At 72.0% G+C, this 57,052-nt stretch carries 50 protein-coding genes (1 of these 50 cut by a window edge); 18 read left to right on the forward strand and 32 right to left on the reverse strand.

The features are described 5' to 3' along the window. The first annotated feature begins 275 nt into the window (after positions 1 to 275). The gene (locus tag IE274_RS17005) at positions 276 to 2,738 is read left to right on the forward strand and encodes a protein kinase domain-containing protein (protein ID WP_190116631.1); all 2,463 of its coding nucleotides are present in this window, start codon (positions 276 to 278) and stop codon (positions 2,736 to 2,738) included. A gap of 97 nt (positions 2,739 to 2,835) precedes the next feature. Next, a complete protein-coding gene (locus IE274_RS17010; protein WP_190116632.1) occupies positions 2,836 to 5,280 on the forward strand; it encodes a serine/threonine-protein kinase in 2,445 nt (814 codons plus the stop codon). Positions 5,281 to 5,302: 22 nt separating this feature from the next. On the opposite strand, the gene IE274_RS17015 is transcribed toward IE274_RS17010, so the two are convergent. Then, a complete protein-coding gene (locus tag IE274_RS17015) occupies positions 5,303 to 6,781 on the reverse strand; it encodes an alkaline phosphatase PhoX (protein WP_190116633.1) in 1,479 nt (492 codons plus the stop codon). Between the two features lie 435 nt (positions 6,782 to 7,216). Between IE274_RS17015 and IE274_RS17020 the strand changes: the two genes are divergently transcribed. Genes IE274_RS17020 through IE274_RS17030 form a run of 3 tightly spaced genes read left to right on the forward strand, consistent with a single transcriptional unit; the run spans position 7,217 to position 9,094 of the window. After that, positions 7,217 to 7,411, forward strand: a complete 195-nt coding sequence (locus IE274_RS17020; protein ID WP_051811011.1) for a hypothetical protein — start codon at positions 7,217 to 7,219, stop codon at positions 7,409 to 7,411. Positions 7,412 to 7,462: 51 nt separating this feature from the next. Then, a complete protein-coding gene (locus IE274_RS17025; protein ID WP_229909604.1) occupies positions 7,463 to 8,620 on the forward strand; it encodes a chymotrypsin family serine protease in 1,158 nt (385 codons plus the stop codon). Positions 8,621 to 8,647: 27 nt separating this feature from the next. Further along, positions 8,648 to 9,094: a hypothetical protein gene (locus IE274_RS17030; RefSeq protein WP_190116634.1), complete on the forward strand. Its 447-nt coding sequence runs from the start codon at positions 8,648 to 8,650 to the stop codon at positions 9,092 to 9,094. Between the two features lie 165 nt (positions 9,095 to 9,259). On the opposite strand, the gene IE274_RS17035 is transcribed toward IE274_RS17030, so the two are convergent. Then, complete coding sequence (locus IE274_RS17035; protein WP_190116635.1) at positions 9,260 to 10,768, reverse strand: hypothetical protein; 1,509 nt, start codon at positions 10,766 to 10,768, stop codon at positions 9,260 to 9,262. Between the two features lie 422 nt (positions 10,769 to 11,190). Between IE274_RS17035 and IE274_RS17040 the strand changes: the two genes are divergently transcribed. Then, complete coding sequence (locus IE274_RS17040; RefSeq protein ID WP_190116636.1) at positions 11,191 to 13,032, forward strand: DUF8508 domain-containing protein; 1,842 nt, start codon at positions 11,191 to 11,193, stop codon at positions 13,030 to 13,032. 102 nt (positions 13,033 to 13,134) lie between these two features. Here IE274_RS17040 and IE274_RS17045 read toward each other — a convergent pair whose 3' ends face one another. From IE274_RS17045 to IE274_RS17055, 3 genes are all read right to left on the reverse strand, one after another. Next, entirely contained in the window at positions 13,135 to 13,971 is an 837-nt protein-coding gene (locus tag IE274_RS17045; RefSeq protein WP_229909605.1) for an SRPBCC family protein, read from the reverse strand. A gap of 154 nt (positions 13,972 to 14,125) precedes the next feature. Then, positions 14,126 to 14,830: an antibiotic biosynthesis monooxygenase gene (locus IE274_RS17050; protein ID WP_190117034.1), complete on the reverse strand. Its 705-nt coding sequence runs from the start codon at positions 14,828 to 14,830 to the stop codon at positions 14,126 to 14,128. 129 nt (positions 14,831 to 14,959) lie between these two features. Then, a complete protein-coding gene (locus IE274_RS17055) occupies positions 14,960 to 15,763 on the reverse strand; it encodes an SGNH/GDSL hydrolase family protein (RefSeq protein WP_190116637.1) in 804 nt (267 codons plus the stop codon). 233 nt (positions 15,764 to 15,996) lie between these two features. Between IE274_RS17055 and dapA the strand changes: the two genes are divergently transcribed. Beyond that, positions 15,997 to 16,971: a 4-hydroxy-tetrahydrodipicolinate synthase gene (gene dapA, locus IE274_RS17060; RefSeq protein ID WP_190116638.1), complete on the forward strand. Its 975-nt coding sequence runs from the start codon at positions 15,997 to 15,999 to the stop codon at positions 16,969 to 16,971. Here dapA and IE274_RS17065 read toward each other — a convergent pair. The 5 genes from IE274_RS17065 to IE274_RS17085 form a co-directional block, all read right to left on the reverse strand. Beyond that, a complete protein-coding gene (locus IE274_RS17065; protein WP_190116639.1) occupies positions 16,932 to 18,161 on the reverse strand; it encodes a WD40 repeat domain-containing protein in 1,230 nt (409 codons plus the stop codon). The two genes, dapA and IE274_RS17065, sit on opposite strands and share 40 nt — an antisense overlap. Next, positions 18,158 to 18,712, reverse strand: a complete 555-nt coding sequence (locus tag IE274_RS17070; protein WP_190116640.1) for a SigE family RNA polymerase sigma factor — start codon at positions 18,710 to 18,712, stop codon at positions 18,158 to 18,160. The genes IE274_RS17065 and IE274_RS17070 overlap by 4 nt, the downstream gene beginning before the upstream one ends. Before the next feature lie 121 nt (positions 18,713 to 18,833). Then, complete coding sequence (locus tag IE274_RS17075) at positions 18,834 to 19,430, reverse strand: hypothetical protein (protein ID WP_229909606.1); 597 nt, start codon at positions 19,428 to 19,430, stop codon at positions 18,834 to 18,836. A gap of 99 nt (positions 19,431 to 19,529) precedes the next feature. Beyond that, entirely contained in the window at positions 19,530 to 20,528 is a 999-nt protein-coding gene (gene dapD, locus IE274_RS17080; RefSeq protein WP_190116641.1) for a 2,3,4,5-tetrahydropyridine-2,6-dicarboxylate N-succinyltransferase, read from the reverse strand. A gap of 33 nt (positions 20,529 to 20,561) precedes the next feature. Continuing rightward, positions 20,562 to 21,824, reverse strand: a complete 1,263-nt coding sequence (locus IE274_RS17085) for an MFS transporter (RefSeq protein WP_229909607.1) — start codon at positions 21,822 to 21,824, stop codon at positions 20,562 to 20,564. Between the two features lie 86 nt (positions 21,825 to 21,910). On the opposite strand from IE274_RS17085, the gene IE274_RS17090 reads away from it, so the two are divergent. Beyond that, positions 21,911 to 22,801, forward strand: coding sequence for a winged helix-turn-helix transcriptional regulator (locus tag IE274_RS17090; protein ID WP_190116642.1), 891 nt, complete (start codon positions 21,911 to 21,913; stop codon positions 22,799 to 22,801). On the opposite strand, the gene IE274_RS17095 is transcribed toward IE274_RS17090, so the two are convergent. The 10 genes from IE274_RS17095 to IE274_RS17140 all read right to left on the reverse strand — a co-directional run bounded on the left by IE274_RS17095 (position 22,773) and on the right by IE274_RS17140 (position 30,457). Beyond that, positions 22,773 to 23,333, reverse strand: a complete 561-nt coding sequence (locus IE274_RS17095; RefSeq protein ID WP_190116643.1) for a TetR/AcrR family transcriptional regulator — start codon at positions 23,331 to 23,333, stop codon at positions 22,773 to 22,775. The genes IE274_RS17090 and IE274_RS17095 overlap by 29 nt on opposite strands. Further along, a complete protein-coding gene (locus IE274_RS17100; protein ID WP_190116644.1) occupies positions 23,333 to 23,653 on the reverse strand; it encodes a DMT family transporter in 321 nt (106 codons plus the stop codon). The genes IE274_RS17095 and IE274_RS17100 overlap by 1 nt, the downstream gene beginning before the upstream one ends. Before the next feature lie 125 nt (positions 23,654 to 23,778). Beyond that, positions 23,779 to 24,117 carry a metal-sulfur cluster assembly factor gene (locus IE274_RS17105; RefSeq protein WP_030358830.1) on the reverse strand — a complete coding sequence of 113 codons (339 nt, stop codon included), beginning with the start codon at positions 24,115 to 24,117 and terminating at the stop codon, positions 23,779 to 23,781. After that, positions 24,114 to 24,593, reverse strand: coding sequence for a Fe-S cluster assembly sulfur transfer protein SufU (sufU, locus tag IE274_RS17110; RefSeq protein WP_190116645.1), 480 nt, complete (start codon positions 24,591 to 24,593; stop codon positions 24,114 to 24,116). The genes IE274_RS17105 and sufU overlap by 4 nt, the downstream gene beginning before the upstream one ends. Before the next feature lie 15 nt (positions 24,594 to 24,608). Continuing rightward, complete coding sequence (locus IE274_RS17115; RefSeq protein WP_443732137.1) at positions 24,609 to 25,877, reverse strand: cysteine desulfurase; 1,269 nt, start codon at positions 25,875 to 25,877, stop codon at positions 24,609 to 24,611. Next, positions 25,874 to 26,638 (reverse strand): Fe-S cluster assembly ATPase SufC, encoded by a 765-nt coding sequence (gene sufC, locus IE274_RS17120; protein WP_190116646.1) that lies wholly within the window; start codon positions 26,636 to 26,638, stop codon positions 25,874 to 25,876. Before sufC ends, IE274_RS17115 begins: the two co-directional genes overlap by 4 nt. 6 nt (positions 26,639 to 26,644) lie before the next feature. After that, positions 26,645 to 26,977 carry a bifunctional 3-phenylpropionate/cinnamic acid dioxygenase ferredoxin subunit gene (locus tag IE274_RS17125; protein ID WP_190116647.1) on the reverse strand — a complete coding sequence of 111 codons (333 nt, stop codon included), beginning with the start codon at positions 26,975 to 26,977 and terminating at the stop codon, positions 26,645 to 26,647. Continuing rightward, positions 26,974 to 28,197, reverse strand: a complete 1,224-nt coding sequence (gene sufD / locus IE274_RS17130) for a Fe-S cluster assembly protein SufD (RefSeq protein WP_190116648.1) — start codon at positions 28,195 to 28,197, stop codon at positions 26,974 to 26,976. The genes IE274_RS17125 and sufD overlap by 4 nt, the downstream gene beginning before the upstream one ends. Before the next feature lie 89 nt (positions 28,198 to 28,286). Then, the gene (gene sufB / locus IE274_RS17135; protein ID WP_190116649.1) at positions 28,287 to 29,708 is read right to left on the reverse strand and encodes a Fe-S cluster assembly protein SufB; all 1,422 of its coding nucleotides are present in this window, start codon (positions 29,706 to 29,708) and stop codon (positions 28,287 to 28,289) included. Then, positions 29,705 to 30,457, reverse strand: a complete 753-nt coding sequence (locus IE274_RS17140) for a helix-turn-helix transcriptional regulator (protein ID WP_190116650.1) — start codon at positions 30,455 to 30,457, stop codon at positions 29,705 to 29,707. The genes sufB and IE274_RS17140 overlap by 4 nt, the downstream gene beginning before the upstream one ends. Before the next feature lie 160 nt (positions 30,458 to 30,617). On the opposite strand from IE274_RS17140, the gene IE274_RS17145 reads away from it, so the two are divergent. From IE274_RS17145 to IE274_RS17160, 4 genes are all read left to right on the forward strand, one after another. Further along, positions 30,618 to 31,421, forward strand: coding sequence for an AAC(3) family N-acetyltransferase (locus tag IE274_RS17145; RefSeq protein ID WP_190116651.1), 804 nt, complete (start codon positions 30,618 to 30,620; stop codon positions 31,419 to 31,421). Positions 31,422 to 31,595: 174 nt separating this feature from the next. After that, the gene (locus IE274_RS17150) at positions 31,596 to 32,522 is read left to right on the forward strand and encodes an ABC transporter ATP-binding protein (protein WP_190116652.1); all 927 of its coding nucleotides are present in this window, start codon (positions 31,596 to 31,598) and stop codon (positions 32,520 to 32,522) included. A gap of 71 nt (positions 32,523 to 32,593) precedes the next feature. Then, positions 32,594 to 33,310 (forward strand): ABC transporter permease, encoded by a 717-nt coding sequence (locus IE274_RS17155; protein ID WP_233102951.1) that lies wholly within the window; start codon positions 32,594 to 32,596, stop codon positions 33,308 to 33,310. An 89-nt stretch (positions 33,311 to 33,399) separates the two neighbouring features. Further along, entirely contained in the window at positions 33,400 to 34,422 is a 1,023-nt protein-coding gene (locus tag IE274_RS17160) for a COX15/CtaA family protein (RefSeq protein ID WP_190116654.1), read from the forward strand. 142 nt (positions 34,423 to 34,564) lie between these two features. On the opposite strand, the gene IE274_RS17165 is transcribed toward IE274_RS17160, so the two are convergent. Both IE274_RS17165 and IE274_RS17170 read right to left on the reverse strand, forming a co-directional pair. Continuing rightward, positions 34,565 to 35,653: an amidohydrolase family protein gene (locus tag IE274_RS17165; RefSeq protein ID WP_190116655.1), complete on the reverse strand. Its 1,089-nt coding sequence runs from the start codon at positions 35,651 to 35,653 to the stop codon at positions 34,565 to 34,567. Positions 35,654 to 35,753: 100 nt separating this feature from the next. Next, positions 35,754 to 36,149 (reverse strand): hypothetical protein, encoded by a 396-nt coding sequence (locus IE274_RS17170; RefSeq protein ID WP_229909608.1) that lies wholly within the window; start codon positions 36,147 to 36,149, stop codon positions 35,754 to 35,756. 126 nt (positions 36,150 to 36,275) lie between these two features. Between IE274_RS17170 and IE274_RS17175 the strand changes: the two genes are divergently transcribed. After that, positions 36,276 to 37,541: a class I adenylate-forming enzyme family protein gene (locus IE274_RS17175; RefSeq protein WP_190116656.1), complete on the forward strand. Its 1,266-nt coding sequence runs from the start codon at positions 36,276 to 36,278 to the stop codon at positions 37,539 to 37,541. A gap of 157 nt (positions 37,542 to 37,698) precedes the next feature. On the opposite strand, the gene IE274_RS17180 is transcribed toward IE274_RS17175, so the two are convergent. Next, positions 37,699 to 38,685 carry a heme o synthase gene (locus IE274_RS17180; protein ID WP_190116657.1) on the reverse strand — a complete coding sequence of 329 codons (987 nt, stop codon included), beginning with the start codon at positions 38,683 to 38,685 and terminating at the stop codon, positions 37,699 to 37,701. 391 nt (positions 38,686 to 39,076) lie between these two features. Between IE274_RS17180 and tkt the strand changes: the two genes are divergently transcribed. From tkt to pgl, 5 genes are read left to right on the forward strand one after another with little or no spacing between them, the layout of a single operon-like run. Further along, positions 39,077 to 41,185 carry a transketolase gene (gene tkt / locus IE274_RS17185; RefSeq protein ID WP_190116658.1) on the forward strand — a complete coding sequence of 703 codons (2,109 nt, stop codon included), beginning with the start codon at positions 39,077 to 39,079 and terminating at the stop codon, positions 41,183 to 41,185. Between the two features lie 34 nt (positions 41,186 to 41,219). Then, entirely contained in the window at positions 41,220 to 42,338 is a 1,119-nt protein-coding gene (gene tal / locus IE274_RS17190; protein WP_190116659.1) for a transaldolase, read from the forward strand. 5 nt (positions 42,339 to 42,343) lie between these two features. Then, a complete protein-coding gene (zwf, locus tag IE274_RS17195) occupies positions 42,344 to 43,867 on the forward strand; it encodes a glucose-6-phosphate dehydrogenase (protein WP_190116660.1) in 1,524 nt (507 codons plus the stop codon). Further along, positions 43,864 to 44,934 carry a glucose-6-phosphate dehydrogenase assembly protein OpcA gene (opcA, locus tag IE274_RS17200; protein ID WP_190116661.1) on the forward strand — a complete coding sequence of 357 codons (1,071 nt, stop codon included), beginning with the start codon at positions 43,864 to 43,866 and terminating at the stop codon, positions 44,932 to 44,934. Before zwf ends, opcA begins: the two co-directional genes overlap by 4 nt. 41 nt (positions 44,935 to 44,975) lie before the next feature. Continuing rightward, entirely contained in the window at positions 44,976 to 45,755 is a 780-nt protein-coding gene (pgl, locus tag IE274_RS17205; RefSeq protein WP_229909643.1) for a 6-phosphogluconolactonase, read from the forward strand. Positions 45,756 to 45,828: 73 nt separating this feature from the next. Here pgl and IE274_RS17210 read toward each other — a convergent pair whose 3' ends face one another. The 9 genes from IE274_RS17210 to IE274_RS17250 all read right to left on the reverse strand — a co-directional run. Then, positions 45,829 to 46,581, reverse strand: a complete 753-nt coding sequence (locus tag IE274_RS17210) for a hypothetical protein (RefSeq protein ID WP_190116663.1) — start codon at positions 46,579 to 46,581, stop codon at positions 45,829 to 45,831. A gap of 158 nt (positions 46,582 to 46,739) precedes the next feature. Further along, positions 46,740 to 48,392 carry a glucose-6-phosphate isomerase gene (gene pgi / locus IE274_RS17215; protein ID WP_190116664.1) on the reverse strand — a complete coding sequence of 551 codons (1,653 nt, stop codon included), beginning with the start codon at positions 48,390 to 48,392 and terminating at the stop codon, positions 46,740 to 46,742. A gap of 74 nt (positions 48,393 to 48,466) precedes the next feature. Continuing rightward, entirely contained in the window at positions 48,467 to 49,723 is a 1,257-nt protein-coding gene (locus IE274_RS17220) for an MFS transporter (RefSeq protein ID WP_308437272.1), read from the reverse strand. A 230-nt stretch (positions 49,724 to 49,953) separates the two neighbouring features. After that, positions 49,954 to 50,289, reverse strand: a complete 336-nt coding sequence (locus IE274_RS17225) for an RNA polymerase-binding protein RbpA (RefSeq protein ID WP_003957010.1) — start codon at positions 50,287 to 50,289, stop codon at positions 49,954 to 49,956. A 250-nt stretch (positions 50,290 to 50,539) separates the two neighbouring features. After that, on the reverse strand, positions 50,540 to 50,770 hold the full coding sequence (gene secG, locus IE274_RS17230; protein WP_030358806.1) for a preprotein translocase subunit SecG: 231 nt from the start codon (positions 50,768 to 50,770) through the stop codon (positions 50,540 to 50,542). A gap of 141 nt (positions 50,771 to 50,911) precedes the next feature. After that, positions 50,912 to 51,697 carry a triose-phosphate isomerase gene (gene tpiA, locus IE274_RS17235; RefSeq protein ID WP_190116665.1) on the reverse strand — a complete coding sequence of 262 codons (786 nt, stop codon included), beginning with the start codon at positions 51,695 to 51,697 and terminating at the stop codon, positions 50,912 to 50,914. Positions 51,698 to 51,705: 8 nt separating this feature from the next. Then, positions 51,706 to 52,917, reverse strand: a complete 1,212-nt coding sequence (locus IE274_RS17240) for a phosphoglycerate kinase (protein ID WP_190116666.1) — start codon at positions 52,915 to 52,917, stop codon at positions 51,706 to 51,708. Positions 52,918 to 53,044: 127 nt separating this feature from the next. Further along, positions 53,045 to 54,055, reverse strand: a complete 1,011-nt coding sequence (gene gap / locus IE274_RS17245) for a type I glyceraldehyde-3-phosphate dehydrogenase (RefSeq protein WP_030358803.1) — start codon at positions 54,053 to 54,055, stop codon at positions 53,045 to 53,047. A 188-nt stretch (positions 54,056 to 54,243) separates the two neighbouring features. Next, on the reverse strand, positions 54,244 to 57,052 hold the 3' portion of the coding sequence (locus IE274_RS17250; protein ID WP_190116667.1) for a M14 family metallopeptidase. It continues 158 nt past the right edge of the window; the window shows 2,809 of its 2,967 coding nt (coding positions 159-2,967); its start codon lies off the right edge, out of view; it ends in the stop codon at positions 54,244 to 54,246.

A 57,052-nucleotide genomic window follows, 5' to 3' on the forward strand; every position in this document is an offset into this window, starting at 1 on the left:
CCCCCCCCCCCCCCCCCCCCCCCCCCGGCCGAAACCAGACCATGGCCCCCGCAGCCCGAGTTCCTGCGGGGGCCATCACCCTGTGAAGCCAGACCCGGACGCCGCACCGGGACCTCCCCGCCGGACCCCGGCCGTCGTCCACGGGCCGGAGGAGCCGTGAGCCGGCGGGACCACCGGTCCACCGCCCGGCGCAACCGTACGATGCCCCACAGGCGTCGCACAGTTCGGCCGGGCGAGGGGTCCGGCGGACGGCGGGACGAGGGGGTACGCGAGGCATGGCTGGGGCCAGGCGTGAGACGTCCGTCGAGGTCGGGGGGTACCGGCTCGTCGTCCGGCTCGGGGCGGGCGGCATGGGCCAGGTGCACCTCGCGCGCTCCGCGTCCGGTCGCCCCGTCGCCGTGAAGACCGTGCACCCGCACCTCGCCGCCGAGCCCGAGTTCCGCGAGCGGTTCCGCCGCGAGACGGCCGCCGCCCGCGCCGTCACCGGCCCGTACACCGCCGCCGTACTCGACGCCGACCCGGACGCCGCACAACCCTGGCTCGCCACCGAGTTCTGCGCCGGACCCGTCCTCACCGGCGCCGTGTCCGCGCACGGCCCCCTCACCGCCGCCGATCTCGCCGCGCTCGGCGCCTCCCTGGCCGAAGCCCTCACCGCCGTGCACGCGGCGGGTCTCGTCCACCGCGACCTCAAGCCGTCCAACGTCGTCGTCACCCGCGACGGCCCCAAAGTCCTCGACTTCGGCATCGCCAAGAGCGCCGCCGACGACAGTCTCACCGCCACCGACGAGGCCATCGGCTCCCCCGGCTTCATCGCCCCGGAACAGCTCGCGCGCGGCGCCGACGACGCCCGCCCCGGGCCGCCCGCCGACGTGTTCGCCCTCGGCGCTCTCCTCGCCCTCGCGGTCACGGGCCGCGCCCCCTTCGGCGCGGATGGCGCGGCCCGCGTCCTGTACCGCACCCTCCACGAGGCCCCCGACCTCGACGGCGTCCCGGACCCCGACCTGCGCGCCTTCCTGGCCCGCTGCCTCACCCGCGACCCGGCCGACCGGCCGACGGTCCGGCAGGTCCTGGACTGGTGCGCGGGGAGGGCGGAGGGGACGCCGTGGTGGGAGCGGGGTGCCGCGGCCGAGCTGATACGGCGTCATGAGGACGATGTGGCTCGGGTGTTGGGGAGTGGAGAGGAGGGTGGGGCGGTGGCGCCCGGGGCTTCACCGATGCTCGGGACGGCGGTGTCCGAGGCGCCATCGGTTCCCGGGACGGGGGCGCCTGAGACTCCGGTTCTCGGAACGGGGGCAACTGAGGCTTCCGCGCTCGGGACGGCGGCCCCTGAGGCGCCGCCGTCCCGAGCGCCGCGGTCGCCCAACCGGCAGCCGACCGACCGGCAGCCGACCGACACCCCCGGCCCCACCGACACCCCTCCCCCCGCCGACCACCGCCCCTCCCGCCGCCGTCTCCTCCTCTGGGGCGGCGGCGCCCTGGCCGCCGCCGCGGGCGTCACCGGTACGGCCATCGCCCTCCAGGACGGCGGCGGAGGCGGGAGCGAGAAGGACGCGGGCTCGCCGAAGCGGCCGTCGGACACGACGGCCCGGGGGCGGGTCCTGTGGAGCCGGGACGTGAGCGAACTCCGTTCCCACAGCAGCCTGGTGCGCCGGGGAGACGATCTCTACCTGGTCGCCGCCGACTCCCTCACCTGCCTGGAGGCCCGCTCCAACACCGAGCGCTGGGTGTACCCCGCGGAGCAGTTGCAGAGCGTGGACCGCCACCGCGACACGGTCTACGTCCTCCGCGACGACCTCTTCGAACCCGAGATGCACGCGCTGAACGCCACCACCGGCCGCAAGGTGTGGACGTCCCCCTTCCCCCGCCTCAACCCGAAGCGCCGCGCCCAGGGCCTGCCCGCCTTCGACGGCGACAACAGCGGGCTGGAGGGCAGCCAGGGGAGGTTCCTGCTGGCCGGGGACGTGCTGTGCTTCCTGACGTACGCCCCGTACGACACCATGTGGGCGCGGCGCGCCGCCTGGGGGCGGCGCTGGCGGGCATACGGGTTCGACGCGCGGACGCGCGAGGCCCTGTGGTTCCACGAGGGCGCCGCCGCCGGGGTGATCGGCGTGGACGAGGCGGGCGGGCGGATCGCCGTGGCCGCGTCCGCGAACCCGGGGACGGCGGGCTCGGACGACTACGCGCGGCGGGACCCGCTGGTCGTCCTGCGCGCGGCGGACGGCAAGGTGGAGCGGACGGTACGCGACGGGGCGCGGCACCCCCGCGCGCACCCGGGCGCGAAGGGCACGGCCTGCTACCCGAGCCGCACCGCGATCCGCGCCGTCGACCTCGCCACGGGCCGCGTCCGCTGGACCCGCCGCCTGGACTCGCCGACGGCCGTCACCGCGGTGCCGACGCGCGGCATGCTGCTCGCCGCGACGTCCGAGGGCATCAGCGGGTACGCGGCCACGTCCGGCGGCAAGCCCCGGTGGACCCGCGCCGACGTCGAGGAACTCACCGCCGCCGACGGCTCGTTGCTGACGTCCGACGGCCATGTGTACGTCGTGGGCCCCGAGCCGGGCACGACCGGCGAGCCCGACTGGGGCCTGCACGCCCTGGACGTCCGCACCGGCCGCACGGCCTGGGCGGCCCGCGCCACCGGCCTCACCTCGGTGAAGGCGGCCGCCGCGGCGCCGGACGTGATCCACCTGTACGCGGAGGGAACGGTCGTGGCGATAGCACCCCCGGAGCACTCATGAGACCCGCGCCCGGCCGCCCCGGGCACCAGAGCGGCTCCGCCCCCTCCGCTGACCCCAGCCGCCCCGGCCGCCCCACCCGACCGAACGGCACCCCCCTATGACCTCCCCCCTCCTCGCCGAGGACCCCAGAACCCTGGGCGGGCACCGGCTCCTGTCCCGGCTCGGGGCGGGCGGCATGGGGCAGGTGTACCTGGCCCGGAGCCCGGGCGGGCGACTGCTCGCCGTGAAGACGGTCCACGAACACCTCGCCGCCGACGCGAAGTTCAGGGAGCGTTTCCGTCGGGAGGCCACCGCCGCGCGGGCCGTCACCGGGGCCCATACGGCCGCCGTGGTGGACGCCGACCCCGACGCCGAGGTGCCGTGGCTCGCCACCGCCTACCTGCCGGGGGTCACCCTGCGCCAGGCCGTCGCCGCCACCGGCCCCCTGACCGCCGATGTCACCCGGGCGCTCGCCGCCGCCCTCGCCGAGGCCCTCGCCAGCATCCACGCCGCGGGCATCGTGCACCGCGACCTGAAGCCGTCCAACGTCCTGATCACCGCGGACGGCCCCCGCGTCATCGACTTCGGCATCGCCCGCGCGACCGGCGACCACGCCCACGGGCCGCTGACCGCCACCGGGTCGATGCTCGGTACGCCCGGCTACATGGCCCCCGAGCAGATCCTCGGCGGCCCCACCGGACCCGCCACCGACGTGTTCGCCCTCGGCGCGGTCCTCGCCTTCGCGGCGACCGGCGCGGGGCCGTTCGGCGCCGGGCCGGTCGCCGTCCTCCTCTACCGCGCGGCGCATGAGGACCCGGACCTCGCCCGTGTCCCGGCGGACGAGGGGCTGCGTGAGTTGATCGCGTCCTGCCTCCGGCGGGACCCGACCGGACGCCCCGGCGTCGGCGCCGTACTCCGTAGGACCTCCAGGTCCGACAGTCCCCTCTGGTGGTGCGACGAACCGCTTCGCGCCCTCATCGCCGGGGCCGTTCCACCGGACGGCGAGCAGGAGTGGGCGGGCGGGGCCGTCGCCCTGGGTGTGGGGCCCACCCGGGCGGGAGCCGCCGACACGTCCCCGCGGCCCTCGGCGCACTCCGCCCCGGCCGAGCCCGCCGAGGCCCCGCCACGGACCACGTCCACCACAACGACGGCCGCGGCCCCCGCAGCGGCCCCGGCCGCCCGGACCACGCCGACCCGCTCCCACCGCCACCGCACCCTCGCCCGCCGCTCCGCCCTCGCCCTCGGCGGCGGCGGGCTCCTCGCCCTGATGGGGTGGGCCATCAGCACCGCGCCGCCCGGCGACCGGCGGCAGGACCGGAGTGACGAGGGATCGCTGAGCCTGCGCAAGGGACGGAGCACCCCGGGGGCGACCCGGTGGACGCTGGCCCTGGACGACGCGCTCGGCGACAGCCTCGACGGGCTGCTGCTCGCGGGCGGCACCGTGTTCGTGCGCGGGCCGGAACGCGGCACCTCGCTGGGTGGTGCGACGGTCCACGCGGTCCGTGCGGCCGACGGCGTCGAGCGGTGGCGGCGGGACGGCGGTACGCGGTCCGCGTCCGCGCTGTGGGGCGTGAGCAACGGGCTCCTGATCGCGCCGGACGTGCTCGCGGAGGTCGTGGACGTAACGACGGGAAAGCCGTGGCCGGTGCGGGACGCCTGGCCGTCGTCGGGGACCACGCGGTGGTTCGCGGTGGCGGGCGAACGCCTTGTGACGCTGCACGTGACCGGCTCGTCGAAGGACCCGGAGCTGCGGCTGCGCACCCTGCCCGGCGGCACCGCGCCCGGCCGCCGCAAGGACGTGCCCGACTGGCTGCCCCCGGCGGTCTCCGGGTCGTCGCTGCTGCTCGCGCCGGAGCCCGCGGCGCTGGTGGAGGGGGCGTCCTGCGTGGACGCGCGCACGGGCGCCGCGCTCTGGACGTACCGGCACCTCACGGACGACGACCGGGCGGTGGCCGCGCCCGTGACGCTCCCGCGGAAGGGCTCGCGCGGCCCGCGCTTCGCGCTCCTGACGGAGGAGTCCGACCTGCATCTGATCGACGCAGGGGACGGCAGGCGGCTGGCGCGGCGGCGCCTCGGCCTGGCGGCGGGCCGGGGTACGACGGCCGTGGGGCAGGCCGCCGGGGTGGGCCTGGTGCTCGGCGGTGGCCGGCTCGTCGGCTTCGACCCACGGGACGGCGGGGAGTTGTGGGACCACGCCTCGGCGGGGCTCGACGCGAGCTGGCCGCGCCGGGCGGGCGGCGTGCGCGGACCGGTGACCGCCGACGGCGTGCTCGTGCACTGGACGGACACCAACACCCTTCAGGGCGTCGACGTCCGCGACGGCCGCAAGCCGCTGTGGACGGCGTCGTTCGACGCGACCGGCCAGCGCCCGCCCGCCATCGGCGGCGACACCGTCTACGTCACGGCGGGCCGCGAGGTCCGCGCCCTCGGCCTGCGCGACGGCGAGCGGCGGGCGCGGTGGCGCCTCGACGGCACGGCCACCGCGCTCACGGCCGACGGCGACGGCTGGTACGCGCTCGTCGGCGGGACCTCCGCGCGGGCCGTCAACGCGCCCGCACGGTGAGCGAGTTGGAGGCAGGCGGACGTCAGGGGCGCTGGCGGCGCCACGGCCCCCTGATCGCCAGCATGATGCCCGGCGTCTGGATGTTGGCGTACAGCGTCCGGCCGTCGGGCGAGAAGGTGACGCCCGTGAACTCGCTGTAGGACGGCTTCTCGGGGGTGCCCGCGTTCAGTTCGTTGCGGGCGATGGGGTACGTGCGCCCGCGCTCCGTCGCGCCGAACAGGTGCTGGACGCCGTCGCCGTCCTCGGCGATGACGAGTCCGCCGTAGGGCGAGACGGTGATGTTGTCCGGGCCGTCGTACGCGCCGTCCTCACCCGGGTCGGTATTCACGCCCAGCAGCACCTTCAGGGTCAGCGTGCGGCGGCCCGGGTGGTAGAACCACACCTGCCCGTCGTGCTGTTCGGGGCTCTCGGCACGGGCGTACGAGGAGACGATGTACGTGCCGCCGTCACCCCACCACATGCCTTCGAGCTTGCGGGCGCGGGTGACAGCGCCGGTGTCGAACTGCTCGCGCACCGGGACCGTACGGGCGTCGCGGTCCTCGACCTCCACCCAGTCGACGCCGTACACGGTGCCGATGCGGGTGGCGCGGGCGAGGTCGTCGACGAAGCGGCCGCCGGAGTCGTAGCACTTGAGGGCCTTGAGGACACCGGCGTCGTCGGCCAGGGTGCGCAGCTTGCCGCGGCCGTGCCGGAACCCGTGCGGCGGGGTCCAGCGGTAGAGGAGGCCGTTGGGGCTCGCGGCGTCCTCGGTGAGGTAGAGGTGGCCGCGCCTGGGGTCGACGACGACCGCCTCGTGGGCGTAGCGGCCGAGGGCCTTGACGGGCTTGGGGTCGCGGTTGGCCCGCCGGTCGTAGGGGTCGACTTCGAAGACGTAGCCGTGGTCCTTGGTCATGCCGTTCTGACCGGCCCGGTCCTCGGTCTCCTCGCAGGTGAGCCAGGTGCCCCAAGGGGTGGAGCCGCCCGCGCAGTTGGTGGCCGTGCCCGCGACGCCGACCCACTCGGCGACCTCGCCGCCGCGGCGGACCTCGACGACGGTGCAGCCACCGGCCGCGGCCGGGTCGTAGACGAGCCCGTCGGTGAGCGGCACCGGGAACTTCGCCTTGGTGCGGGGGCCGCCCAGCTCGTGGTTGTTGACGAGCAGGGTCACCCCGCGCGGGCCCTCGAAGGCGGCGGTGCCGTCGTGGTGGGAGGGCGTGAACTCGCCGGTGTCCAGCTTCGTCCTGCCGCTGTGCGTGATGACGCGGTACGAGAATCCGGCGGGGAGGGCGAGCAGGCCCTCGGGGTCGGGCAGGAGCGGGCCGTAGCCGGGAGCGCCGTGCCCGTGCCCGTGGCCGTCGTACGCGTCGAGGCCGTCGGGGGCGTCCGCCCCGGCCACCTCCGGGTCCTGTGCGGCGAGCGCGCCGGGCGCGGTGGCGAGCGCGCCGACGCTGCCTGCGAGGGCGACGCCCGCCCCGGTGATCGCTGATCGTCTGGCGAAGTCCCTGCGGGTGAGCGACGGCATGGTTTCTCCTGAGGGCGCGTGCGACCGGGCCTGCTGTCGGCGACAGATTCCCGCTCACGCATAAACGGCGGTTGAACGAGGGCCGACTTCCGCGGTGGTTTTCCGGATGCTCGCATTCGGCCCTTCCGCCCGACGGCGCGTCGCGCCTGCGCGCCCGAGCCCGCCGGGCCGCACGTGGAGCGGCGTACATTGCGCGCGCGTTACTGGTCGGAAGAGACTTCGTATTTCCGGAAGAATCTTCGTAAACAAGGTCAACAGGAGCGGACCATCAGTAAAGGCAAGATTTCGCGCAGAACGCCTTGACCGCCGGTGGCCCCGGCAATAGACACCCAGGTACGCATCCCGCAGGAACACCTGCGGAACCGCATCACCCACGCGGGGAGGCGAGCCGGAGTGGACGCACACCAGGCCCGCACCCTCCATGAGAGCCGGCTGATGAGGCTGGCCAATGTCACCGGAGTAGGCACCGGCAGGGACGAACACTCGGGCGCGGACGTGATCGTCGTCTTCGTCACGCATCGGGTGCCCCGTGACCGGCTCCGGGACGAAGACGTGGTTCCGGACGTACTCGACGGCGTGCCCGTGCGCGTCCTTGCCATCGGCGACGTCGGCGCACAGGGCGACGCCTGAGACGTCTGCCGGAACCCGGGACTTCACCACAAGGGGAAGAGGTGGTCTGGCGTGAGCCAGCCCGAATTGATGCGAGGACCCACCGGCGGCACGCTCAGCGACAGTTCCCGCCAGCAGGCGATGACCGACTTCATGCGGCGCGAACAGCCGCTCGCGAACGTGGTCGGCTTCGGCCACGGCGTGAAGTGGAGCGACGGCCGGCCCACCGGCGAGCCCGCCGTGCTCGTGTTCGTCACCCAGAAGGTGCCCGAATCACTGCTCCCCGAACGGGATGTGATTCCACGCCAGATGGACGACGGCACCCCCACGGACATCCTGGCCGTCGGCCACGTGGCCGCGCAGCGCCAGCAGCGCAGGTCCGTGCGCGGCGAGGACCGCTCCTCGCTGACGTACGACGCCGACGGCTCGGTCAGCGAACAGCTCGCCGGTCTGTCCCAGCCCCGGCTCGAAGAACTCGGCGGGCTCGGCGCGTTCGAGCCGCAGCTGCTCAAGCGCCGGATGCGGCCGAGCCCCTCGGGCTTCTCGGTCGGCAACGTCCGCGTGACCGCGGGCACCCTCGGCAGCGTGGTGTACGACTTCCTGCCCGGCGCGTCCGTCGACCCGCCCGGCCCCGGACTCGGCGTGCCCGCGAAGTTCTACATCCTCTCCAACAACCACGTGCTCGCCGACTCCAACCGGGCCCAGCTGGGCAGCGCCATCGTGCAGCCCGGTGTGTTCGACGGCGGCCAGGACCCCGTCGACCGGATCGCGACACTGGACCGCTTCATCACCATCCAGTTCGCCCCGCAGATCCCGCTGGAGCGGCACAACAACGTCGTCGACGCGGCGCTCGGCACCGTCGACTTCCAGGACGCGACCCGCGAGCAGTACTTCAGCGGGGCGCCGCGCGCCTGGCGGCGCAAGGCCAACGTGGCCGTCGGCGACCTCGTCAAGAAGTCCGGCCGCACGACGAACATCAGCTTCGGCCGGATCGTCTCCGTCGACGCCACCATCGACGTCAACTACGGCACCGCGGGCACCGCCCGCTTCAAGGACCAGATCCTCACCACCAACATCTCCGCCGGTGGCGACTCCGGTTCCCTGGTGACCTCGCTCGACAACGTGGCGCTCGGCCTGCTCTTCGCGGGCTCCTCGACCGTCACCGTCGTCAACCACATCGAGAACGTCCGCGCGCTGCTGCGCGTCGAGATCGCCGAGCAGCTGGCCTGACGCACGACTTCCCGGAGGGAGGGTTCCATGACCACACAGGCACGCAAGCAGAAGGGCCAGGCCCGCGCGGAGCACCGTTTCCACAATCCGCAGGGGGCCGAGGTCAAGACGCGTGACGAGGCGTTCGCCACGCAGATGGACGTCTCGGCGGAGGCCATCTCCACCGTCTGCAAGCTCACGCTCCACAACGGCCAGGTCACGTTCGGCATCGAGGTGAAGTACAACCCCAACACCTACCCGCACGTCGTGACCGGCGGCCAGATCACCTCCGGCATCTGCGGTGCCCCGTGGGACATCACCGGCGGCTTCGTCGGCGACACCATCCGCCTCGACGCCAAGCGCGCCGGGCAGGGGTCCTGCGCCACCAGGATCACCATCGTCGGCGAGTACCAGAACCCGCCGGCGTACCGGGGCACGTACGGCTTCGACGGCGCCACATCGTCGTTCAAGCACACGACGCGCTACGAGTGCTGAGCCCTCGGGCCGGGCCGGGGAGCCGCCCATCGCGGCCTCCGGCCCGGCTCGTCCTCAATCGCCGGACGGGCTGGAAGATGTCAGCCCGTCCGGCGATTGAGGACGAGGCGCGGAGCGCCGATCGGCGGAGGCTGTCCCACCCGCACGGGACGTCTGCCCAAGGCCCTAGGCCTGCTGGGAGCGGGCCTTGAAGGCGGCCTTGCGGGCCTCCTTCGCGACGCGCTTGTCGGGGTGGAGGCGCCCCATCGCCTCCAGGACGTCCGCGGTGGCGGGGTGCTCGACCCGCCACGCGGCGGCGAAGAACCCGCTGTGCTGCGCGGCCAGCCCCTCGACGAGCGCCTGCAGCTCCTCGGAGTTGCCCTCGGCGGCGAGCTGCGCGGCGATCGTGTCGATGGTGAGCCAGAAGACCATGCCCTCGGACGGCGGCGGCACGTCGGTGGCGCCGTGCTCGGCGAGCCACACCCGGGCGAGCCCGCCCAGCTCCGCGTCGTCGAGCACCTCCCGCAGCGCGGGCTCGGCCTCGTCCCCGACGAGGGACAGCGCCTGCTGACAGCGGAGCCGCCGCAGCGGTGCCCCCTCGTCGCCCCCGCGCGCGGCGGCCAGCAACTCCCGCGCGGCACCGAGCGATTCACGCCGGGCCAGCCACTGCTCGATCTCGGCCTGCGCGGCCCCCTGCGGGAACCCGGCGGTGCCGTCGAGGAGCGTGTCGGCGCCCTTGTCGGCGAGGTCGCCGACGGCGGGCGCGTCGAGCCCGGCCTCCAGCATCCGCGCCCGGATGCCGTAGAGGCCGAGCGGCGTCAGCCGGACCATGCCGTACCGCGTGACGTCCTCGTCGTCGCCGGGCGGCATCGGCTCCTCGCTGTCGATGTCGGCCATCAGGGCCTCGTCGACGGGCTGGTACTCGACGAGCCCGATCGGCTCCAGCATCCGGAACTGGTCGTCGAGCCGCATCATCGCGTCCGACACCTGCTCCAGGATGTCGTCGGTGGGCTCGCCCATGTCGTCGGGCACGATCATCGACGCGGCGAGCGCGGGCAGCGGGACCGCGCCGTCCGCGGTGCCCTCGCCGACGGTCAGCAGGTACAGGTTGCCGAGGACGCCCTCCAGGAAGTCGGCCTCGCCCTGCGGGTCCCACCCGAGCGCCTCGAAGTCGATCTCACCGCCGTCCTCGATGGCGTCGACGAGGTCGTCCAGGTCGGGCACCGTCGCGTCGGCGAACACGGTCTCCAGGGCGGCGAGCCAGATGCCGAGGATGTCCTGCGGCGCCCCGGAGGTGAGCAGCCCCAGCTCCTCGCCCGGGGTGACGGTCCCGTCGGCCTCGTCGTCCGCGCCGGCGGCAGTACCCTCGGCGGCCTCAGGAGCCTCAGCATCCTCAGCGGCCTCGTGGATCTCGACGAGCCCGGTGTCGACGGCGACCCGCCACGCCTCGCTGGCGTACGCGGCCGCGTCCCCCTCGTCCGTCCCGTCCGCACCGTCGGTGAGCCCGAGCTCCGCCGCCGCGGCCGGCAGCTGCTCGTCGACGAGCTCGCCGCCCGCGCCGACCCGCGTGTCCGGGCCCGCCCAGCGGGCGAGCCGCGCGGCGCGGCCGAGCAGGGGCGTGGCGAGCGCGTCCCGCGCGAGCTCCGCTTCGGAGTGCAGCAGCACCGGCGGCAGGGTGGCGGGGCTTTGGGACATCGACTGGTTCTCCTGACGGGCGTACGGGTCTGCTGCGCGGAGCAGGTCTGCTGCAGGACGCACGGCTGCGTGCAGCGCGGGTCTGCTGCGTGAAGCCTAGACGGATTTGACCGTTTGCCGCCCGCCGGTCGGCCGCACCGGCCCCACCCCTTTCGTCACCGGTCGGCCGCACCGCTCCCGACGGCCGCGCGGACCGCCCCGCCCGACTTGCCCCACCTCACCCGCACTCCACCCGCCTTCATCCCTCCGTCAGCGGACGTACAGATCCCGCACACCCGGAGAACCTTGACAACTCCCCCGCCCGCACAAGAGATTGACGCGCGTAGAGCGCCACTCCCCCGGGCCGACACGCCGCGCGCGCCTGTTTCTGCCGTTTCTACCGTTTCTGCCGTCCCCGTCAGCACCCTCACTCCGGAGCCCCGATGCCCCACATACCGAGATCCGCCGCCGTCAGCGCCCTCGTCGCCACCGCCCTCGCGGCCGGGCTGCTCGTGACCACCGCCTCCACCGCGTCCGCCGACCAGGTCCGGGTGCACGACATCCAGGGCACGACGCGTCTTTCGCCGCTGGCGGGGCAGCAGGTCAGCGAGGTGCCGGGCATCGTCACGGGCGTGCGCGGCTACGGCTCGAAGGGCTTCTGGATCCAGGACCCGCGGGCGGACGACGACCGCGCGACCAGCGAGGGCGTGTTCGTCTACACCTCCTCGACGCCGACGGTGAAGCCGGGTGACGCGGTCCGCGTCTCCGGCACGGTCACGGAGTACGTGCCCGGCGGCGCCACCTCCGGCAACCAGTCGCTGACCCAGATCACCAAGCCGACGGTGACCGTCGAGTCCGCCGGCAACGCCCTGCCCGCCCCGGTGACCGTCGGCGCGAAGTCCGTGCCCGCCGCGTACGCCCCCAAGGGCGACCCGGCCGCGGGCAGCAGCGTCAACGGGCTGCCCCTGAAGCCCCGTTCGTACGCCCTGGACCTGTACGAGTCCCTGGAGGGCATGAACGTACGCGTCGGCTCCGCACGCGTCGTCGGCGCGACGGACCCGTACAACGAGCTCTGGGTGACCGTGAAGCCGCACGAGAGCGCCACCCGGCGCGGGGGCGCGCTGTACGGCTCGTACGGTTCGCAGAACACCGGCAGGCTGCAGATCCAGCAGCTCGCGCCGGTCTCCGAGCAGCCGTTCCCGAAGGCGGACGTCGGCGACCGGCTGACCGGCGTGACGGAGGGGCCGCTGGACTTCAACCAGTTCGGCGGCTACACGCTGACCGCCCGGACGCTGGGCAAGGTCGTGCCGCAGGGCAAGGGCGGCGCGGGCCTGCAGCGGGAGAGGACCCGGCCGCAGGGCAAGGGCGAACTGGCCGTGGCCACGTACAACGTCGAGAACCTCGACCCGGGCGACCCGCAGTCGAAGTTCGACGCGCTGGCCTCCGGCGTGGTCACGAACCTGGCCGCGCCCGACATCGTCGCCCTGGAGGAGATCCAGGACGACAACGGCGCGAAGAACGACGGCACGGTGACCGCCGCGGGGACCCTGAAGAAGTTCACGGACGCGATCGTCGCCGCGGGCGGGCCGCGCTACGAGTGGCGGTCGGTCGACCCCGAGAACAACAAGGACGGCGGCGAGCCCGGCGGCAACATCCGCCAGGTGTTCCTCTTCAACCCCGAGCGCGTGTCGTTCACCGACCGCGCCGCCGGTGACGCGACGACCCCGACGGGCGTCGTCCGCGTCGGCGAGCGGGCCGCGCTCACGCACTCGCCCGGCCGGATCGCCCCGGCGGACGCGGCGTGGACCAACAGCCGCAAGCCGCTCGCCGGTGAGTTCACCTTCCGGGGCGAGCCGGTGATCGTCATCGCGAACCACTTCGCCTCCAAGGGCGGCGACGAGTCGCTGACCTCGCACCACCAGCCGCCGGTGCGTTCCTCGGAGACACAGCGGGTGAAGCAGGCCGAGGCCGTGAACTCCTTCGTCCGGGAGATCCGGGGCACGCAGAAGGACGCGGACGTGCTCGTGGTCGGCGACATCAACGACTTCCAGTTCTCCGCGACGACCAAGGCCCTGGAGAAGGGCGGCGCGCTGCGGCCCGGCATCACGTCGCTGCCCCGCTCCGAGCGCTACTCGTACGTCTTCCAGGGCAACTCCCAGGTCCTCGACCAGATCCTGGTGAGCCCCGGCGTGGGCCGGTTCCACTACGACAGCGTGCATGTGAACGCCGAGTTCGCGGAGCAGAACAGCGACCACGACCCGCAGGTGGTGCGCTTCCGGCCGTAGGCGGCAAGGCAGGGGGCGGGCGGGTCCGGGATGCGTGCGGCCCCCGGACCCGCCCGCCCGCGCCCGCCCACAAGCGCGCGGCCGTGCGGCCGTGCGGCCCCGTCAGCCGTACAAGCGCGTCAGCCAGTCCCGCCACGCGGGCTCGGCCCGCTTGGCGTCCGCGTGCTGCGCGAAGTCGTGGACGGTGACGCCGACGCGGCGGCCGAAGTGGTTGCGGCCGAAGAAGCGGTACAGCGCGTCGTCGGTGCGCAGACCGATGAAGTACGGCGTCCGGAAGTCCAGTACGGCGTCCAGCTCGGTGCCGGCCGCGCTCAGCCGGAAGCGGGCGCCCTCCGAGGCGTCGGTGGGCAGGCCGAGTTCGCGCGCGAGCCGGGTGAAGGCGCCCCGGGCCGTGGCGGCGGCGGGGGCGTCGAGGTGGGTGAAGGTGACCGGGCGGCCCGCGAAGTACGTCAAGTACTCGCGCAGGGTGTGCAGATAGAAGTCGGTGTGCTTGCTCGCGGCGTCGTACTGGAGGTCCCAGTCCTGAGTGAATATCCCGCTGTGCGCGTGCCGCACCCAGGCGCGGCGGCCGCCGTCGCAGGGCTCGATCAGGTGCTCCAGCTGGATGGTGCTGCGCTCCGCGAAGAGCGCGGCCGGGCCGTCGGAGCGGACCGAGAGGCGCCGCGGCGGGTCCCAGACCGTGACGACGGCGCCGTGCGGCGCGGCGCCGCCCACGCGCGGCTCGTACTCCATCGGCCACAGCCAGCCGCCGGTGCCGGTGACCGTGGTGAACGCGTCCCACACCTGCCGGGGCGGGGAGCCGACCTCGAACTCCCGGACGATCTCGAACTCCCGAACGCCGACACCACTGCCGCCACTGCCGCCGACGCCACTGCTGTCACCCTCGCCCCTGCCGCTCCCCCGGCCCCTGCCCCTGCCCCTGCGGCTGTCCTTGGTCATGGCGACTCCTCGGGTCGAGCGGGACGGCCGCGGCCGCCGGGCCCCGGTCCCGCTCACGTCCTCCATGACCCCACGGACGGCCCGCCGGGTAAAGCCCCCGAGCACGACTTCCCGGACGTGCCCGCCGGAACGCGGCACAGCCGCCCGTACCCGACTACTCGGGCACGACCCCGAACTCCCGCCGCCAGCGCCGCACCGCCCCCGCGTCGAGCGTCCCGGGGAAGTCACGCACCCGGCGCCATTCCTCGGAGACCGTGCCGATGCCGTCACCGGGCCCCTTGAGCGCCGACTCGTGCGCCTCCGCGCTCTCCCACTCCGCGTAGTTGACGACCTGGGTGCCGTCGATGCTCAGGTGGAAGTGCGCCGAGAGCAGGCCGGGGACGGGTTCGGGCAGGGTGCCGATGGCCGTGAGGACCGTGTCCACCCACGCCCGCTGCCGGTCGGCGTCGGGTCCCTCGAAGTCGACGTGCACGGTCACGAACGCCTCGGGCACGGAGTCCCCGGAGCCCGGCGCGACGCTGCGGTACCGCCGGGACTTCGTCAGGCCGAGGCGTTCGATGCCGGGCACGGCGGCGTCGATCTCGTCGTTGCGCGCGTCCCGGCCCTGTGCGAAGAATTCCTGGTGGGCCTCCTCGTCCCGCCACTGCGTGTGGTGCATCAAGGTCGCGCCGTCCGCACCGGCGTACACGTGGTAGCCCAGCAGGCCCGCGTGCGGCCAGGGACGGCTCTCCCAGGCGCGGGCGATGGCGGCCACGGCCGCCTGCTGCCGCTCGGGGGTGCCGACGTGCCAGGTGCTGAAGAAGGTGAGACCGATGTCGGCGCGGGTCGGGTCGGGGTGGGCGGGGGCGCGGCGGGTCATGGGGATCTCCACGGTCATCAGGGCGTACGAGGCCGTGGTGCGGCCGGGTACGCGCGGGTCGGTGACTGTGTACGCGGTGTTCGTGCGGCGCGTACGCCCCCTACGCTCCAACGTGAAGTTCGGTTGAGGTCAAGCGCGTTCGGGTTCGGGCAGGGTGACCGCGTCGAGGCCGGGCCGCTTCGCCCGGTGCGCGCCGCCCGCGCCCCCGCCGCGCCACACCCGCCGCACCCGGCGCCGCGCCCAGGGCCCCATCGCCCCGACGAGCCAGCGCACTTCCTGCGCGGCGCCGCCGAGCGCCGACACCGGGGCGAGCGGCGGCAGCGGGCGCGCCCAGTCCTCGTGGCCGGTCAGGCCGAGCAGGTCGGCGACACCGGCGGCGATGCGGGCGTGGCCGACGGGGCTCGCGTGCGTGCGGTCGCGGCTCCACAACCGCGGGTCGGCGGTGATCCGCTGCGGGAACAGGTCGAGGACCACGACGCCGTGCCGGTCGGCCGCGGCGCGGATGCGGGCGTTGAGTTCCATGACGCGCGGCTGGGCCCGGCGGGCCAGCGGGGCGATGCGGCCGATGTCGGGGAAGGTCACGGTCACCACGCGGGCGCCCGCCGAGGTGAGTTCGGCGAACATCTCCTCGACGGCGCGGGCGGTGCGGGCCGCGTCGTAGCCGGGCCGGACCAGGTCGCCGACGCCCGCCACGACGGTCGCGAGGTCGGGCTTGAGCGCCAGGGCCGGGGCCAGTTGCTCGTCCCTGACCTGCTCCGCCAGGCGGCCGCGGACGGCCAGGTTGGCGTACGCGAAGTCGGAGTTGCCGACGGCGAGGATCTCCGCGAGGCGGTCGGCCCAGCCGCGGTAGCCGTGCCGTTCGTCGCCGTCGCCGATCCCCTCGGTCTGGCTGTCTCCGACGGCGACGTAACGCTCGTACGGATGCGTGGTCATGGCCCGAGCGTCCTGCGCCCGCCCGGGCCCGTCAACGAGGCCTCGACGGCACGTGCCACACTCCTGCACGACCCGCCACAGGCGTGCTCCCGCGCCCCGGCCCACCAGGCACGGAAGGCGTCCACCGGCGGACCCGGCCGCGTGCGCGGGTCTCAAACCTCGTAGCGCTGCTGCGCATTACCTCGTAGTAGAATTAAGTGGAGCTTCACGACCGGCCCGCCGAGACTACCCTTATGACGGCACCCTCCACGCCCGCCGCGGCCCCGTTCGCGCACGCCCCCTTCGGCCGCGCCCTGTGCGCCATGATCACGCCCTTCACCGCGTCCGGCGCCCTCGACCTCGACGGCGCGCAGGTCCTCGCCGAGCGGCTGGTCGCGGACGGCTGCGAGGGCCTGGTCCTGTCCGGCACCACGGGCGAGTCCCCGACCACGTCCGACGCCGAGAAGAGCGCGCTCGTGCGGGCCGTCCGGGAGGCGGTCGGCGAGCGGGCCACGCTGGTCGCGGGCGTCGGCAGCAACGACACCGCGCACACCGGCGAACTGGCCCTGGAGGCCGAGAAGGCGGGCGCGGACGGCCTGCTCGTGGTCACGCCGTACTACAGCAAGCCGCCGCAGGAGGCGATCGAGGCGCACTTCCGCGCGGTCGCGGACGTGTCGGACCTGCCGGTGATCCTGTACGACATCCCGGGCCGCACCGGCACGCGTATCGAACCGGACACGATGCTGCGGCTCGCGGAGCACCCGCGGATCGTGGCGGTGAAGGACTGCGCGTACGACATGCTCGGCTCCGCCAAGGTGATGGCGGGCTCGGACCTCGCGTACTACACGGGCTGCGACGAGTTCGTGCTGCCGCTGTACGCGCTCGGCGGAGCGGGCTTCATCAGCACGGTCGCGAACGTGGCGCCGCGCAGCCTGCGGGCGATCGTGGACGCGTTCGACGCGGGCGACACGGCGCGCGCGACGCGCGGGCAGCTGCGGCTCACCGAACTGATCGAGCTGATGATGGCCTCGGGGCTACCCGGCGCGGTCACGGCGAAGGCCCTGCTCAACGCACTCGGCCTGCCCGCGGGGCCGGTCCGGGCGCCGCTGCTGCCCGCCGACCGGGGCGCGGTCGACGGGCTGCTGGCGGCGTACGAGGCGCTGGGTGGCGCGCTGCCCGCGGGGGCGGTTCAGCGGGCCGTGAGCATCGGGGTCCAGACCCGCTCGTAGCCCTTGGGCGCCGTGCGGACCGCCGTCAGCGGCACCGTCTTCTTGCTGCCGACGGTGACGAGGACGAGCCGGTTGCGGTGCTCGTCCTTGCCGGTGCAGCGGGCCGGGTCGCAGGCGAGCGCGACGAGCCGCTTGTTGTCGGCCCAGGCGAGCTGTTCGCCGCTGGGCACCCGGGCGACCTGCTCGCCGGTGCGCGGGTCGCGGATCGCGGAGCCGTTGGGGCCGCCGTCGTCCGCGAGGTACGTGCCGTCGGGCGAGAGTCCGGCCTTCGGCCAGCCCGCGTGCTTCTCGGCAGCGGGCGCGGACGTCGGCCCGCCGTTCAGGGTGTACCAGTCGCGGTAGCTCTTGCGGCCCTGGCGCGCGTACTGCTGGACGTAGAGCCGGGTGCCGTCGTGGTTGAAGTGCACGTCCTGGCGCGAGACGCCGGGGAACATTCCGTGCTTGTCCGGCGTGGGCTGGGGCACGTCGCGGAAGGGGCCGACGTGGCCGGATCCGGCCTCGATCAGGAGATATCCGGTGCGGCTGCCGTGGTGCTTCGGCCAGCTCACGGAGCCGTTGCCGGGCACGGCGACCTTCCGGTCCGGGTTCTTGCGGTACGCGGTCGCCACCAGCCGCCTGCCGTCCGGCGACCACTCGACGGCCGCGACGCGGTGGCCCGGCGTGATCCAGCGCGTCACCTTGCCCGTCCGCAGGTCGAGCATCCCGATGCGGCGTGCGGGCAGTTCGCCTTCCAGGACGGCGGCTGTCCGCATCCCGGGAGCGACGGCGATCCAGGCCCACTTGGCGTCGGCCTTCTCGTACTTCCGGGTCTCGGGGTTCAGCAGGAAGTAGGAGCGGACGAGGAGTTCGTCGCCGTTGCCCTGCGGGACGTCGCGGCTGACGGAGTATCCGGCCATGCCGACGTTCCCGGCCGCGACGAAGTCCCGGGGCACGGACTGGTCGGGGTGCGCGATCACGTCGTCGGCGCGGGGGCCGCTCGCCGGGTGCGCGTCCTTGTCCCCGTCCCCGATGTCGAGCGCGGTCACGCCCACCGCGACGGCGGCGACCGTGCCGAGCGCGGCGCCCGCGAGGGTCCGCGCGCGCCGGCGGCGCCTGCCGGCGAGGACCCGGCCCACCAGGTCCCCGCGCGGTCCGCCCTGCTCGGCGGCCTGTTCCTGGAGCGCCTCGCGCACCAGCTGGTCAACGTTCACGGACGTACCTCCACGGGCGAGATGTCACTGGACGGCGCGGCCTCGGCGACGGCCGGGCCGAGCACGGCCAGTTCGGGGGCGAGGGAGCGGAGCCGGGCGAGGGAGCGGTGCGTGGTGCTGCGGACGGTGCCGACGGAGCACCCGAGGATCCGGGCGACGTCGGCCTCCGGCAGGTCCTCGAAGTACCTGAGGACCAGCACGGAGCGCTGGCGCGGGGTGAGCCGGGCGAGTGCCGCCCGCATCACCACCCGCAGTTCGGCTCCGGCCGCCGTGTCGGCGCCGGCGCGCTCGGGCGGCTCGGCCACGGCGACCTCGCGCCGCGGCCACTTCAGGCGCCAGCGGTTGACCTGCTGCCGGTAGAGGATCCGCCGGACGTACGCCTCCGGGTCGTCGATGCGGTTCCACCGGCCCGCGGCCTTGACCAGCGCGTTCTGCAGCAGGTCCTCCGCCGCGTGCCGGTCGCCGCCGGTCAGCAGGACGGCGGTCCTCAGCAGCGCGGCCGACCGGCTCTCCACGAACTCCCGGAAGCGGTCCTGACTTTCGGCATCCATCGTCACCTTCTCGTCTCCGGCGGCCCTGCTGCCCCCTCTGCTGTGGATGACGTGCGTGGACCCGCGCCGCTATGCCTGTGGCGCGGCGCGGGTCCGGAGAAACGCGTGGTGACCGGGAGGGTCAGTGGTCGAGCGGGTTCTTGGGGAAGCCCTTCGCCTTGGTCCACTTCAGCCGGTCGGAGTGGTACTTGAACGTGACCTGCTTGCCGTTCTTCGTGATGTCGGCCTTGGCCCAGCCGTCGAAGCCCTTGGTGAGGTGGCGGTCCCACTTGGTCAGACGGCCGGTGGCGACGGCGGCGAGGGACTCCTGCGGGGGCTCGCCGTCGGCGCAGTACGTCGCCCAGTCGGCGATCGCCGCGACGGTACCGGCGCGGTGCTTGAGCGTGATGCCCTGGCAGGCGTCGGTCTTGGTGCGGTAGACGGCCTTGGGCTTGGACCAGCCGCGCGCCTTGGGGCTGTAGTCCTGGACGTACAGGCCCTTCTTCTCCAGGTAGTGCATGGCCACCCGGCGCCCGTCCGGGAGCTTGATCTGCGACTCGAAGGGGGTCTTGGAGCCGCTCCAGTGGATGTCGGAGTGCTGGAGCTTGTAGGTGTGGCCACCCGTCTTCGCCGCGCGCGGCTCCGCGTCACCGCTCCGCGCGACGCTCTGCCCGCAGGCGACGAGCACCGCGACGGCCACCGTGCCCGCGACCGTCGACCCGACCGCTGTCTTTCGCATCCAGTCCTCCCCTGGTTCAACTGTTGTGTGCCCGCGCAGCATACGCACGCGAAGCGCCCTCCCGGCGGGCCGGGAGGGCGCTTCGGTGGTTCGGGGGGCTCAGTTGTGGCTGTGCAGTACGTCGTTCAGGCCGCCCCAGACCGCGTTGTTCGGGCGGGCCTCGACGGCGCCGGTGACCGAGTTGCGGCGGAAGAGGATGTTCGAGGCGCCGGACAGGTCGCGGGCCTTGACGATCTCACCGTCGGGCATCGTGACACGGGTACCGGCCGTGACGTACAGACCGGCCTCGACGACGCACTCGTCGCCGAGCGCGATGCCCACTCCGGCCTCGGCGCCGACGAGGCAGCGCTCGCCGATGACGATGCGGACGTTGCCGCCGCCGGACAGGGTGCCCATCGTGGAGGCGCCGCCGCCGATGTCCGAGCCGTCGCCGACCACGACACCCGCGGAGATCCGGCCCTCCACCATGGACGTGCCGAGCGTGCCCGCGTTGAAGTTCACGAAGCCCTCGTGCATCACGGTGGTGCCCGCGGCGAGGTGCGCGCCGAGCCGCACCCGGTCGGCGTCGCCGATGCGGACGCCCTTGGGGGCGACGTAGTCCGTCATGCGCGGGAACTTGTCGACCGAGGTCACCGCCAGGTGCAGGCCCTCGGCGCGGGCGTTCAGGCGGACCTTCTCCAGGTCGTCGACGGCCACCGGGCCGAGCGAGGTCCAGGCGACGTTGGCGAGCAGCCCGAACATGCCGTCCAGGTTCTGGCCGTGCGGCCTGACCAGGCGGTGGCTGAGCAGGTGCAGGCGCAGGTACACGTCGTGCGCGTCCAGCGGCTTGTCGTCCAGGGACGCGATGACCGTGCGGACGGCGACGACCTCCACACCACGGCGGGCGTCGGGCCCGATCGCCTTCGCGGCGCCCTCGCCGAGGAGTTCCACGGCGCGCTCGGCGGAGAGCCGCTCGCTACCGGCCGGGCCGGGCTCGGCGACGAGCTCGGGGGCGGGGAACCAGGTGTCGAGGACGGTGCCGTCGGCGGCGAGGGTGGCGAGCCCGGCGGCAACGGCACCGGTCGTACGGGAGGTGTCAACAGAAGGCGTATCGGTCATGAGTGAAACCTAACCGGGGCGGGGCGGCGGAAGCTAACCGGTACGGGTGGCCGTCTCACGTGCCGGGCGCACCTGCTCGGCGTGGGTCACCCCCGGCCGGCCCGTCCGCCCCGCCGCCAGGAGCAGCACTCCGGCCAGTCCGGCCAACCCCGCACAGACAGGCCACAGCGCCCCCGGCGCCGCCGAGTACAGCGCCCCGCCCAACGGCGCCGACAGCACGACCCCGCTCACGGACACCCCCGAGTACAGACTCTGGAACCGCCCCTGCGCATGGGCAGGCGCATGATCGGCGACAAAGGCCGTGGCAGGCGTCTTGTACAGCACCTCCCCCGCGGTGAGCAGCAACATCATCGCGACCGCGGTGCCCACCCCCGTCCCCAGGGCCAGCACCCCGTACCCCGCCCCCACGAGCAGCACGCCCCCACCGATGATCCGCAGCGGCGCCCGCCCCCGCAGCGCGACGGTGACCGGCAGTTCGAGGAGCAGGATGAGCCCCCCGTTGATGGCGAGCAGCCACCCGTACACACCGGTCCCGATCCCGTGGTGATCGAGGTCGGTGGGCAACGTGGAGTACTGCTGCCGGTAGACGAGGTCGGTGACGAGGATCGCGACGAGGAGCAGCACGACGACAGGCCGCTGCCGCAGACTCGCGAAGACACCGGGCCCGGCCGCCCCGTCGCCGGGCACCGCGGCACGACCCGCCCCCCGGGCAGGCAGCACCCGCCCGGCATACGCGGCGAACACCAGCGTCCCCACCCCGTCGACGACGAACAGCACCCCGTACCCGGCCTGCGCGATGAGCAACGCCCCGAGCGGCGGCCCCACCGTGAATCCCGCATTGGCCGCGAACCGCATCACCGCGAACCCCTGCCGCCGCGCCCCCTCAGGCACGACGATGGCGACGAGCGCCCCGTTGGCCGCGCGCACGCACCCACCCGCGTACTGGCTGAGCACCGGCACGACGTACAGCAGCGGCACCGGCAGGGCGGGCAGCGCGAGCACCCCCACCCCGCTGATCAGCGACCCGGCGAGCAGCACCCGCCGGTGCCCGTACCTGTCGCCGAACCAGCCGCCCGTGAAGTTCCCCGCGACCTGCCCCGCGCCACCGATGCCGCTGATCACCCCGGCCTGGGCGACGGACAGCCCCCGCTCGTCGGTCAGGTACACGAAGAAGTACACGAAGGTGAAGGCCACGATCATGTTGAAGAACTGGCCCGCTGCCAGCAGCCACACGGTCCTCGGTACGTCACGCAGCCCCCGCCGCATGCCTCCGCCGCTCATCGTCGCCCCCGCCATCGAGTGAGTTCCTTTTGGGAACGGACTATGGCAGCATGCGAGGCTCCGGGTCAACGTTCCGCCGACCCCGAGAGAGCGTGAAGGACATGCCACGGCGTACGAGCCTCGGCGACGCCCACTGCGCCATCGCGCAGGCCCTGGACGTCGTCGGCGACTGGTGGACCCTGCTGATCGTGCGCGACACGGCCCGCGGGGTGCACCGCTTCGAGGAGCTGCAGCGCGAACTGGGCCTGTCCCGCAAGGTGCTCACCGAGCGCCTGCGCCTCCTGGTCGACGCGGACGTCCTGACCCGGGTGCCGTATCAGGACCGCCCGCCGCGCCACGAGTACCGGCTGACGCCGCGCGGGCGGGCCCTGCTGCCGGTCCTGATCGCCCTTCAGGACTGGGGGGACACCTGGGTACTGGGAGAGGGAGAGATGACGGCGACGGCTCCGGACGAGGCTGCACCGGCAGCGCTGCGGGTGCACGAACTGCTGGGCACGCGCGTGCCCGAGCTGCGACTGCGCGCGGACGACGGCGAGTTGACGGACCCGGTCACGGACGCGGCGTACACGGTCCTGTACTGCTTCCCGGGCGCGTACGCCCGCAAGGACGCCTATCCGCCCGGCTGGTCCACGATCCCCGGCGCGCCCGGCTGCACCCTGGAGTCGTGCACGTACCGCGACCGGCTCGCCGACTTCACGGCGGCGGGCGCGGCCGTGCGCGGCGTGTCCACCCAACGCCCCGACGAGCAGCGGGCGTTCGCCGCCAAGGAGGGCCTGCGCTTCCCGCTCCTGTCGGACGCGGACCTCGCGCTGACGGCGGCACTGCGCCTTCCGACGTTCCGCGCGGCGGGCGTGAGCCGCCTGAAGCGGCTGACCCTGGTCGTGGACGCCGACCGGACCATCCGGGACGTGCAGTACCCGGTCACGGACATCACGGCGAGCGTCGAGGCGGCCCTGGAGACCGTCAACAGTCTGCGGGACGGCCCGAGTTGACGAGGAGCCGCCGCAGCATGTCCCGGGTGTAGACCTCGTCGTACTCGCCGCCCGTGAGCAGCGCCTGCAGACAGATCCCGTCCATCAGCGCCATCAGGCCCCGGGCGGTGCCGGGGTCCGTCCGCTCCCGCAGGACCTCGCCGATGCCCTCGCACCACTCGGCGGCCACCGGCCGCAGCGCGGGGCGGCGCAGGGCGGCCAGATACAGCTCGTACTCCAGCTCAAGGCCCTCGCGCCCGCGGGCGGCCCACTCGCCGAGCAGCGCCGCCAGCTCGGCGGCGAGGTCGGCGTCCGGGTCCCGCAGCACCTCCCGTTCGCGCACCAGGCGCGCGAACACCTCGTTGGCCTCCCGCAGCGCGGCCACGAGCAGGTCGTCGAGCGTCTTGAAGTGGTACGTCGTCGACCCCAGCGGCACATCGGCCGCGGCCGCGACGGTGCGGTGACTGAGGCCCGCGATGCCCTTCTCGCCCGCGACCCGGAGCGCCGCCTCGATGATCCGCTGCCGCCGCTCCGGGTCGTACCGCCGTCCCATCAGTGGGCCCCGCCGAGGTTCAGCACGACGACGCCCGCGATGACGAGCACGATGCCCGAGACCTTGACCAGGCTCGCCGACTCGCCCAGGAACAGCATCCCGATCCCGGCGACGGCGGCGGTCCCGATGCCCGCCCAGATCGCGTAGGCGGTTCCCACCGACAGTGTCTTCAGCGTCTGCGCGAGCAGCGCGAAGGCCAGCAGATAGCCCGCGACGGTGACCAGCGACGGCCACAGCCGGCTGAAACCTTCGCTGTACTTCATGGCCGTAGTCCCGGCCACCTCCGCCGCGATCGCCGCGGCCAGCAGTCCGTATCCCATGCGTACTACCGTACACAACGATGGGTACGGGTGTACATATGCAGGTGCATAAAAAATCCGGCGGGCACACGAAAGGGCCCGCACCGGTGCGGTGCGGGCCCTTTCGAGGCGTACGGCGGTGCGGCTCAGACGTTGAAGCCCAGCGCCCGAAGCTGCTCGCGCCCGTCGTCCGTGATCTTGTCCGGGCCCCACGGGGGCATCCAGACCCAGTTGATCCGCAGTTCGTTGACGATGCCCTCCGTCGCGGACTTCGCCTGGTCCTCGATGACGTCGGTCAGCGGGCAGGCCGCGGACGTGAGCGTCATGTCGATGGTGGCGATGTTGGCGTCGTCGATGTGGACACCGTAGATCAGGCCCAGGTTGACGACGTCGATGCCCAGTTCCGGGTCGACGACGTCGTACAGCGCCTCGCGGACCTCTTCCTCGGAAGCGGGCTTCGTGGTCAGGGTCTCGTTCTCGCTCATGCCGTCTTCCTTTCGGCCTCTTCGGCCTCGACGTCGGCGCCCAGTGCTTGCGCCGTCGCGTCCTTCCACGCCATCCAGCTCAGCAGAGCACACTTCACGCGCGCGGGGTACTTCGAGACACCGGCGAACGCGACCGCGTCCTCCAGCGTCTCCTCCATCGCGTCGTCCGGCTCCAGCTTGCCCTTGGACTGCATCAGCTCCAGGAACACGCTCTGGATCCGCTGCGCCTCGGCGAGCTCCTTGCCGACCAGGAGGTCGTTCAGGACGGACGCGCTGGCCTGGCTGATGGAGCAGCCCTGGCCCTCGTAGCTGACGTCCTCGATGCGCGAGCCGTCGTACTTCACGCGCAGCGTGATCTCGTCGCCGCACGTCGGGTTGACGTGGTGCACCTCGGCATCGCCGTCGCGCAGCCCGCGCCCGTGCGGATGCTTGTAGTGGTCCAGGATCACGTCCTGGTACATCGAATCCAGCTTCACGTCTCAGCCAGCCCCTCAGCCGAAGAAGTTCCGTACGTGCTCCAGCCCCTCGACGAGCGTGTCGATCTCGCCGGGCGTGGAGTACAGATAGAACGACGCTCGCGTGGTCGCGGGAATTCCGTACCGCAGGCAGACCGGGCGGGCGCAGTGGTGGCCGACCCGGACCGCGATGCCCTGCTCGTCGAGGACCTGGCCCACGTCGTGCGGGTGGATGTCGCCGAGGGTGAAGGAGATCGCGGCGCCGCGGTCCTCGGCCGTCGACGGACCGATGATCTTCAGGTCCGGGACTTCGAGGAGCCGCTTGACCGCGTACTCGGTGATCGCGTGCTCATGCGCGGCGATCTTGTCCATGCCGATCGCGGAGAGGTAGTCCACGGCCGCGCCCAGGCCCACGGCCTGGGAGACCGGCGGCGTGCCCGCCTCGAACTTGTGCGGCGCGGGAGCGTACGTCGACGAGTGCATCGACACGGTCTCGATCATCTCGCCGCCGCCGAGGAACGGGGGCAGGTCCTCCAGGAGCTCCTGGCGTCCCCACAGCACGCCGATGCCCGTCGGGCCGAGCATCTTGTGGCCGGTGAAGGCCACGAAGTCGGCCTGCAGCGCCTGCACGTCGAGCGGCATGTGCGGGGCGGCCTGCGAGGCGTCGATCAGGACGAGCGCGCCGACCTCCTGGGCGCGGCGCACGATGGCCTCGACCGGGTTGAGCGTGCCCAGGATGTTCGACACGAGCACGAAGGAGACGATCTTCGTCTTCTCCGTGATGACCTCGTCGATGTTGGAGAGGTCGAGCCGGCCGTCGTCGGTCAGGCCGAACCACTTCAGCTTCGCGCCGGTGCGCTGCGAGAGCAGCTGCCACGGCACGATGTTGGAGTGGTGCTCCATCTCCGTGATGACGATCTCGGTCTCGTGGTCCACGCGGTAGGGCTCGTCGGCCCAGCCGAGCATGTTGGCCACGAGGTTGAGCGACTCGGAGGCGTTCTTGGTGAAGATCACCTCGTCGCGGCTGGGCGCGTTGATGAACTCCGCGACCTTGTCACGGGCGCCCTCGTACAGCGCCGTGGCCTCCTCGGCGAGGACGTGCACGCCGCGGTGGACGTTGGCGTTGTGCTGCTCGTAGTACTCGTTCAGTACGTCGAGGACCTGGCGGGGCGTCTGCGAGGTCGCCGCGTTGTCCAGGTACACGAGCTTCTTGCCGTCGTGGATCTGGCGATCCAGGATCGGGAAGTCCTTGCGGATCGCCTCGGTGTCGAGGAGGCCGGGGAGCCCCTGCCGGGCCACAGTCACGCGGATGCGCCACCCTTCGTGTAGGCCTCGTAGCCCTCGGCCTCGAGCTTGTCGGCGAGCTCGGCGCCGCCGGACTCGGCGATGCGGCCGTTCGCGAAGACGTGCACGAAGTCGGGCTTGATGTAGCGCAGGATGCGCGTGTAGTGCGTGATCAGCAGGGTGCCGACCTCGCCGGTCTCGCGGACGCGGTTGACGCCGTCCGAGACCTGGCGCAGCGCGTCGACGTCCAGGCCGGAGTCCGTCTCGTCGAGGATCGCGATCTTCGGCTTGAGGAGCTCCATCTGCAGGATCTCGTGGCGCTTCTTCTCACCGCCGGAGAAGCCCTCGTTGACGTTGCGCTCGGCGAAGGCCGGGTCCATCTGGAGCTGCTCCATCGCGGACTTGACCTCCTTCACCCAGGTGCGCAGCTTGGGGGCCTCGCCGCGGATCGCCGTCGCCGACGTGCGCAGGAAGTTGGAGACCGAGACGCCGGGGACCTCGACCGGGTACTGCATGGCGAGGAACATGCCGGCGCGGGCGCGCTCGTCGACGGACATCTCCAGGACGTCCTCGCCGTCGAGGGTGACGGTGCCCTGCGTGATCGTGTACTTGGGGTGACCCGCGACGGAGTAGGCGAGCGTCGACTTGCCGGAGCCGTTCGGGCCCATGATGGCGTGCGTCTCGCCCTGCTTCACGGTGAGGTCGACGCCCTTGAGGATCTCCTTCGTGGCGTTGTCGGCCTCGACGGTGACGTGCAGGTCGCGGATTTCAAGCGTAGCCATGGTGCCTCAGGACTCCTGGGTGACGGAGACGAGCACATCGTCCCCTTCGATCTTTACGGGGTATACGGGGACGGGGCGCGTCGCGGGAAGGCCGGACGGCTTGCCGGTGCGGAGGTCGAAGGCGGAACCGTGCAGCCAGCACTCGATCTGGCAGTCCTCCACCTCGCCCTCGGAGAGGGAGACGTTCGCGTGCGAGCAGATGTCGTGGATCGCGAACACCTCGCCCTCGGTGTGGACGACCGAGACCGGCGTGCCGTCGAGTTCGACCCGCTTGGGGGTGTCCTCCGCCAGCTCGCTCAGTCCACAGGCCCGAATGAATCGGGCGCCGTCGAAGGTCATGCGACCGTCGCCTCCAGCTCCTCTTCGATCTTCGCGATGAGGCGCTCCTCGACGTCCGGCAGGCCGATCTGCTGGACCAGCTCGGCGAAGAAGCCGCGGACGACCAGGCGCCGGGCCTCGTCCTCCGGGATGCCGCGGGACTGCAGGTAGAAGAGCTGCTCGTCGTCGAAGCGGCCGGTCGCCGAGGCGTGGCCGGCGCCGACGATCTCGCCGGTCTCGATCTCGAGGTTCGGCACCGAGTCGACCCGGGCGCCGTCGGTCAGAACCAGGTTGCGGTTCATCTCGTAGGTGTCCGTGCCCTCGGCGGCGGCCTCGATGAGGACGTCGCCGATCCACACCGCGTGGGCGTTGTCGCCCTGGAGCGCGCCCTTGTAGACGACGTTGGACTTGCAGTGCGGGGTGGTGTGGTCGACCAGGAGGCGGTGCTCCTGGTGCTGGCCCGCGTCCGTGACGTACAGGCCGAAGAGCTCGGCCTCGCCGCCGGTGCCCGCGTAGGTGACGCGCGGGTGCAGCCGGACCAGGTCGCCGCCGAAGGTGACGACGACGGACTTGAAGGTGGCGTCGCGGCCGATCAGCGCGTTGTGCTGGGCGACGTGCACCGCCTTGTCGTCCCAGTCCTGGACGGAGACGACGGTGAGCTTGGCGCCGTCGCCGACGACGAAGTCGACGTTGGCGGCGAGCACGGCGTCACCGGTGTGGTCGATGACGACGAGGGCCTCGGCGAACGCGCCCAGCTCGATCACCTGGTGCGCGAAGGCGGTGCCGCCCTCGCCGTGCACGGCGATCCGGATGGGCTCGGTGAGCACCGTCTCCTTGGGGACGGACACGACCGAGGCCTTCTCGAAGGACGAGAACGCCTGGGCGGCGACGCGGTCGACGGGCTTGCCGGCCTTGCCGACGCGCGCGTCGTCCCGGCCGACGGTCTCCTGGGTGACGCCCGCCGGGGCGGTCACCTCGACGCGGATGCCACCCTCGGCGACCGCCGTGCCGTCGTGCAGCCCGCGCAGGCGCTCCAGCGGCGTGAACCGCCACTCCTCCTCGCGGCCGTGCGGGACCGGGAAGTCCGCCACGTCGAAGGACGGGGGCGCGCTCATGCGGGTGGCGACGGTGGACTCGGCGGCCACCGCGATCGATCCGGCGGTGGTGGAGCTGCCCACCGATGGGGGTCCCCCCTGCCCGAGCGAAGTCGAGGGCTTGGGGGAGTTCTGAGCCTCAGCCATGGCTGTCGTCGTGCTCTCTCTCTGCGTAAAGAAGTCAGTCGCTGCTGCGGGGGCCCGGCCGGTGTCGGCCGACCGGGACGCGGCCGGGGTTAACCGACCGAACCCTCCATCTGCAGCTCGATCAGCCGGTTCAGCTCCAGGGCGTACTCCATGGGCAGCTCCTTGGCGATCGGCTCGACGAAGCCGCGCACGATCATGGCCATGGCCTCGAACTCGGTCATGCCGCGGCTCATCAGGTAGAAGAGCTGGTCGTCGGAGACCTTGGAGACGGTGGCCTCGTGCCCCATGGAGACGTCGTCCTCGCGGACGTCGACGTAGGGGTAGGTGTCCGAGCGCGAGATCGTGTCGACGAGCAGCGCGTCGCAGAGCACGTTGGACTTCGATCCGGCGGCGCCCTCACCGATCTCGACGAGGCCTCGGTACGACGTACGACCGCCGCCGCGGGCCACCGACTTGGAGACGATGTTGGAGGACGTGTTCGGCGCCATGTGGACCATCTTGGAGCCGGCGTCCTGGTGCTGGCCCTCGCCCGCGAAGGCGATGGACAGGGTCTCGCCCTTGGCGTGCTCGCCCATCAGGTAGACGGCGGGGTACTTCATCGTCACCTTGGAGCCGATGTTGCCGTCGATCCACTCCATGGTCGCGCCCTCGTACGCCACGGCGCGCTTGGTGACCAGGTTGTAGACGTTGTTCGACCAGTTCTGGATCGTCGTGTAGCGGCAGCGGCCGCCCTTCTTGACGATGATCTCCACGACGGCGGAGTGCAGCGAGTCCGACTTGTAGATCGGCGCGGTGCAGCCCTCGACGTAGTGAACGTAGGCGTCCTCGTCCACGATGATCAGGGTCCGCTCGAACTGGCCCATGTTCTCCGTGTTGATGCGGAAGTAGGCCTGGAGCGGGATCTCGACGTGCACGCCCTTGGGGACGTAGATGAACGATCCGCCGGACCAGACGGCGGTGTTCAGCGACGCGAACTTGTTGTCACCGACGGGGATGACCGTGCCGAAGTACTCCTTGAAGAGCTCCGGGTGCTCCTTCAGCGCCGTGTCGGTGTCCAGGAAGATGACGCCCTGCTCCTCCAGGTCCTCGCGGATCTGGTGGTAGACGACCTCGGACTCGTACTGGGCGGCGACACCGGCGACGAGGCGCTGCTTCTCCGCCTCGGGGATGCCGAGCTTGTCGTACGTGTTCTTGATGTCCTCGGGCAGGTCCTCCCAGGACGCCGCCTGCTTCTCCGTGGAGCGCACGAAGTACTTGATGTTGTCGAAGTCGATGCCGGAGAGGTCCGAGCCCCAGTTCGGCATGGGCTTCTTGTCGAAGAGCCGGAGGCCCTTCAGGCGCAGCTTGGTCATCCACTCCGGCTCGGACTTCTTCGCCGAGATGTCCCGGACGACGTCCTCGCCCAGGCCGCGCTTGGCGGCGGCACCGGCCGCGTCGGAGTCGGCCCAGCCGTACTCGTAATTGCCCAGGCCCTCCAGCTCAGGGTGGGCGGTCTCCGTGGGGAGAGTCATGCGGGGTTCCTCCCGGCCGTGCTTGTGGATGCTTCTTCGGTGGCTTGTGCGGTGTGCGGGGTGCCGCCTGGGATGTACGTCGTGCAGACGCCGTCGCCGTGGGCGATGGTGGCCAGGCGCTGGACGTGGGTCCCGAGCAGCGCGGAGAAGATCTCCGTCTCCGCCTCGCACAGCTGCGGATACCGCTCGGCGACATGGGCGACCGGGCAGTGGTGCTGGCAGAGCTGTTCGCCCACCGGCGCGCTGCGCGCCGTAGCAGCGTACCCGTCGGCGGTCAATGCCTTCGCCAGCGCGTCGGTCCGGTGCTCCGGGGGCGCCGCGTCCATCGCCACGCGGTAGGCCTTGGCCTGCTCGGCGATGCGGGCACGGGCGAAGTCCACGACCGCGGTCTCGCCGTGCGTATCGGAGATCCAGCGCAGGGCGTCGACGGCCAGCTTGTCGTACGACTGGTCGAAGGCGTCGCGGCCGCAGTCCGTCAGGGCGAAGACCTTGGCCGGGCGGCCTCGGGTCCGGGCGCCGTAGACGCGCTTCTCGCGGCCCTCGACCACGTTCTCCTGGACGAGCGAGTCGAGGTGGCGGCGGACGGCGGCCTGGGTCAGGCCGAGGCGGCCCGCGAGGTCGGCCACGGTGGACGGGCCGTGGTCCAGGATGGAGCGCGCGACCCGGTTGCGTGTCGACCGCTCCCTGGTCGCGAGCTCTTCCTGAGGGGCCCCCGTGGGGGTCTCCCGAGCCTCGCCAACGTTTTTCACAACGCCATTGTTGCGTAATTCCTCAGAGCCTGACAACCCGCGCCCGGATCACTGTTCGGTGCGCTACGTCACTTAGGCATACCTAAGCTGACCTGCGGAAACGATCATTGATCGATCAATTCGGTGGCGCGTTCCCGACCGGCCGGGAAGACTCCCGAACATGCCCGCACCCCCTCCCACCGGCCCTTTGTGCACCCGTGAGTCCCTCGCGGACGAACTGCGCGCGCTCGGCGTGAGCCAGGGCGAGACCCTTCTCGTGCACTCCTCGCTCCGCTCGCTCGGTTGGGTCAACGGCGGCGCCGAGGCGGTCGTCCTCGCACTGTTCGACTGTCTGGGTGACGAGGGCACCCTGGTGGTGCCCGCGCAGTCCAGCGACAACTCGGATCCTTCCGAGTGGGAGAACCCGCCGGTGCCCGCCTCCTGGTGGCCCGCCATCCGCGCCACGATGCCCGCCTACGACCCCCGCACCGCCCGCACCCGAGGCGTCGGCGTCGTCCCGGAGACCGTCCGCACCTGGCCCGGCGCCGTCCGCAGCGCCCACCCGCAGACCTCCTTCGCCGCCGTCGGCCCCCGCGCCGCCGCCCTGACCGACGGCCACGCCCTGGACTGCCGCCTCGGCGAGCGCAGCCCCCTGGCCAAGCTCGAACGGGCCGGGGCGCGGGTGCTGCTCCTGGGCGCGGGCTTCGACTCCTGCACGGCCTTCCACCTGGCCGAGTACCGGCTTCCCGCACCCCTCGTCGACAACTCCTTCGCCGCCATGACCGCCGACGGCCGCCGCTGGCTGACGGTGCGCGAGCCCTCGATCACCGACCACCGCTTCGACGAGCTGGGCGCGGCCTTCGAGCGGGAGCGCGCGGTGGCGCGGGGCCGGGTGGGGGCGGCGACGGTCCGGCTCTTCCCGCTGGCGGAGGCGGTGGCGTACGCGCAGGCGTGGCTGGCGGAGCATCGGCCTCGTACGGGCTGAGGCGCCCGCGCGGGCTGAGCCGCCCACGCCGCGGCGCCCGGATCCGACCGGACACGTCCCCTTCCGACAGCTCCAGGGCCCGGTCCGACCAGGGCGAAGGGCGCCTTTGGCCCCTTCTGACCCGGCCCGGCCCCCCTGGCCGTGGACGCCCGGCCCCTCTCTAGACTTCCCGGCATGGGAACTGAGTCCGTCGTCCAGGCCGTGGGTCTGGTCAAGCGGTACGGGAAGAAGACCGCGGTGGACGGCCTCGACCTCGACGTCCGCGCGGGCGCCGTCACGGCCGTGCTCGGCCCGAACGGGGCCGGCAAGACCACCACCATCGAGACCTGCGAGGGCTACCGCAGGCCGGACGCCGGTGAGGTCCGCGTCCTCGGCCTCGACCCGGTCCGGCAGGCCGCCGCGCTGCGGCCCCGCATCGGCGTGATGCTCCAGTCCGGCGGCGTCTACTCCGGCGCCCGCGCCGACGAGATGCTGCGGCACGTCGCGAAGCTGCACGCGCACCCCCTCGACGTCGACGCCCTCATCGAACGCCTCGGCCTCGACTCCTGCGGCCGCACCACCTACCGGCGCCTCTCCGGCGGCCAGCAGCAGCGCCTCGCGCTCGCCATGGCCGTGGTCGGACGGCCCGACCTGGTCTTCCTCGACGAGCCGACCGCGGGCCTCGACCCGCAAGCACGCCGGGCCACCTGGAGCCTGGTCCGCGACCTGCGCGCCGACGGCGTCTCGGTGATCCTCACCACCCACCACATGGACGAGGCCGAGGAACTCGCCGACGACGTCGCCGTCATCGACGCGGGCAAGGTCATCGCCCAGGGCAGCCCCGACGAGCTGTGCCGGGGCGGCGCCGAGAACACCCTGCGCTTCACCGGCCGCCCCGGCCTCGACGTCGCCTCCCTCCTCAAGGCCCTGCCCCCGGACTCCGCCGCCGCCGAACTCACCCCCGGCGCCTACCGCGTCAGCGGCACCGTCGACCCCCAGCTGCTCGCCACCGTCACCTCCTGGTGCGCCCAGCACGGCGTCATGCCGGACCGGATCTCGGTCGAACGCCACACCCTCGAAGACGTCTTCCTGGAGCTCACGGGTAAGGAGCTGCGGTCGTGACCAGTACCACCGGCACCACGGGCACGCCCGGTACGTACGCGCCGAAGCCGGGCGCCGCCCCGCTCCCCCGCATGATCGCCGCGCAGGCCGCGCTCGAGACCAAGATGCTGCTGCGCAACGGCGAACAGCTGCTGCTCACCGTCGTCATCCCGACACTGCTGCTCGTCCTGTTCAGCGCGGTCGACATCGTCGACACGGGCGAGGGCAAGGCCGTCGACTTCCTGACCCCCGGTGTCCTCGCCCTCGCCGTGATGTCGACGGCCTTCACCGGGCAGGCCATCGCCACGGGCTTCGAGCGGCGCTACGGCGTCCTCAAGCGCCTGGCCGCCTCGCCGCTGCCGCGTTGGGGCCTGATGACCGCCAAGACCCTTTCGGTGCTCGTCACCGAGGTCCTGCAGATCGCGCTGCTCACGGCGATCGCCTTCGCGCTCGGCTGGTCGCCGCACGGCAACCCGTTCGCCGTGCTGCTGCTCCTGGTCCTCGGCACGGCCGCCTTCTCCGGGCTCGGCCTGCTGATGGCCGGAACGCTCAAGGCGGAGGCGACGCTTGCCGCCGCCAACCTGGTCTTCCTGCTCCTCCTTGTCGGCGGCGGCGTCATCGTGCCGCTCGACAAGTTCCCCGGCGCCGTCGAGTCGGCGCTCGGGCTGCTGCCGATCTCGGCGCTCTCGGACGGGCTGCGGGACGTCCTCCAGGACGGGGCCGCGATGCCGTGGGCGGACCTCGGGATCCTGGCCGTGTGGTCGGTCGTGGGACTCGGCGCGGCGGGGCGGTTCTTCCGCTGGGAGTAGGCGGCCGGCGTCACCCACCGGCGTAACCTGCGCCACAAATGGAGCGGATACGTCCCCCTCGTGAAGGCGTGCACAAGCGGCCTTCTACGATGGGGCCCGTGCCAAACGTGACCCGAGCCGACGTCGCTCAATTCGTGCGCAATCCGCTCGCCTTCATCGCCGAGCGCTGGACCCCGACGCAGCGGACCGTGCAGCAGTCGGCACTGATCTCGCTCGTGATGACGTGCGTGATCGTGGTCACCGGCGGCGCCGTCCGCCTGACGGGCTCCGGTCTCGGCTGCCCGACCTGGCCCAAGTGCACCGACGAATCCCTCACCGCGACCAGCGAGATGGGCTTCCACGGGGTCGTCGAGTTCGGCAACCGCATGCTGACGTACGTGCTCTGTGCCGCCGTCGGCTGGGCCATCATCACCATGCGCGCGCAGAAGCCGTGGCGGCGGAGCCTGACCCGGTACGGCTGGACGCAGTTCTGGCTGGTCATGGGCAACGCGGTGCTCGGCGGCATCGTCGTGCTCGTCGGCCTCAACCCGTACACCGTCGCGGCGCACTTCCTGCTCTCCACCGCCCTGATCGCGGTCGCCACGGCGACCTGGCAGCGCACCCGCGAGGGCGACTCCGAGCCGCGTCCGCTCGTCGGCAGGGCCGTCGCCCAGTTGGTGTGGGTCCTGGCCGGTGTCACGGTGCTGCTCATCGCGGTCGGCACGGTCGTGACCGGCGCGGGTCCGCACGCGGGCGACTCCAGCGACGTACCGCGCATGAACGTCGGCGCCGTGGGCCTGGACTGGGAGGGCGTCACCAAGCTGCACGCCGTCCTGGCGTGGATCGTGGTGACGCTGACGTTCGCGCTGTGGTTCGTCCTGAAGGCGGTGGACGCCCCGCGCGGCCCGCTGACCCGCACCCGCGATCTGTTCCTCATCCTGCTGGCGCAGGGTGCGATCGGCTATGTCCAGTACTTCACCGACCTGCCGGAGGTCCTGGTCGCCGCGCACATGCTGGGCTCGTGCCTGGTGTGGATCGGAGTGCTGCGGGTGCTGCTGTCCCTGCGGGAGCGGCCGCAGCCCAAGGCGGAGGTACCGACGCAGGCGGACGACTCGCAGCTGTCGTCGGTCTGACGGACCACCGGACGCACCACCGAACGCACCGCCGAACGCACCGCCGTCGGCCGCTCACCCCTCAGCCGTAGCAGCCGTCCCAGTCGCTTCAGTCGCTTCAGTCGCTTCAGTCGCTTCAGTCGCTTCAGTCGCTTCAGTCGCTTCAGTCGCCTACGAGCCCGTACACCCGCCGCGCGTTCCCCGCCGCGATCAGCCCCGCCACCCGCTGCGCGTCCGTCAGCGACCACGCGCCCTCCGCGACCCACGTCCCGAGCACCCGCCCGAGCGCCTCCCGGAACAACTGCGCCCCCACCACGTGCAGCTCGGGCAATCCCTGCGCGCCGCTGGAGAACAGCAGCTTGCCGAACGGCGCGAGCTCCAGGATCTCGGCGAGGACGGCCGCCGCGCGCGCCCCGGTCCGGACGAGCGCGGAGCCCAAGTCGGCGTACACGTGCGGGAAGACACCGGCGAGGTGGGCCGCCGCGCGGTGGTGCGGATAGCCGTGCAGGAGCACCAGGTCGGTGCCGAGCCCGGCGGTGGCGCGGGCGAAGTCGCCGAAGGAGCACTGCGGGTCGGCGGCGCCGGTGTGCAGTTGCAGGGGCAGGCCGGAGGCGACCGCGATCCACAGCAGGTGCCGCAGCAGCACCGGGTCGGCGAGTTCGCCGCCCACCTGCCGCCCGGCGAGCCAGCGTCCGGCCGCGCCGCGCACCTCCCCCGGCCCCGGCGGTTCGCAGGCGAGGGCCTCGCCCGCGCGCACCCCGGCGACGGAGGTGAACGCGACGGCGCCGTGCGCGGCGCCGTGCACGGACTCGGCGAGGTTGGCGAGGAAGGAGTCGACGGTGCCGGAGGTGTCGGCGACCTGCTCGGCCAGTAATTCCAGCCGGACGATCTCGCGGGCCTGCGCGGCGCCGGTCGACGCGAGTTCGCCGGGTCCGGTGAGGTCACCGGGCAGGCCCGTGTCGACGAGGTAGGTGGTGATGCCGCTGCCGCGCAGCAGCCGCCGCCCGGCCTCCAGGACGCCGAGTTCGCGGCGGCGGGCGAGATAGCGGGCGGGCGGGCAGTGCGGTTCGAGGCCGAGCAGCGGCGGGCACCAGCGGCGCACGGCGAAGCCGGTCTGGGTGTCGAAGAAGGTGGTGCCGGGGGCGGGCGGGCCCTCGCCCCGGCCGAGGTGGGCCTCGAAGGTGCCGAGCCCCAGCTCCGTGCGCAGGACGCCGTGGCAGTGCTGGTCCACCAAGGACGGGGTTTCGATCATCCTGGCTCCCAGACGTGGACCGTGTTCCTACGGTCCTAACGGGTGACCCCGGTGTCAGGTGTTGCTCACCGTGTCACTCCGTGCCCGCCCCGCGCGTGTCTCAGCCGCCCGTGGGGCCGCCGATCTGGATGCCCGCCATGCGCTTCCACTCGTACGGCCCGGTCGTGACCTTGGCCGCGAAGTCGCCGTCGAAGTCCTCGTGGACGGTGATCCCGGCCTTCTCCACGGCGCTCGTCGCGATGGCGTGGCTCGGCGCGACGAGGTCGCCCCAGCCGCCGTCCTCCCCGACGAGGACGATCCGCGCGCCCCGCTCGCCGATGTACGCGACCTGACCCTCCGCGCCGCCGTGCGCCCGCGCGAACGCGCCGATCTGCCGGGCCAGCTTGGCGGCCCTGCGCTCGGCACGGGCGGCCTCCTTGGCGGCCTTCGCCGCGGCGCCGTCGCCACCGCCCGAGCCCGTGGTGCCCTGCTCCGTCACCTGCTCCGTGTCTGCCATGGCACAGGATGCTACCGACGGGTAGATCATTCGGCGACGCCCGGGTGGCGTGGTCTCGGCCACCCTCGTGCCGGGGGCGCGCACGCCCGTTCCGCCCGGTGCCGCCCCGTGGTAGGACCAGGGGCCATGACGGGACTGCTGATCGGCGAGGTCTTCCGGTCCGCCGCCCGCGCCGTCCCGCACCGCGTGGCCGCGGTGACCGGCGACCGCGCGCTCACCTTCGCGGAGCTGGACGCGGCGGCCGACCGGACCGCCCGGTACCTGGCCGCCCACGGCGTACGGCGCGGCGACCGCGTGGTCTGCCCGGCCGGGGCCTCGCCGGAGACCCTCGCCGCCTTCGCCGGGGCCGCGCGGACCGGGGCGGTGTTCGTGCCGGTCGCCGCGGGCGCCGGTGACACCTGGGCCGGGCGGGTCGCGCGGATCGTGCGGGCGGCCCGGCCGCGCCTGCTCGTGACGGACGCGGCGCGGGCGGGGTCGGGGGCACGGCTGGCCGCGGGGTCGGGGGTACGTCATGTCGTCCTCACGGACGTACGGGAGGACGGGACGCCGGACGGCGGGGCCGAGGGGCCGCTCGGGGCGGGGCCGGAGGAGTCCGACGCGCACATGATCCTCTTCACCGGGACCACCGGGACCACCGGGACCACCGGGACCACCGGATCCAGCGCGGCACCCGGATCCACCAGGGCACCTGGCACCGGGGCCACCGGATCGGCCAGGGCCACCGGTTCCGACCGCCTCCGTGGCGTCGTCCTCTCGCACCGCGTGAGCACGCTGCGCTCCCACCCCGGCTGCCGTCCGCAACCGCGCGGCGCCCTGGTCTGCGGCCTCCCCCTGGACCGCTGGGCCGCCTGGGCCGCCGTGCTGCGACAGTGGCAGGCGCGCGGCACCGTCGTCCTGCCGGCGGGCGACGGCACCCCGGAACCGGTGGCGATCTGCGCGGCCGTCCGGGCGCACCGCGCGGAAGGGCTGGTCTGCGCGCCGTCCGCGTGGGAGGGCGTCCTGGACACGGCGCCCCACCACCTGACCCGCCTGCGGTACGCCGACGTGGAGTCGGGACGGCCGACCGCCGTGGAGCCGTGCCTCCTGGAGGCCGTGCGCACCGCGACCCCGGTGGCCCACGCCCGCGCCGTCCTCGGTTCCGCCGAGACGGGTGACCTCGCCGTCCTGGAGCACGCCGACGGCCGGGGCAGGCCGGGGAGCTGCGGGCTGCCCGCTCCCGGCAGCGAGGTGCGGGTGGCGGGCGGTGAGCTGTACGTGCGGGGGCCGCTGCTGTTCGGCGGCTACTTCGGCGCCAAGCGGGCGACGGACGCGGTGCTGCGGGACGGCTGGTTCCGCACCGGCCGGGCGGCCGCGCTGGACGGGGACGGCTACCTGTATCTCCAGGAGAGCTGAATCCTCAGGTGGGCACGGCTTCCAGGTGGGCCGGGTCTCCGGGGGTGGGCCGGGTCTCCAGGTAGGCCCGGTCTCCGGGACGGCTGGCAAAGGTGTGGCCCCCGCCGCCCTGAGGACGACGGGGGCCACACCCTCGTACCGGAGAAACCGCCGCGGACTACCGCAGGAAGGGATCCACCGCGACCGCCACGAACAGCAGCGAGACGTAGGTGATGGACCAGTGGAAGAGGCGCATCTCCTTGAGCTTGCCGCCGGTCGCCTCGGACTTCGCGCGGTTCTGCAGGCCGTGGGCCTCCCACAGCCACCAGCCGCCGGTGGTGAGGGCGACCGCGGTGTAGAACCAGCCGGTGTAGCCGAGGGGCTGGAGCAGCAGGGAGACGGCGACCATGACCCAGCTGTAGAGGACGATCTGGCGCGCGACGACCTTGTTGGAGGCGATCACCGGGAGCATGGGCACGCCCACACGCGCGTAGTCCTCCTTGACCCGCATGGACAGCGGCCAGTAGTGCGGCGGCGTCCAGAAGAACATCACGAGGAAGAGGATGACCGGCGCCCAGGACATCGAGTTGGTGACGGACGACCAGCCGATGAGGACGGGCAGGCAGCCCGCGATGCCGCCCCAGACGATGTTCTGGGAGGTTCGGCGCTTGAGGATCATCGTGTAGACGACCACGTAGAAGAGCAGCGCCCCGAGCGACAGCCAGGCGGACAGCCAGTTGACGGCGAGCCCGAACAGCAGCGTGGACACGACGGCGAGTGTGATGCCGAAGGCGAGGCACTCGCGGGGACTGACCATGCCGGTGACGAGCGGCCGCTGGGACGTTCGCTCCATGAGGGCGTCGATGTCGCGGTCGTACCACATGTTCAGCGCGTTGGCGCCGCCCGCGGACAGGTAGCCGCCGAGGCAGGTGATGAACACCAGCGTCAGGTCGGGCACCCCCTGCTCGGCGAGGAACATCACCGGAACGGTGGTGATCAGCAGCAGCTCGATGATTCGCGGCTTGGTCAGCGCCACGAATGCCTTGACTCGGGCCCCGAACGGCCGGTTGCTCGGGTTCTGGCTCGTCCCGAGTTCCCCCACTGCCTTAACGGCGTGGGAGGTGCCCCCTCCCGCTGGACGGGATTCAACGGCCGTCACGCACACCCCTGACAGAGACTCCCAGCAAGCCCTGCGTCGGACGTTCGGACATGAAGATCCGGTAAAGGCTCGCGCGTACCACGCCACTGTAGACGTTGCCCATACCTCGCCCTTCGCGGGGGTGGGTTCGTGTTGAGGGGCCAGACGAGCGGAGTTCGTGGGCGGGTTCGCCCCGGTGTGGACACCGGTGCGGCAAGCGGATGAGGCGACCAGATGAGCAGTTGCGCATTCACATGGTGAATACGGCGGAGCCCTTTCGGGAGGCGGATCGGGACGGGTCCCGGCAGTCTGGAATGACTCGAAAAAATGCACGTTCTCGCAGCGGTAGGCTCGACAGCGGCCGGTGCGATTCATACGCCGCCGGCATTCGACATGTGGAGAGGAGCCCTGACTCAGGGTGAGCACCAAGCCGACCACCACAGACCTCGAGTGGACCGAACTGGACCAGCGGGCTGTCGACACCGCCCGCGTCCTGGCCATGGATTCCGTACAGAAGGTCGGCAACGGCCATCCGGGTACGGCCATGAGCCTCGCGCCCGCCGCGTACACCCTTTTCCAGAAGGTGATGCGGCACGACCCGGCGGACGCCGACTGGACCGGGCGTGACCGTTTCGTGCTGTCCGCGGGCCACTCGTCCCTCACGCTGTACATCCAGCTGTACCTGGCCGGTTTCGGCCTGGAGCTCGATGACCTGAAGGCGTTCCGCACGTGGGGCTCGAAGACCCCGGGCCACCCGGAGTACGGCCACACCACGGGCGTGGAGACGACGACGGGCCCGCTCGGCCAGGGCGTCGCCAACGCCGTGGGCATGGCGATGGCCGCGCGGTACGAGCGCGGCCTCTTCGACCCGGACACCGCGTCCGGCGAGTCCCCCTTCGACCACTTCGTCTACGCGATCGCCGGTGACGGCTGCCTCCAGGAGGGCATCTCCGCCGAGGCGTCCTCGATGGCCGGTCACCAGAAGCTCGGCAACCTGATCCTGCTGTGGGACGACAACCACATCTCGATCGAGGGCGACACGGAGACCGCGGTGTCCGAGGACACCGAGAAGCGGTACGAGGCCTACGGCTGGCACGTCCAGCGCGTACAGCCGAAGGAGAACGGCGACCTGGACCCGGCCGCGCTGTACGCGGCGATCCAGGAGGCCAAGGCCGTCACGGACAAGCCGTCGTTCATCGCGATGCGTTCGATCATCGCCTGGCCGGCCCCGAACGCCCAGAACACCGAGGCCGCGCACGGCTCGGCGCTCGGCGACGAGGAGGTCGCGGCCACCAAGCGCGTCCTCGGCTTCGACCCGGAGCAGTCCTTCGAGGTCGCCGACGCGGTCCTCGCGCACACCCGCGAGGCGCTCGACCGCGGCCAGGAGGCCAAGGCGACCTGGGAGAAGGGCTTCGCCGCCTGGCGCACCAAGCAGCCGGAGCGCGCCGCCGAGTTCGACCGGATCGCCGCGGGCGAGCTGCCGTCGGGCTGGGAGGAGAAGCTCCCGGTCTTCGAGGCGGGCAAGGGCGTCGCGACGCGTGCCGCGTCCGGCAAGGTCCTGCAGGCGCTCGGCGCGGTGATCCCCGAGCTGTGGGGCGGCTCCGCCGACCTCGCCGGCTCGAACAACACCACGATCGACAAGACGTCGTCGTTCCTCCCGGCGGACAACCCGCTGCCGGAGGCGGACCCGTACGGCCGCACGATCCACTTCGGCATCCGTGAGCACTCCATGGCCGCGGAGATGAACGGCATCGCGCTGCACGGCAACACCCGCATCTTCGGCGGCACCTTCCTGGTGTTCTCCGACTACATGCGCAACGCCGTGCGCCTGTCCGCGCTGATGCACCTGCCGGTGACGTACGTGTGGACGCACGACTCCATCGGCCTCGGCGAGGACGGCCCGACGCACCAGCCGGTGGAGCACCTGGCCACGCTGCGCGCCATCCCGGGCCTGAACATCGTCCGCCCGGCCGACGCCAACGAGACGGCCGTCGCCTGGCGCGAGATCCTCAAGCGCTACACCAAGGTGTTCGGCAAGGGCGCCCCGCACGGTCTGGCGCTGACCCGCCAGGGCGTGCCGACGTACGACCGCGAGGTCACCGAGGGCGCGGTCAAGGGCGGTTACGTCCTGTTCGAGGCCGCGGGCGCCGACGGGCAGCAGGCCGCGCCCGAGGTCGTCCTCATCGGCACCGGCTCCGAGGTGCAGCTCGCCGTGCAGGCGCGCGAGGAGCTGCAGGCGGCGGGCGTGCCCACGCGCGTGGTCTCGATGCCGTCGGTCGAGTGGTTCGACGAGCAGGACCAGGGGTACCGGGACTCGGTGCTTCCGCCGTCGGTCAAGGCGCGCGTCGCGGTCGAGGCGGGCATCGGCCTGACCTGGCACCGGTTCGTCGGGGAGGCGGGGCGCATCGTTTCGCTGGAGCACTTCGGGGCTTCGGCGGACGGCAAGGTCCTCTTCCGCGAGTTCGGGTTCACTGCCGAGGCCGTGGCCGCCGCGGCGCGGGAATCGATCGCGGCCGCTCAGCGCTGACGCCCACATACGACCAAGTAGGAGATGTAATTCCATGACAGACGCACTCAAGCGCCTCTCCGACGAAGGCGTCGCGATCTGGCTGGACGACCTGTCGCGCAAGCGGATCACGTCCGGCAACCTCGCCGAACTCCTCGACGAGCAGCACGTCGTGGGTGTCACGACGAACCCGTCGATCTTCCAGAAGGCGATCTCCAGCGGCGACGGGTACGAGCAGCAGCTCACCGACCTCGCCGCGCGGAAGGTCACCGTCGACGAGGCGATCCGCATGATCACGACGGCGGACGTCCGCGACGCCGCCGACATCCTGCGGCCGGTGTTCGACGCGACCGAGGGCCAGGACGGCCGGGTGTCGATCGAGGTCGACCCGCGCCTCGCGCACCACACGCAGGCGACGGTCGCCGAGGCCAAGCAGCTCGCGTGGCTGGTGGACCGGCCGAACACGCTCATCAAGATCCCGGCGACGAAGGCGGGCCTGCCCGCCATCACCGAGGTCATCGGCAAGGGCATCAGCGTGAACGTGACGCTGATCTTCTCCCTCGAGCGCTACCGCGAGGTCATGGACGCCTACCTCGCGGGCCTGGAGAAGGCGAAGGCCGCGGGCCTGGACCTGGCCAAGATCCACTCGGTGGCGTCGTTCTTCGTGTCCCGCGTGGACACCGAGATCGACAAGCGCATCGACGCCCTCGGCACCGACGAGGCCAAGTCCGCGCGCGGCAAGGCCGGTCTGGCCAACGCCCGGCTGGCGTACGAGGCGTTCGAGGAGGTCTTCGGCTCCGACCGCTGGGCCGCCCTGGACAAGGCGCACGCCAACAAGCAGCGTCCGCTGTGGGCGTCGACGGGCGTGAAGGACAAGGCGTACAAGGACACGCTGTATGTCGACGACCTGGTCGCCCCGGGCACGGTGAACACCATGCCGGAGGCCACCCTGCAGGCCACCGCCGACCACGGCCAGATCACCGGCAACACCATCGCCGGGACGTACGACCAGTCGCGCGCCGAGATCGAGGCCGTCGAGAAGCTCGGGATCTCCTACGACGAGGTCGTACAGCTCCTGGAGGACGAGGGCGTCGAGAAGTTCGAGGCGGCCTGGAACGATCTGCTCAAGTCGACCGAGGCGGAGCTCAAGCGCCTCGCACCTTCGGAAGGCTAAGAACCTTGTCAAGCAGCAATCCGCTGCGTGACGCCGCGGACCGACGGCTCCCGCGTATCGCGGGGCCGTCGGGCCTGGTCATTTTTGGCGTCACGGGCGATTTGTCCCGTAAAAAGCTGATGCCCGCCGTGTACGACCTGGCCAACCGCGGGCTGCTGCCGCCGGGCTTCTCGCTCATCGGTTTCGCCCGCCGCGAATGGCAGGACGAGGACTTCGCGCAAGAGGTGCACGACGCCGTCAAGCAGCACGCGCGCACGCCCTTCCGCGAGGAGGTCTGGCAGCAGCTCATCCAGGGCATGCGCTTCGTCCAGGGCAACTTCGACGACGACGACGCCTTCGAGCAGCTCAAGGCGACCATCCAGGACCTGGACAAGAAGCAGGGCACGGGCGGCAACTTCGCCTTCTACCTCTCCGTGCCCCCGAAGTTCTTCCCGCAGGTCGTCCAGCAGCTCAAGAAGCACGAGCTGGCGGACGCCCCGGAGGGGTCCTGGCGGCGCGCGGTCATCGAGAAGCCGTTCGGGCACGACCTGAAGTCCGCCAAGGAACTGAACGCGATCGTGCACGAGGTGTTCGCCCCGGACCAGGTGTTCCGGATCGACCACTACCTCGGCAAGGAGACCGTCCAGAACATCCTGGCGCTGCGCTTCGCCAACCAGATGTTCGAGCCGATCTGGAACCGGTCGTACGTCGACCACATCCAGATCACGATGGCCGAGGACATCGGCATCGGCGGCCGCGCCGGGTACTACGACGGCATCGGCGCCGCCCGCGACGTCATCCAGAACCACCTGCTCCAGCTGATGGCGCTGACCGCGATGGAGGAGCCCGCCTCCTTCGACGCGGACGCCCTGGTAGCGGAGAAGGCCAAGGTCCTCGGCGCGGTGAAGCTGCCCAAGGACCTCGGCAAGGACACCGTGCGCGGGCAGTACGCCGCGGGCTGGCAGGGCGGCGAGAAGGCCGTCGGCTACCTCCAGGAAGACGGCATCGACCCCAAGTCGAAGACCGACACCTACGCCGCCATCAAGCTCCAGGTGGACAACCGCCGTTGGGCGGGCGTCCCGTTCTACCTGCGCACCGGCAAGCGCCTCGGCCGCCGCGTCACCGAGATCGCGGTCGTCTTCCAGCGCGCGCCGCACTCCCCCTTCGACCACACCGCGACCGAGGAGCTCGGGCAGAACGCGATCGTCATCCGCGTCCAGCCGGACGAGGGCATCACGGTCCGCTTCGGCTCGAAGGTGCCGGGCACGTCGATGGAGATCCGGGACGTGTCGATGGACTTCGCGTACGGCGAGTCCTTCACCGAGTCCAGCCCGGAGGCGTACGAGCGCCTGATCCTGGACGTCCTGCTCGGCGACGCCAACCTCTTCCCGCGCACGGAGGAGGTCGAGCTGTCCTGGAACATCCTCGACCCGATCGAGGAGTACTGGGACAAGCACGGCAAGCCCGCGCAGTACCCGGCCGGTACCTGGGGCCCGGTCGAGGCGGACGAAATGCTCGCACAAGACGGACGGAGCTGGCGTCGGCCATGAAGATCGACCTGACGGACACCACGGCCAGCAAGATCAACAAGGCCCTCGTGCAGGGCCGCCGCGCGATCGGCACCCCGGCCGTCGGCATGGTGCTCACCCTCGTCATCGTCACCGACGAGGAGAACGCCTACGACGCGCTGCGGGCCGCGAGCGAGGCCTCGCGCGAGCACCCCTCGCGCACGCTGGTCGTCATCAAGCGGGTCTCGCGCTCGCCGCGGGACCGCACGACCTCGCGCCTGGACGCCGAGGTCCGGGTCGGCGCGGACGCGGGCACCGGCGAAACGGTCATCCTGCGGCTCTACGGCGAGGTCCTCAACCACGCCCAGTCGGTGGTCCTGCCGCTGCTCCTGCCGGACGCGCCCGTCGTCGCCTGGTGGCCGGTGAACGCGCCGCTCGACCCGGCGCAGGACCCCCTCGGCGCGCTCGCCCAGCGCCGCGTCACGGACACGTACGCCGCCGAGCAGCCCATCCACGAACTGACCGCCCGTGCCGACGCCTACCACCCCGGCGACACGGACCTGTCCTGGACCCGCATCACGCCCTGGCGCTCGATGCTGGCCGCGGCCCTGGACCAGGTCTCGTGCGAGGTCACCGCCGCGGAGGTGGACGGCGAGGAGTTCAACCCGAGCGTCGAACTCCTCGCGATGTGGCTGGCGGAGCGGCTCTCCGTGCCGGTCCGGCGCACGGTGTCGCCGGGCCCCGGCCTCACCGGCGTGCGCATGGAGACCAACTGCGGCCCGATCGTGCTCGACCGGGCCGACGGCGCCCTCGCCACGCTGTCCATCCAGGGTCAGCCGGACCGCGCGGTCGCGCTCAAGCGCCGGGAGACGTCCGAGCTGATCGCGGAGGAGCTGCGGCGCCTGGACCCGGACGACACGTACGCGGCCGCGCTGCGGTTCGGCGTGGACCGGCTCGGCGAGTCGGTGGCATCCGGCGTGTCCTCGGACAGCTCCGGGGCCGTGCCGGACGGCGCCGCGGGCGGCGACACCGCCAAGGCCGGGTCTGGTTCTGGAGCAGCCAAGAAGGCGGCGGCCAAGGCTCCGGCCAAGAAGGCGGCCGCCAAGTGACTGCGGCTGCGCAGCTCGTCGTCCACCGCGACAAGGAGCTGATGGCGCAGGCCGCCGCGGCCCGGCTGATCACGAAGATCGTCGACGCCCAGGCGGCCCGCGGCTCCGCGTCCGTGGTCCTCACGGGCGGCCGCAACGGCAACGGCCTGCTCGCGGCGCTCAGTTCGGCCCCCGCGCGCGACGCCGTGGACTGGTCCCGCCTCGACCTGTGGTGGGGCGACGAACGGTTCCTGCCGGAGGGCGACCCCGAGCGCAACTACACGCAGGCCCGCGCGGCCCTGCTCGACTCGGTGCCGCTCGACCCGGCGCGGGTGCACCCGATGCCCGCGTCCGACGGCCCGTACGCGGTGGGCGCCGACGGGGACGGCGCGGACGCGGCAGCGGCGGCCTACGCGGCCGAGCTGGCCGCGGCGGCCGGGCCCGAGCACTACCAGTCGGCGGCCGGCGCCGCGGGCGGTCCCGTGCCGACGTTCGACGTGCTGATGCTGGGCGTCGGCCCGGACACGCATGTGGCGTCGCTCTTCCCGGAGTCGCCCGCGGTCCGGGAGACGGAGCGCACGGTGGTCGGCGTGCACGGCGCGCCCAAGCCGCCGCCCACCCGCGTCTCGATGACGCTTCCGGCGATCCGGTCGGCCCGCGAGGTGTGGTTGCTCGCGGCCGGCGAGGACAAGGCGAAGGCCGCGGCGATCGCGCTGTCCGGGGCGGGCGAGGTGCAGGCCCCGGCGGCGGGCGCCCACGGCCGCTCGCGCACGCTGTGGCTCCTGGACGCGGCGGCGGCCTCGCAGTTGCCGCGGGGGCTGTATCCCCCGGCGTCGCCCTGAGGCACCCGCGCACGTGAAGGGCTCCCGCACTGTTCGTCGGTGCGGGGGCCCTTCGGCGTACGAGGGCCTGGTGTCAGGGAAGCCGGCTCGCGTGGGCCGGGTGCCGGCGCAGCCGGATGCCGTGGAAGCGGCGCAGGCGGCTCATCTCCAAAAGGGCGATGCCGGTGACCGCCACGGGTGCGCCCAGGATGAACAGCACGCCCAGGGTGAGGCTCAGGCCGTGCAGGTCGCCGGTGATCAGGTCGGGCAGGGCCATCAGCCAGGACGTGACGGAGGCGAGCAGCGGCGGCAGGCAGCGGTGGACGGCCGCGGTGCCGAAGAAGTTGCTGTTGATCCGCACGGCCGCGCGGACGACGAACGCCATCATCCAGAACACGGCGGGCGCGATGGCCAGCACGGGCGCACCGGCGTTCGACCCCATGGACAGCAGCAGCAACGTGCCGAGGACCGCCGCGACGAAGCCGAGCAGCAGCTTGAGCGATCCGAACAGCTGCGTCCTGAGCACCCGCAGCGGACCGTCGCGCCGCCACACGAACAGCATCGCGCCGACCGTCAGCGGAGTGACGAGCAGCAGCACCAGACAGGCGATGGCCAGGTTCTCCAGGACCTCCTCGAACGCGAAGTCCTGGGCCACGAAGGTGTACACGCCGACCGCCGCGACCAGGCCCGCGCTGACGCGGAAGCGCTTGAGGTCCTCCACCAGCGGGTCGACCGGGTCCGGGATCCAGGTGGGGTCGAAGAGCCGCCGGGCCGCCCTCTTGGGCCATAACGGCGAACGGTAGCGCTCACGTTGGCCGTCCACGCGCGTGCCGGGCCACTGACTCATACGGTGATCCCCCGATCGCCGGTTCACTGAGCGGCCCTAAATCGTAGGACACACTGCGTGGCCTGTGCACCCGAAACGAGCCCCCGGACCACTGGGGTCCGGGGGCTCGGGGTTTCAGCAGCTCAGGGCCGCAGTGCCGCGCGGGGTCAGGCGTGGGATCAACGCCCGCGCAGCTCCCGGTACTTGGCGACCAGGGCCGTCGTCGAGGCGTCCAGGCCGGGCACGTCGGCGCCCTCGGTCAGCGCGGGCTCCACCCGCTTGGCGAGGACCTTGCCGAGCTCGACGCCCCACTGGTCGAAGGAGTCGATGTTCCAGACGGCACCCTGCACGAACACCTTGTGTTCGTAGAGCGCGATGAGCTGGCCGAGGACCGAGGGGGTCAGCTCGCTCGCGAGGACCGTCGTCGTCGGGTGGTTGCCCTGGAACGTCTTGTGCGGCACCAGCTCCTCGGGCACGCCCTCCGCGCGCACCTCGTCGGGCGTCTTGCCGAAGGCCAGCGCCTGCGTCTGCGCGAAGAAGTTGGCCATCAGCAGGTCGTGCTGGGCGACCAGGCCCGGCCTCAGGTCGTCGACCGGCTTGGCGAAGCCGATGAAGTCGGCCGGGATGAGCTTCGTGCCCTGGTGGATGAGCTGGTAGTAGGCGTGCTGTCCGTTCGTGCCCGGCGTGCCCCACACGACCGGGCCGGTCTGCCACCCGACCGGATCGCCGTCGCGGTCCACGGACTTGCCGTTGGACTCCATGTCGAGCTGCTGGAGGTACGCCGTGAACTTGGACAGGTAGTGCGAGTACGGCAGCACCGCGTGCGACTGCGCGTCGTGGAAGTTGCCGTACCAGACACCGAGCAGGCCGAGCAGCAGCGGCACGTTCTCCTCGGCGGGCGCCGTGCGGAAGTGCTCGTCGACGAGCCGGAACCCGTCGAGCATCTCGCGGAAGCGGTCCGGGCCGATGGCGATCATCAGGGCGAGGCCGATCGCCGAGTCGTACGAGTAGCGCCCGCCGACCCAGTCCCAGAACTCGAACATGTTGGCCGTGTCGATGCCGAAGTCGGCGACCTTCTCGGTGTTCGTCGACAGGGCCACGAAGTGCTTGGCGACGGCGCTCTCGTCGGCCTGGAGCTGAGTGAGCAGCCAGTTCCGCGCGGAGGTCGCGTTCGTGATCGTCTCGATCGTGGTGAACGTCTTCGAGGCGATGACGAACAGCGTCTCGGCGGCGTCCAGGTCCCGAATCGCCTCGTGCAGGTCGGCGCCGTCCACGTTGGACACGAAGCGGACGGTCAGGTCGCGGTCGGTGAAGGACCGCAGCGCCTCGTACGCCATGGCGGGGCCGAGGTCGGAGCCGCCGATGCCGACGTTCACGATGTTCTTGATGCGCTTGCCGGTGTGGCCGGTCCAGGCGCCGGAGCGGATCTTGTCGGCGAACGCGGACATCTTGTCGAGCACGGCGTGCACACCCGGCACCACGTTCTCGCCGTCGACCTCGACGACCGCGTCCCGCGCGGCGCGCAGCGCGGTGTGCAGCACCGCGCGGTCCTCGGTGGTGTTGATCTTCTCGCCGCGGAACATGGCATCGCGCAGCCCGAAGACGTCCGTCGCCGTCGCGAGGTCCCGCAGCAGCGTCAGGGTCTCGTCGGTCACCAGGTGCTTGGAGTAGTCGATGTGCAGGTCGCCCACCCGGAGGGTGTAGCCGGTGCCGCGCGCCGGATCAGCGTCGAACAGCTCCCGCAGCCGCACCTCCCCCAGCTGCTCCTTGTGCTTGGCCAGCGCCGCCCATTCCGGCGTCTGATTCAGCTTGGTGCGGACTTCTGCGTTCATCTCGGACTTCAGCTCTCTCTCGCGTACAACCTGAGTACCGTGCGTGCGCCCCGCTGCCCTCCCAACCTAATTGATCAGCGAGCGGTTTGAGTTGTCTGTCCGCTGTCGGCCGACTTAAGCGCGGGCAGCAACGCGGTGACCGCGAGCACGAACAGGACGGCCGCGAGCAGCGCCGGGGTGTGCGCGCCCCACCCGGCGGCCGCGGCACCGCCGAGCAGCGCCCCGAGCGGCGCCCCGGCGATCGCGAGGGTCCGGAACGCGGAGCTGATCCGGCCCAGCATCTCGGCGGGCCCGCGCTCCTGCATCAGGGTCCTGGTGCTCACGTTCCACACCATGCCCATGACGCCGAACAGGGCCATCGCGGCGACCAGCGCCACGAGGTCGCGCACGGTGCCCATCACGACGAGCGCGGCGATCTGGACTGCCCCGGCGACGAGCACACCGCGCATCCGGCCGAGGCGGCGCGCGAGCCGTCCCGCGAGCACCCCGCCGACCAGGCTCCCGGCGGCGTAGGCCGTCATCGCTGCCGCGTACCCGCCGCTGCCCGCACCGAGCTGGCCGGTCACGAGGACCACGAGGGTGGCGATCAGGGCGCCCATGCCGACGTTGCACAGCGCGGTGGCCACGCACAGCCCGCGCAGCGCCCGGTCCTGCCACAGGGCGCACAGCCCGGCGGCGATGTCGGAGCGCAGCGTGGCCCCGGCGGGTCTGGGCGGGTGCTCGGGGGCGGGCACCCGCAGGGACGCCACGAGTACCGCCGCGAGGAGGTACGTGGCCGCGTCGGCCGCGTACGGCAGGGAGTCGGAGGAGGCGAGCAGCAGGGGCACGGCGGGGGCGGCGAGGAGGCCGCCGGCGAGTTGCTGTCCGGTCAGGAGCCGGGCGTTCGCACTGGCCAGGGCGTCCCGGTCCACCAGGGCGGGCAGCAGGGCCGTAGCGGCGTTGTCGAACAGCGTCTGGAGCGTGGTGAGCGCCAGGGCCAGCGCGATCAGCAGCCCGATCGTGGCATGCCCGGCGGCGACGGCCACGGCGAAGGCCGCCACCAGCAGGCCCCGGGCCACGTCCACGGCCCACATGGCGCGCCGCTGGTCGACGCGGTCGGCGACGGCGCCGCCGAGCAGTCCGAAGACGAGCCAGGGCAGATAGCCGCAGGCGGTGACGGAGGCGATGAGCAGCGGGTCGTCGGTGAGGGAGGCGGCGAGCAGCGGCAGGGCGGCCTTGCGCAGCGCGTCGCCGAAGCTGGAGAGCACCGCGGCGCCCCACAGCCGCCCGAACCCCCCGCGCCAGGCGACACTTCGCGCGCCCACGTCCGGCGCTTGCACCGCAGCCGTCACAACTCCCCCTCCCGACCCCGTGGTTCACGGCACGGCCCGGCGGTTCCCCTGGGTCCCGCAGGGTTCACCGAGCCACGGTCAAACCGTAGACGCCACCACTGACATCGGGCCGGGCGCTCCGCTGACCAGCGGCTTCGGGCTGAAGGAGAGCAAGCCGCAGCCACCGCTCAAGGCCGGAGGACAGACAGCTCCGGCCGGGCACCCGAGGGTGTCCGGCCGGTTCTCAAGTCTTAGATCTCGCCCCGCAGTTTGGCGAGCGCTTCCGCGAGGATGGCCTCGCCGTCCGCGTCGCTGCGCCGCTCACGGACGTACGCGAGGTGCGTCTTGTACGGCTCGGTGCGCGGCGGGTCCGGGGGGTTGTCCCGGTCCTGGCCCGCCGGAAAGCCGCAGCGGGGGCAGTCCCAGGTGTCGGGGACCTGCGCGTCGCTGGCGAAGCTCGGCTGCGTCTCGTGCCCGTTGGAGCACCAGAAGGAGATGCGCAGCCGCGGCGCGGACTCGCCGCGCTCGGCCTCGCCCATCGGCCCCGCCCCGACCCGGCTTCCCCGGATCGCGTTGCCACTTGCCACGGTCGTAACTCCCTGCGTGATGGTGCTGCCTGTGTCGAACGGCGGCTGCGCCGCGGGGTCGACTGCCGGCTCCGCTGCGGGTGCCTCAGTCTACGTAAGGCCCAACGCGCGTCCAGTGTTGGGAGTTACACCCCACCCCGACACGCAAGCCCCATGATAAGCCGCGCACGGGGGCGCGTACTGAACATGGGGCTATGAGCGGGACAGCGAACCAAACCGCCGCCGAAAGGGCGGGCGGCACCGTCTGCTGTCAGTTGTTGACCTTCATCAGGATGCCGAGCACGACAATGCTCGCGAACCACAGCAGACCGACCACGACCGTGATGCGGTCGAGGTTGCGCTCGGCGACCGAGGAGCCGCCGACGGACGACTGCATGCCGCCACCGAACATGTCGGAAAGGCCGCCGCCCTTGCCCTTGTGCATCAGCACCAGCAGCATCAGCAGCAGGCTGAAGACGATCAGGGCGATCGAGAACCCCATAACCACGGCTGGACCAACTTCCTCGGATCTGAATCGACGACGGGGCCCGAAGCTTTTCGGTGAGCACCAATAGCTCGGGAACAAGCCTCGGACCCCGCAAGGGTACGACGTATCGCCGCTAGCGCATACTCACTGGTCTCGTCACTGGTCGCCGAAGCGAACGATCTTGACGAACTCGTCGGCGTCGAGTGCCGCGCCGCCCACCAGGGCCCCGTCGACGTCGGGCTGCGCCATGATGTCGGCGACGTTCTTCGCCTTCACGGAGCCGCCGTACTGGATGCGGACCTTGTCGGCGAGATCCTGCGAGTACAGCTCGGCGAGGCGGCCGCGGATCGCGCCGCACACCTCCTGCGCGTCCTCGGGGGTCGCGACCTCACCGGTGCCGATGGCCCACACCGGCTCGTAGGCGATCACGATGGACTCGGCCTGCTCGGCCGGGACGTCCTTGAGGCCGCCGTCGAGCTGGTTCAGCGTGTACTGGACCTGCTGGCCGGCCTTGCGGATGTCCAGGCCCTCGCCGATACACAGGATCGGCGTGATGCCGTGCTTGAACGCGGCCTTGACCTTGGCGTTGCAGAGCTCGTCGGTCTCGTTGTGGTACTGGCGGCGCTCGGAGTGGCCCACGGCCACGTACGTGCACTTCAGCTTGGCCAGCATCGGGCCGGAGATCTCGCCGGTGTAGGCACCGGAGTCGTGCGCCGAGATGTCCTGGGCGCCGTACTTGATCTTGAGCTTGTCGCCGTCGACCAGGGTCTGCACGGAGCGCAGATCGGTGAAGGGCGGCAGGACGGCGACCTCGACGGCCTCGTAGTCCTTGTCGGCCAGCGCGAACGCGAGCTTCTGGGTGTGCGCGATGGCCTCGAGGTGGTTGAGGTTCATCTTCCAGTTGCCCGCCATGATCGGCGTGCGGGTGGTCTGATTCGTCATGAGGGGTGTCAGTTCTCCAGTGCGGCGAGGCCGGGGAGCGTCTTGCCCTCGAGGTATTCGAGGGAGGCGCCGCCACCGGTCGAGATGTGACCGAATGCGTTCTCGTCGAAGCCCAGGATGCGCACGGCCGCGGCGGAGTCGCCGCCGCCGACGACCGTGAAGGCCGACGAGTCGAGAAGGGCCTGGGCGACCGCCTTGGTGCCCTCGGCGTAGTCGGGGTGCTCGAAGACGCCCATGGGGCCGTTCCAGAAGACGGTGGCGGCGTCGGCGAGCTTCGCGGCGTAGAGCTTACGGGTCTCGGGGCCGATGTCGAGGCCCTCCTGGTCGGCCGGGATGGCGTCCGCGGCGACCGTGGTGGGGTGGGCCGGGGCCTTGGTCTTCAGGTCCGGGAACTCCGTCGAGACCAGGACGTCGACGGGCAGGACGAACTCGACGCCCTTCTCCTCGGCACGCTTGAGGTAGCCGAGCACCGCCGGGATCTGGTCCTCCTGCAGCAGGGAGATGCCGACCTCGTGGCCCTGCGCCTTGAGGAAGGTGTACGCCATGCCGCCGCCGATGAGGATGCGGTCGGCCTTCTCCAGGAGGTGGTCGATGACGCCGAGCTTGTCGGAGACCTTGGCGCCGCCGAGGACGACCGCGTAGGGCCGCCGCACGTCGTCGGTGAGCTTCTTCAGGACGCCGACCTCGTTGGCGATGAGGTAACCGGCGTAGTGCGGCAGCCGCGCGGGAAGGTCGAACACGGAGGCGTGCCGACGGTGCACGGCGCCGAAACCGTCGCCTACGTAGACATCGGCCAGGGCCGCGAGCTGGTCGGCGAAGACGCCGCGCTCGGCGTCGTCCTTGGCCGTCTCACCGGCGTTGAAGCGCAGGTTCTCGATGACGGCGACCTGGCCGTCGGTGAGGGCGGCGACGGTGGCCTTGGCCGAGTCGCCGACGGTGTCGGTGGCGAACCGGACGTCGGTGTCCAGGAGTTCACCGATCCGCGTCGCGGCCGGGGCCAGCGAGAAGGCCGGGTCCGGCGCGCCCTTGGGGCGGCCCAGGTGCGAGGCGACGACCACGCGGGCACCGGCCTCGGCGAGCGCCTTCACGGTGGGCAGGACCGCGCGGATGCGGCCGTCGTCGGTGATGGTCGTGCCGTCGAGCGGCACGTTGAGGTCGGCGCGGACGAAGACCCGCTTGCCTGCGACACCGTCGGCGAGAAGTTCGTCGATCGTCTTCATGTAATAGGACTCCGTGACTGGGACTTCTGGAGAAGGGCTCACGCACCACAGGGTCCGAACCGCGCCACGTTGCGCTGTCCGGACCCTGTGCTCACATCGAGATGCCTGGCTCTGAGACGCTGCCCGCTTAGAGCTGGCCGCCGACGAAGACCGTGAGGTCGACGAGACGGTTGGAGTAGCCCCACTCGTTGTCGTACCAGCCGAGGATCTTCACCGACTTGCCCTCCTGGACCATGGTCAGGGAGGAGTCGAAGGTGCAGGAGGCCGGGTCGCTGACGATGTCGGACGACACGATCGGGTCCTCGGTGTAGTAGAGGATGCCCTTCAGGTCACCGTCGTCGGCGGCCTTCTTGAACGCGGCGTTGACCTCGTCCTTGGTGACCTCGCGCTGCAGCTCGACGACCAGGTCGGTGGCGGAGCCCGTCGGGACCGGCACGCGCATGGCGATGCCGTCGAGCTTGCCCTTGAGCTGCGGCAGGACCAGGGCGGTGGCCTTCGCGGCACCGGTCGTGGTCGGAATGATGTTCTCGGCGGCGGCGCGGGCGCGGCGCAGGTCCGAGTGCGGGAAGTCCAGGATGCGCTGGTCGTTGGTGTACGCGTGCACCGTCGTCATCAGGCCCTTGACGATGCCGAAGTTCTCGTCGAGAACCTTGGCCATCGGCGCCACGCAGTTGGTGGTGCAGGAGGCGTTGGAGATGACGTGGTGGTTGGCGGCGTCGTACTTGTCCTGGTTGACGCCCATCACGATGGTGATGTCCTCGTCCTTGGCCGGAGCCGAGATGAGGACCTTCTTGGCGCCGCCGGCGATGTGCTTCTCGGCGTCGGCCTTCTTCGTGAAGATGCCCGTGGACTCGATCACGATGTCGACGCCCAGCTGGCCCCACGGGATGTCGGCGGGGTTGCGCTCGGACAGCACCTTGATGGTGTGGCCGTCGACGGTGATGGTGTCCTCGGTGTGGGACACCTCGGCCTTGAGGCGGCCCAGGATGGTGTCGTACTTGAGCAGGTGCGCCGTCGTGGCGGTGTCACCCAGGTCGTTGACAGCTACGATCTCGATGTCCGCACCCTGCTCGAGGAGCGCGCGGAAGTAGTTGCGCCCGATGCGGCCAAAGCCGTTGATGCCTACGCGGATCGTCACGAACCGATCTCCTCGTTGGTACGCCGGTCTGAGACGCCGGCGAGTTGTATGGGATGTCCCCGACCGCCTCCGACCCTACCTCTCCGGCGGCTCCGGGGTGACATCGACAGGGGCCCCGAACACCCCGGTGGCCCGTACCCCCCAGTAGGGACACGGGCCACCGGGACCTTGGTCCTGACTACGCTGCGTCAGCGGCGCAGGTGGGCCAGCGCCTTGCCCATCAGGCGGGCTCGGTCGGCGGCCGCGGGGAGGTGTTCGAGGCCGAAGCCGAGCAGCACGCTGTCACGCGCTGTGACGGCCGCGTGGGACTGGTAGAGCTCGCCGGTGCGCGCCCAGTCGCCCGTGATATTGGGGCTTCCGGCCGGGGGTGCGGCGACGGCCCAGGAGCCGAGCGAGGTCTCGAATCCCTCGGTCTCGGTGGCGGTGCCGCCGACGACGAGCTGCGCGTTGTCGGCGAACAGGCCGCGGCCGCCGCTGCCGGGGTCGGTGACGGCGCTGAGCGACACCTCGACCTTCTTGCCCGCGTAGGCGCTGAGGTCGAAGGCGACCGGCTTCCAGCCGCCGGAGGAGCCGGTGAAGCTGTTCCAGGAGCCGCTGCTGCCGCTCGCGGTGCAGCCCGCCGCACCCTGCGTCAGGTAGTGCTTCAGGAAGGGGTGGCCGTTGATGAAGAACCCGGCCTCGCACTGGGCGGGCACGGTGGCCGAGGAGCCGCCGTTCCTGTCGGGCAGCGTGGTCCAGTCGTCGGCGCCCGTGGTGTGCGCCTCCAGGAGGCCGTGGTCGAAGCCGGGCTCCAGGTTCCAGTTGAGGGCGAGCCGCAGCTCCGGCTTGTCGGCGGCCGTGACGCCGGTCAGGTCGAAGGTGTGGGTGAGGCGCTTGTAGTCCCGGTCGGCGTGGGTCGCCGAGGCCATGCCCTGGCCTTCGAAGGGCGCGTACGGGTTGGCGAGACCGGGGTAGGAGCCCGCCGCCGCGCTCTTGAACTGCGGGAACTCCTCGGCGGGCAGGGTGTCGGAGGTGACGGTGAAGCGGCCCGCCTTGTCGAGCGGGTTGCCCTCGGCCGCGCCGAGCGCGCCGTCCGCCCCGGCGAGCGCGCCGCTGCCGGTGAAGCTCTTGGCGCCGGGCGCGGAGAGGCGTTCGTAGGCGCCCAGGTAGTACTGCGCGAAGTCGTCGGTGAGGGCCTCGCCGAGGTCGACGTCGCCGCCGGTGCGCTCGCCGGACTCGATCAGCTTGCCGCCCTCGTTGAGGTAGGCGCGCAGGGCGAGCTGGGTGGGCGCGCCGGGTACGGGGTCGCCGGTGTGGTGGACGACCGCGGAGAAGTGCGAGAGGACGCCGAGCGGGTGCGGGACGCCCTGCTTGGCGACGTCCCAGACCGCGGCCGAACGGCCGTTGGCCTTCAGGGCGTCGACGTACTTCTGGGTCTGGGTGGCCGGGGCGCCTTCCTCGGCGACGACGAGGACGCTCGCCTTGGGGCGTTCGGCGACGGTGTACGTGAAGTGCTCGCTCTCGGTGCGGCCCTTCCCCTTCTTGTCGCGGCCGGTGAACCACACCTCGACCTTGTCGCCCGCGCGGGCGCCCTCGACGTCGGCGCGGTACTGGTCGAAGTGCAGGTTGTCCTCGCCGCCGTAGGTCTCGCCGCCCTTCCAAGCCTTGAGGCCGTCGTCGTGCTTGCGGCCGCCGTTGACGCGGTAGTTGAGCTTCTTGTCGCGCACGGACTTGCGGGCGGTGACGGCGACTTCCTGGTCCGCTCCGCGCGCGTACGACGTGGTGAAGGCGTCGGGGGTGAAGTCGGGGGCCTCGATGCCGGTGACGGACTCCGGCTGGTCGGGGTGGAGCGAGGTCTCGGCGACGGCGAGCGCGAACGGGACGTTCTTCGCGAACTCCTGCTGGATCAGCTTCTCGTCGTCGGGGAAGGTGAAGATGGAGGCGCAGTCCTGGGGCCGCCAGGCGTCGTCGGGGTCGACGTTCGACGCGGTCTGGCAGGTGGACATCTCCGGCGTGAACATCGAGATGCCGTTGACGTTGCCCGCGTGGCCGTCGGCCTCGCCGTTGGTGGTGTAGAGCTCGGAGGACACCTGCGGGTGGTAGCCGGGGACCGCGGGCTTCTCCGGAGTTCCGGCGAGCGCCTTGTAGAGCACGTCGTCGGGGGTGGGCGTGGCGACCTGCCAGCCCACTCCGTAGAGGATCAGTTCGGCCGCGGAGTGGTAGTTGATGCCGTACTGGAAGCCGATGCGCTTCTGGAAGCGGTCGATCGCCTTGGTCTCGGGCTCCGACATGGGGGCCGTGCCGCGGTAGGTCTCCGAGGAGGCGTCGGGCGAGGAACCCTCGTTGTCGTAGCCCCACTTGTAGGCGAAGTTGCGGTTGAGGTCGACGCCGTCGCCCGGAGCGATCTTGCCGTCGCCGTCGACGTCGCGGAGGTTCTTGCGCCACTGGCGGTCGCCGTCGGCGGCGAACGTGAAGTCGTAGCCGTCGGGGTTGGCGGAGAGCACGAACCACAGCTCGGTGGAGTCCACCAGCTTGGTGATCCGCTTGTCCTTGCCGTAGTTGTCCAGGTAGTGGTGCAGCAGGCGGCGGTTCATCTCGGGGGTGATCCACTCGCGCGCGTGCTGGTTGGACATGTACAGCGTGGCGGGCTTGGAGCCGTCCTTGGCCTTCTTGGCGTTCTTGGAGAGCTTCAGGGCGAGGATGTCCTTGCCCTGAACCGTCTTGCCGAGGGAGACGACCTTGGTGAGGCCAGGGTGGGCCTGCCCGGTCTTGACGATCTCCTCCTGGAGCCCGCCCTTGCCGCTGTACGGCCTGAAGACGCCGTCCCCCGCGGCCTTCAGCCGCTTCGCGGTCGCCGCGGACACCCGGTGCTCGCTGAGGTCGATGCCCTTGCGCTCGATCGCCTCGGCCTGGTCCTCGGTCAGGTACAGCTCGACACGGCCGGTGCCGCGCTCGGGTGCCTGTCCGGCGAGTTCATGGGCGTCCTGCCCCGCCTCGACCAGGATCGGTATCTGCTTC

Source organism: Streptomyces flavofungini (assembly GCF_014650815.1).
GTDB classification, from domain to species: Bacteria; Actinomycetota; Actinomycetes; order Streptomycetales; family Streptomycetaceae; genus Streptomyces; species Streptomyces flavofungini.

Coding starts and splice junctions, on each gene's coding strand:
- IE274_RS17005 (WP_190116631.1), top strand. CDS start 276: ATGGCTGGGGCCAGGCGTGAGACGTCCGTCGAGGTCGGGGGGTACCGG.
- IE274_RS17010 (WP_190116632.1), top strand. CDS start 2,836: ATGACCTCCCCCCTCCTCGCCGAGGACCCCAGAACCCTGGGCGGGCAC.
- IE274_RS17015 (WP_190116633.1), bottom strand. CDS start 6,781: ATGCCGTCGCTCACCCGCAGGGACTTCGCCAGACGATCAGCGATCACC.
- IE274_RS17020 (WP_051811011.1), top strand. CDS start 7,217: ATGAGGCTGGCCAATGTCACCGGAGTAGGCACCGGCAGGGACGAACAC.
- IE274_RS17030 (WP_190116634.1), top strand. CDS start 8,648: ATGACCACACAGGCACGCAAGCAGAAGGGCCAGGCCCGCGCGGAGCAC.
- IE274_RS17035 (WP_190116635.1), bottom strand. CDS start 10,768: ATGTCCCAAAGCCCCGCCACCCTGCCGCCGGTGCTGCTGCACTCCGAA.
- IE274_RS17040 (WP_190116636.1), top strand. CDS start 11,191: ATGCCCCACATACCGAGATCCGCCGCCGTCAGCGCCCTCGTCGCCACC.
- IE274_RS17045 (WP_229909605.1), bottom strand. CDS start 13,971: ATGACCAAGGACAGCCGCAGGGGCAGGGGCAGGGGCCGGGGGAGCGGC.
- IE274_RS17050 (WP_190117034.1), bottom strand. CDS start 14,830: ATGACCCGCCGCGCCCCCGCCCACCCCGACCCGACCCGCGCCGACATC.
- IE274_RS17055 (WP_190116637.1), bottom strand. CDS start 15,763: ATGACCACGCATCCGTACGAGCGTTACGTCGCCGTCGGAGACAGCCAG.
- dapA (WP_190116638.1), top strand. CDS start 15,997: ATGACGGCACCCTCCACGCCCGCCGCGGCCCCGTTCGCGCACGCCCCC.
- IE274_RS17070 (WP_190116640.1), bottom strand. CDS start 18,712: ATGGATGCCGAAAGTCAGGACCGCTTCCGGGAGTTCGTGGAGAGCCGG.
- IE274_RS17075 (WP_229909606.1), bottom strand. CDS start 19,430: ATGCGAAAGACAGCGGTCGGGTCGACGGTCGCGGGCACGGTGGCCGTC.
- dapD (WP_190116641.1), bottom strand. CDS start 20,528: ATGACCGATACGCCTTCTGTTGACACCTCCCGTACGACCGGTGCCGTT.
- IE274_RS17085 (WP_229909607.1), bottom strand. CDS start 21,824: ATGGCGGGGGCGACGATGAGCGGCGGAGGCATGCGGCGGGGGCTGCGT.
- IE274_RS17090 (WP_190116642.1), top strand. CDS start 21,911: ATGCCACGGCGTACGAGCCTCGGCGACGCCCACTGCGCCATCGCGCAG.
- IE274_RS17095 (WP_190116643.1), bottom strand. CDS start 23,333: ATGGGACGGCGGTACGACCCGGAGCGGCGGCAGCGGATCATCGAGGCG.
- IE274_RS17100 (WP_190116644.1), bottom strand. CDS start 23,653: ATGGGATACGGACTGCTGGCCGCGGCGATCGCGGCGGAGGTGGCCGGG.
- IE274_RS17105 (WP_030358830.1), bottom strand. CDS start 24,117: ATGAGCGAGAACGAGACCCTGACCACGAAGCCCGCTTCCGAGGAAGAG.
- sufC (WP_190116646.1), bottom strand. CDS start 26,638: ATGGCTACGCTTGAAATCCGCGACCTGCACGTCACCGTCGAGGCCGAC.
- IE274_RS17125 (WP_190116647.1), bottom strand. CDS start 26,977: ATGACCTTCGACGGCGCCCGATTCATTCGGGCCTGTGGACTGAGCGAG.
- sufD (WP_190116648.1), bottom strand. CDS start 28,197: ATGGCTGAGGCTCAGAACTCCCCCAAGCCCTCGACTTCGCTCGGGCAG.
- sufB (WP_190116649.1), bottom strand. CDS start 29,708: ATGACTCTCCCCACGGAGACCGCCCACCCTGAGCTGGAGGGCCTGGGC.
- IE274_RS17145 (WP_190116651.1), top strand. CDS start 30,618: ATGCCCGCACCCCCTCCCACCGGCCCTTTGTGCACCCGTGAGTCCCTC.
- IE274_RS17150 (WP_190116652.1), top strand. CDS start 31,596: ATGGGAACTGAGTCCGTCGTCCAGGCCGTGGGTCTGGTCAAGCGGTAC.
- IE274_RS17155 (WP_233102951.1), top strand. CDS start 32,594: ATGATCGCCGCGCAGGCCGCGCTCGAGACCAAGATGCTGCTGCGCAAC.
- IE274_RS17160 (WP_190116654.1), top strand. CDS start 33,400: ATGGGGCCCGTGCCAAACGTGACCCGAGCCGACGTCGCTCAATTCGTG.
- IE274_RS17165 (WP_190116655.1), bottom strand. CDS start 35,653: ATGATCGAAACCCCGTCCTTGGTGGACCAGCACTGCCACGGCGTCCTG.
- IE274_RS17170 (WP_229909608.1), bottom strand. CDS start 36,149: ATGGCAGACACGGAGCAGGTGACGGAGCAGGGCACCACGGGCTCGGGC.
- IE274_RS17175 (WP_190116656.1), top strand. CDS start 36,276: ATGACGGGACTGCTGATCGGCGAGGTCTTCCGGTCCGCCGCCCGCGCC.
- tal (WP_190116659.1), top strand. CDS start 41,220: ATGACAGACGCACTCAAGCGCCTCTCCGACGAAGGCGTCGCGATCTGG.
- opcA (WP_190116661.1), top strand. CDS start 43,864: ATGAAGATCGACCTGACGGACACCACGGCCAGCAAGATCAACAAGGCC.
- pgl (WP_229909643.1), top strand. CDS start 44,976: ATGGCGCAGGCCGCCGCGGCCCGGCTGATCACGAAGATCGTCGACGCC.
- IE274_RS17210 (WP_190116663.1), bottom strand. CDS start 46,581: ATGAGTCAGTGGCCCGGCACGCGCGTGGACGGCCAACGTGAGCGCTAC.
- pgi (WP_190116664.1), bottom strand. CDS start 48,392: ATGAACGCAGAAGTCCGCACCAAGCTGAATCAGACGCCGGAATGGGCG.
- secG (WP_030358806.1), bottom strand. CDS start 50,770: ATGGGGTTCTCGATCGCCCTGATCGTCTTCAGCCTGCTGCTGATGCTG.
- tpiA (WP_190116665.1), bottom strand. CDS start 51,697: ATGACGAATCAGACCACCCGCACGCCGATCATGGCGGGCAACTGGAAG.
- IE274_RS17240 (WP_190116666.1), bottom strand. CDS start 52,917: ATGAAGACGATCGACGAACTTCTCGCCGACGGTGTCGCAGGCAAGCGG.